Origin of the sequence: Porphyromonas crevioricanis, from assembly GCF_900167225.1 — a bacterium.
In the GTDB taxonomy this organism is placed as follows: Bacteria; Bacteroidota; Bacteroidia; order Bacteroidales; family Porphyromonadaceae; genus Porphyromonas; species Porphyromonas crevioricanis.
On sequence record NZ_FUXH01000001.1, the window covers coordinates 1 to 57671 of the forward strand.

Annotated in this window: 43 protein-coding genes (1 of these 43 running past the window's edge); 31 read left to right on the forward strand and 12 right to left on the reverse strand. The window is 46.4% G+C overall.

Going from position 1 to position 57671, the window contains the following annotated elements; all coding sequences use genetic code 11:
* Positions 1-127: 127 nt before the first annotated feature.
* Positions 128-1300, reverse strand: coding sequence for a hypothetical protein (locus B5D48_RS00005; RefSeq protein WP_023938712.1), 1173 nt, complete (start codon positions 1298-1300; stop codon positions 128-130).
* 1018 nt (positions 1301-2318) lie between these two features.
* Between B5D48_RS00005 and B5D48_RS00010 the strand changes: the two genes are divergently transcribed.
* The 5 genes from B5D48_RS00010 (at position 2319) to B5D48_RS00030 (ending at position 6087) form a co-directional block, all read left to right on the forward strand.
* Positions 2319-2870 carry a sigma-70 family RNA polymerase sigma factor gene (locus B5D48_RS00010; protein WP_023939323.1) on the forward strand — a complete coding sequence of 184 codons (552 nt, stop codon included), beginning with the start codon at positions 2319-2321 and terminating at the stop codon, positions 2868-2870.
* Positions 2867-3151 (forward strand): hypothetical protein, encoded by a 285-nt coding sequence (locus B5D48_RS00015; RefSeq protein ID WP_023937413.1) that lies wholly within the window; start codon positions 2867-2869, stop codon positions 3149-3151. The genes B5D48_RS00010 and B5D48_RS00015 overlap by 4 nt, the downstream gene beginning before the upstream one ends.
* 216 nt (positions 3152-3367) lie before the next feature.
* Positions 3368-3721 (forward strand): YkgB family protein, encoded by a 354-nt coding sequence (locus tag B5D48_RS00020; protein WP_262501285.1) that lies wholly within the window; start codon positions 3368-3370, stop codon positions 3719-3721.
* A gap of 18 nt (positions 3722-3739) precedes the next feature.
* A complete protein-coding gene (gene msrB, locus B5D48_RS00025) occupies positions 3740-4843 on the forward strand; it encodes a peptide-methionine (R)-S-oxide reductase MsrB (RefSeq protein ID WP_023937410.1) in 1104 nt (367 codons plus the stop codon).
* A 5-nt stretch (positions 4844-4848) separates the two neighbouring features.
* Positions 4849-6087 (forward strand): spondin domain-containing protein, encoded by a 1239-nt coding sequence (locus B5D48_RS00030; RefSeq protein ID WP_023937409.1) that lies wholly within the window; start codon positions 4849-4851, stop codon positions 6085-6087.
* 460 nt (positions 6088-6547) lie between these two features.
* On the opposite strand, the gene B5D48_RS00035 is transcribed toward B5D48_RS00030, so the two are convergent.
* The 4 genes from B5D48_RS00035 to ruvA all read right to left on the reverse strand — a co-directional run bounded on the left by B5D48_RS00035 (position 6548) and on the right by ruvA (position 17927).
* On the reverse strand, positions 6548-7144 hold the full coding sequence (locus B5D48_RS00035; protein ID WP_023937407.1) for a DUF3109 family protein: 597 nt from the start codon (positions 7142-7144) through the stop codon (positions 6548-6550).
* A 108-nt stretch (positions 7145-7252) separates the two neighbouring features.
* Positions 7253-9583, reverse strand: a complete 2331-nt coding sequence (locus B5D48_RS00040) for a transglycosylase domain-containing protein (RefSeq protein ID WP_023937406.1) — start codon at positions 9581-9583, stop codon at positions 7253-7255.
* A gap of 161 nt (positions 9584-9744) precedes the next feature.
* Positions 9745-17319, reverse strand: coding sequence for a T9SS outer membrane translocon Sov/SprA (gene sov, locus B5D48_RS00045; protein WP_023937404.1), 7575 nt, complete (start codon positions 17317-17319; stop codon positions 9745-9747).
* Positions 17320-17336: 17 nt separating this feature from the next.
* A complete protein-coding gene (gene ruvA / locus B5D48_RS00050) occupies positions 17337-17927 on the reverse strand; it encodes a Holliday junction branch migration protein RuvA (protein ID WP_023937403.1) in 591 nt (196 codons plus the stop codon).
* 1024 nt (positions 17928-18951) lie between these two features.
* Here ruvA and B5D48_RS00060 point away from each other — a divergent pair.
* The 24 genes from B5D48_RS00060 (at position 18952) to cobM (ending at position 46807) form a co-directional block, all read left to right on the forward strand.
* Positions 18952-19248 (forward strand): hypothetical protein, encoded by a 297-nt coding sequence (locus tag B5D48_RS00060; RefSeq protein WP_023937394.1) that lies wholly within the window; start codon positions 18952-18954, stop codon positions 19246-19248.
* A 135-nt stretch (positions 19249-19383) separates the two neighbouring features.
* Positions 19384-19941 (forward strand): lysophospholipid acyltransferase family protein, encoded by a 558-nt coding sequence (locus tag B5D48_RS00065; RefSeq protein ID WP_036887442.1) that lies wholly within the window; start codon positions 19384-19386, stop codon positions 19939-19941.
* Positions 19938-20726, forward strand: coding sequence for a nitrilase-related carbon-nitrogen hydrolase (locus B5D48_RS00070; protein WP_023937389.1), 789 nt, complete (start codon positions 19938-19940; stop codon positions 20724-20726). The genes B5D48_RS00065 and B5D48_RS00070 overlap by 4 nt, the downstream gene beginning before the upstream one ends.
* 52 nt (positions 20727-20778) lie before the next feature.
* On the forward strand, positions 20779-21420 hold the full coding sequence (pyrE, locus tag B5D48_RS00075; RefSeq protein WP_023937388.1) for an orotate phosphoribosyltransferase: 642 nt from the start codon (positions 20779-20781) through the stop codon (positions 21418-21420).
* A 35-nt stretch (positions 21421-21455) separates the two neighbouring features.
* On the forward strand, positions 21456-21866 hold the full coding sequence (locus B5D48_RS00080) for an SRPBCC family protein (RefSeq protein WP_023937387.1): 411 nt from the start codon (positions 21456-21458) through the stop codon (positions 21864-21866).
* A 15-nt stretch (positions 21867-21881) separates the two neighbouring features.
* The gene (locus B5D48_RS00085; RefSeq protein ID WP_023937386.1) at positions 21882-22343 is read left to right on the forward strand and encodes a Rieske (2Fe-2S) protein; all 462 of its coding nucleotides are present in this window, start codon (positions 21882-21884) and stop codon (positions 22341-22343) included.
* Positions 22344-22416: 73 nt separating this feature from the next.
* Positions 22417-22956, forward strand: coding sequence for an O-acetyl-ADP-ribose deacetylase (locus B5D48_RS00090; protein ID WP_023937385.1), 540 nt, complete (start codon positions 22417-22419; stop codon positions 22954-22956).
* A gap of 225 nt (positions 22957-23181) precedes the next feature.
* Positions 23182-25275 (forward strand): putative porin, encoded by a 2094-nt coding sequence (locus tag B5D48_RS00095; protein ID WP_052512523.1) that lies wholly within the window; start codon positions 23182-23184, stop codon positions 25273-25275.
* Positions 25276-25284: 9 nt separating this feature from the next.
* Positions 25285-26118 (forward strand): transglycosylase SLT domain-containing protein, encoded by an 834-nt coding sequence (locus tag B5D48_RS00100; RefSeq protein WP_023937381.1) that lies wholly within the window; start codon positions 25285-25287, stop codon positions 26116-26118.
* 52 nt (positions 26119-26170) lie between these two features.
* Positions 26171-27946, forward strand: a complete 1776-nt coding sequence (gene sppA / locus B5D48_RS00105) for a signal peptide peptidase SppA (RefSeq protein ID WP_052512522.1) — start codon at positions 26171-26173, stop codon at positions 27944-27946.
* Between the two features lie 15 nt (positions 27947-27961).
* On the forward strand, positions 27962-29083 hold the full coding sequence (gene lpxK / locus B5D48_RS00110) for a tetraacyldisaccharide 4'-kinase (RefSeq protein WP_023937378.1): 1122 nt from the start codon (positions 27962-27964) through the stop codon (positions 29081-29083).
* A gap of 7 nt (positions 29084-29090) precedes the next feature.
* Positions 29091-30128, forward strand: coding sequence for a thiamine-phosphate kinase (gene thiL / locus B5D48_RS00115; protein ID WP_023937376.1), 1038 nt, complete (start codon positions 29091-29093; stop codon positions 30126-30128).
* Positions 30125-30757 (forward strand): O-methyltransferase, encoded by a 633-nt coding sequence (locus B5D48_RS00120; RefSeq protein ID WP_023937374.1) that lies wholly within the window; start codon positions 30125-30127, stop codon positions 30755-30757. The genes thiL and B5D48_RS00120 overlap by 4 nt, the downstream gene beginning before the upstream one ends.
* A gap of 301 nt (positions 30758-31058) precedes the next feature.
* Complete coding sequence (locus B5D48_RS00125) at positions 31059-31571, forward strand: DUF4294 domain-containing protein (protein ID WP_023939333.1); 513 nt, start codon at positions 31059-31061, stop codon at positions 31569-31571.
* A 70-nt stretch (positions 31572-31641) separates the two neighbouring features.
* On the forward strand, positions 31642-33234 hold the full coding sequence (locus B5D48_RS00130; RefSeq protein WP_143742778.1) for a right-handed parallel beta-helix repeat-containing protein: 1593 nt from the start codon (positions 31642-31644) through the stop codon (positions 33232-33234).
* 516 nt (positions 33235-33750) lie between these two features.
* Positions 33751-34425 (forward strand): succinate dehydrogenase cytochrome b subunit, encoded by a 675-nt coding sequence (locus tag B5D48_RS00135; RefSeq protein ID WP_036889789.1) that lies wholly within the window; start codon positions 33751-33753, stop codon positions 34423-34425.
* 35 nt (positions 34426-34460) lie between these two features.
* Positions 34461-36401 (forward strand): fumarate reductase/succinate dehydrogenase flavoprotein subunit, encoded by a 1941-nt coding sequence (locus B5D48_RS00140; RefSeq protein ID WP_023937367.1) that lies wholly within the window; start codon positions 34461-34463, stop codon positions 36399-36401.
* A 24-nt stretch (positions 36402-36425) separates the two neighbouring features.
* Positions 36426-37181 (forward strand): succinate dehydrogenase/fumarate reductase iron-sulfur subunit, encoded by a 756-nt coding sequence (locus B5D48_RS00145; RefSeq protein ID WP_023937366.1) that lies wholly within the window; start codon positions 36426-36428, stop codon positions 37179-37181.
* A gap of 252 nt (positions 37182-37433) precedes the next feature.
* Positions 37434-37628: a 30S ribosomal protein S21 gene (gene rpsU / locus B5D48_RS00150; RefSeq protein ID WP_023937364.1), complete on the forward strand. Its 195-nt coding sequence runs from the start codon at positions 37434-37436 to the stop codon at positions 37626-37628.
* Positions 37629-38144: 516 nt separating this feature from the next.
* Positions 38145-40046 carry an Omp28-related outer membrane protein gene (locus B5D48_RS00155; RefSeq protein ID WP_023937362.1) on the forward strand — a complete coding sequence of 634 codons (1902 nt, stop codon included), beginning with the start codon at positions 38145-38147 and terminating at the stop codon, positions 40044-40046.
* 239 nt (positions 40047-40285) lie between these two features.
* On the forward strand, positions 40286-41710 hold the full coding sequence (cls, locus tag B5D48_RS00160) for a cardiolipin synthase (RefSeq protein ID WP_023939342.1): 1425 nt from the start codon (positions 40286-40288) through the stop codon (positions 41708-41710).
* A 45-nt stretch (positions 41711-41755) separates the two neighbouring features.
* Positions 41756-43090 carry a dGTP triphosphohydrolase gene (gene dgt, locus B5D48_RS00165; protein ID WP_023939343.1) on the forward strand — a complete coding sequence of 445 codons (1335 nt, stop codon included), beginning with the start codon at positions 41756-41758 and terminating at the stop codon, positions 43088-43090.
* 637 nt (positions 43091-43727) lie between these two features.
* On the forward strand, positions 43728-44963 hold the full coding sequence (locus B5D48_RS00180) for a bifunctional cobalt-precorrin-7 (C(5))-methyltransferase/cobalt-precorrin-6B (C(15))-methyltransferase (protein WP_023937355.1): 1236 nt from the start codon (positions 43728-43730) through the stop codon (positions 44961-44963).
* Between the two features lie 38 nt (positions 44964-45001).
* On the forward strand, positions 45002-46807 hold the full coding sequence (gene cobM / locus B5D48_RS00185) for a precorrin-4 C(11)-methyltransferase (protein WP_036887469.1): 1806 nt from the start codon (positions 45002-45004) through the stop codon (positions 46805-46807).
* 383 nt (positions 46808-47190) lie between these two features.
* Here cobM and B5D48_RS00190 read toward each other — a convergent pair whose 3' ends face one another.
* Complete coding sequence (locus B5D48_RS00190) at positions 47191-48861, reverse strand: formate--tetrahydrofolate ligase (RefSeq protein WP_023937352.1); 1671 nt, start codon at positions 48859-48861, stop codon at positions 47191-47193.
* 259 nt (positions 48862-49120) lie between these two features.
* Here B5D48_RS00190 and B5D48_RS00200 point away from each other — a divergent pair, with 259 nt between their 5' ends.
* Both B5D48_RS00200 and B5D48_RS00205 read left to right on the forward strand, forming a co-directional pair.
* Positions 49121-50386, forward strand: a complete 1266-nt coding sequence (locus tag B5D48_RS00200; protein WP_023937349.1) for a hypothetical protein — start codon at positions 49121-49123, stop codon at positions 50384-50386.
* A gap of 21 nt (positions 50387-50407) precedes the next feature.
* Positions 50408-51136: an SIMPL domain-containing protein gene (locus B5D48_RS00205; protein WP_023937348.1), complete on the forward strand. Its 729-nt coding sequence runs from the start codon at positions 50408-50410 to the stop codon at positions 51134-51136.
* A 168-nt stretch (positions 51137-51304) separates the two neighbouring features.
* Here B5D48_RS00205 and rd read toward each other — a convergent pair whose 3' ends face one another.
* From rd to B5D48_RS00235, 6 genes are all read right to left on the reverse strand, one after another.
* On the reverse strand, positions 51305-51469 hold the full coding sequence (gene rd, locus B5D48_RS00210; RefSeq protein WP_023938753.1) for a rubredoxin: 165 nt from the start codon (positions 51467-51469) through the stop codon (positions 51305-51307).
* Positions 51470-51645: 176 nt separating this feature from the next.
* Positions 51646-52272, reverse strand: coding sequence for a superoxide dismutase (locus B5D48_RS00215; protein ID WP_042120645.1), 627 nt, complete (start codon positions 52270-52272; stop codon positions 51646-51648).
* A gap of 107 nt (positions 52273-52379) precedes the next feature.
* Complete coding sequence (locus B5D48_RS00220) at positions 52380-54824, reverse strand: TonB-dependent receptor (RefSeq protein ID WP_023938757.1); 2445 nt, start codon at positions 54822-54824, stop codon at positions 52380-52382.
* On the reverse strand, positions 54821-55897 hold the full coding sequence (locus B5D48_RS00225; protein WP_023938759.1) for an ATP/GTP-binding protein: 1077 nt from the start codon (positions 55895-55897) through the stop codon (positions 54821-54823). Before B5D48_RS00225 ends, B5D48_RS00220 begins: the two co-directional genes overlap by 4 nt.
* 15 nt (positions 55898-55912) lie before the next feature.
* Positions 55913-56275 (reverse strand): thioredoxin, encoded by a 363-nt coding sequence (trxA, locus tag B5D48_RS00230; RefSeq protein ID WP_023938761.1) that lies wholly within the window; start codon positions 56273-56275, stop codon positions 55913-55915.
* A 72-nt stretch (positions 56276-56347) separates the two neighbouring features.
* A protein-coding gene (locus B5D48_RS00235; protein WP_023938762.1) for a DNA polymerase III subunit gamma/tau crosses the window boundary here: on the reverse strand, positions 56348-57671 show its 3' portion. Its footprint extends 524 nt past the window's final position; only the last 1324 of its 1848 coding nucleotides appear in the window; its start codon lies off the right edge, out of view; it ends in the stop codon at positions 56348-56350.

Genomic DNA, 57671 nt, shown 5'->3' on the forward strand with positions numbered 1-57671 from the left:
AATACGATTGTTAGTCTGTAATGTTTCATGGTTTATTTATTTTGGATTTATTATTTGTCGTTGAGCCCTTATAAAGCCTCCGGATTTGATAATCAGAGATCTTTGCAATATTCCCCGAAGGACAAGCCTATTCTCCTAAGTAGATCTTTCCGGTGTGTCGCAAGCCTTGTGTGTCGGTCACGATGTAGAGATATAGCCCTGTGGGCAAGGAGGAGAGATCGACAGAGGTCTTATCCTCCATATTGCCGGTCCATACTTGTTCAGCCTTCATAGTGTACAGAGCCAATGCCTTTAGGTTTGCTTTTTCCCATTGTAGAAGATTGCCCTTAACAACGAAAGTCCATTCTTTGGGCAAGAAAGGATTATTCGTTCCTAAGACTTCGGTATTTACCACTTGATCTGCTCGGAAGCAATCTTTTGCTGTGACATTTTCTTGAGGGAGGATTAGGTTGTCGTACAGATCCTTCCATTTGCTGGTGTCGTGATAGACGACTTGGTCATCTTGTACAAAGCAAAGCAAGAGATTTGTGGAATAGCTGTCGAAAAGAAGCTGATCATCTATGGGAGTCTTTTCTTTGAGCACAGGGGCGGATGTATATTGGATATGGAAATAAGTAAATCCGAAGCCGCCCAAAGAGCCTATGCCATCTGCCCACTTATTGCCACGAAAGGAGATAGTTCGCCTCCACTTCCCTGCAATATACTCGTAATCGTATCCTTCAAATTTAGGCTGCCATTTATTACCTCCCCACACCCGATCATATGCCATTTCTGGCTTATCGTAGAGGTTGAAATCATACAAAATGTACTCTTTGTTCGGATCCAAAAAGAGACCATTGCCTTCTTTCCAAGAATTGAAAGGGAGAACATTCCAAGCCCAATGCCAACCTCCCTCATCCTGAAATGTGCCAGGATAGTTGTCTGGATCAGAGAGTCCCTGTGGTAGCCGTAGGTAGACGATCCCCTTGTCTTGGCGGATAGCTCCCCAGTAGTTTGTTTCGTTCGCAAGGAATTTATCGTCTTTGGTGCAATAAACTTTTTTGTAATCCAGCTGATTGATTGTCGTATCTCCATGTATAAATACATAGGAGAAAAAGAGGCCCATAGGAGACTTAAGACCCAGATCTATGTCGTGAATGTACATTTGGCAGGTATTCACCCAAATCGTACCATCACGGAGTGGAAATTCCATGATTTGGTAGTTCTCATCTGTTGGCTTTTCGCCTACACTTTCTTGTGCCTTGGCTGTCGCAGGCGCAACGAGTAGTGCAATAAGCCCCGCTAATAGTATTCGTATCATATTCAAGAAATGACAACTCTAATGTGTAACAGCGAAGTTATAAAAAGAATAAGTAAAAACAAACAAAAGAGAATTGTGTGCCCTAATTGCAAATGTATTCTTTGATAGAGGAATACCTAATTGAGACTACCGCATGATATGCTACCCACTTTGTTCTTTTTGACATTTAGTTTGGCTTACATACTTGAGTGTATAACCCAAGCTCCAGCCTCAGAGCCTTGTGGATTCTTTGTTTTTAACAATAATGTGGTATAATTAGGGCGAGAATACCCCTTTATTGGCCTTGTCATGCTTCTCTCTTTTGATGCCGACAATTGCTGTTTGGGTTCGAGATAAAATTTTCTGGGGAGAGAGCGAAAATTCTCTCCTGAGAGAATTTTTGCTAACACAGGAGAAAACAAAATTTCTCTGAGGAGAGAATTTTGACCCTCTCAGAACGCCCTATTCATCGGTGTTTTGATAGAGGTCGAAAAGCCCTCAAAAAGAGCTTTTTTCCCAATCTACCACTACGACCTGCTATTGTGTTTGATAGGACGTATTTGTGCTAATTTGGGAAAATGAGCTTTGTGCCGTTTTGCCATATCGTGAGATCAAGCAGCGATCTCTTTGGGAGGGCTCTTTGATTTTGTCGCTCGAGTCTGCTTAGGTCTGCTATGCAACACTGTTTTTACCTAATCGCAATAGACTCTGGATACTATTGCATAGCACAGCTCTCGTCGCATTATGCAACAGTATCTTTCGTGGTGCTGCTCTACCAAGTCTGAAATTGTCGCACGGAAATTCTCTCTTCTGCATAAATGTTATTAGGCTGTTATTTAGCATCTCTGTACTGATAAATCCCCTCTCTCGACAATCGCTTGTTGAGAGAGAGGGGATTGTCGTTTTTGATTATTTTCGCAGTGTATGCAAGCAGTTGTATATCAATATGGAGAAGAATTACGGAACTTGATTCGGGATGCGAATACATCTTTGGAGATCAGATGGTGTTCCCTGTTGAGAGCCAATAATTTCCTGTTGTATGAGGTCGGAGAGTAAAGAAATAACAAAGTGGGTGGAGCTATATTCCGAACCTTTGCTTAATCGAGCTTTGTCAATGGTGGCAGACAAGGAGGATGCAATGGATTTGGTGCAGGAGGTCTTTATCTCTGCTTCGTCTGCCTATGACAGATTTCAGGGGAAAAGTAGTCCTCTGACCTGGCTGCAAAATATATTGAGAAACAAGATAGCCGACTTCTATCGAGATAGATACCGTAAGCCACAAGTAGTCAGTATGTCGGATTTTTTCGATCAGTCGGGCTCGTGGACAGACCACTCCGTCCTTCAAGAATGGTCTCCTAATCTCGAAGAGCCCGAGGATGAAAAGGCCTTGATGGATACGCTGGATAAATGTCTCGAACATCTGCCAGTCCATTGGCAAATCACGGTGAAACGATATTATATCGAAGAGAAAAAAGCCAATGAGGTTTGTCAGGAGTTGGATATTGCTACGACGAATTTGTGGAAGATCCTCCAGCGCAGTCGTATGCAATTGAGGAAGTGTATCGAATTAAATTGGTTTGAGAAATTATGACGAAGCTATTCGGCAAACTTATACACCTGCTCATCATGCCTTGCAGTCATGTGCCACAGTTGATAGAGCAGGAAAGATCCGGCAAGCTGCCTCTCTTGCAGAAAGTGCGCCTGCGTGCCCATCTGTCTATATGTAAGTGGTGTGCCGCTTATGCGAGGAAAGTGGAGCAAATAGACAAGTTCCTCACGAAAAAGTATGAGGGAGGAGAAAAAAAAGATCGATTTGAAAGTTCTGAAATACAGGATTTTAAGGATAGGATCAAAAAGAAAATGACACCATAGCCCTATTTCTCCTGTCAGGATTACGAGCCTTTGCCGACTATACGTACAGAAAGCCCCTTGGAGACTTTCGCATACTAATTGGTTGCATTGGCGTAATCGAAGAAAACTGATAGGATGAAAACAAGAAAACAACTGCTCTCAGGTAGAGGTATCTATCACCGGATCGGGTCTTATGTTGCCCTTTGGGGTATGGCCGTTATCCTTATATAGATAGGTATATTCAAGTTTACACCGATGGAAGCGGCTGCCATTAGGCCTTTGCTGGAGCATCATCCCATCACATTTTGGGTATATGATGTGTTCGGCGTCCAATTTGTCTCTATTCTCGTAGGTTTGGCTGAGATCTCGGTAGCTCTTTTGCTACTGCTTTCGATCAGAGTTCATTCTCTGAGGAGATACGCCGGACTGGGGATAACTTTCATATTCCTTTTTACGCTCAGCTTTCTCTTCTTCACCTCCGGTATGTGGAAGGTGAGGGATGGTGTACTCATAACCGATTACTTTATACTTAAGGATATAGCGTATCTCGGATTCGGATTGATGCTTTTGGATGCTCCGAAGAACAGCTAACAATAAAATCAGAAAAAGATGAAAAAGGCAAGTATTTTAATTTTCTCGATCGCAGCTCTCTCTCTTGTATTTGCGAGAACACAAGTCGTACAAACGAAAGAAAATAGGAAGGAAAAAATGGAAGACGTGAAAATGAAGAAGGAGATATATCTGGCCGGAGGGTGTTTCTGGGGTACAGAGCATTTTCTGAAACAAATTCGAGGTGTGATAAAAACCGAAGTTGGCTATGCAAATGGCAAGGGAGAGCATCCCGACTATAAGAGCGTATCGACCGGAGAACCCGGCTTTGCCGAAACAGTGAAAGTCGAATATGCTCCGGATCAGATCAGTCTGGAGAAATTGTTGGATTTATTTTTCGAGACTATCGACCCTACTGCTGTGAATAAGCAAGGGAATGATGTGGGGGTACAGTATAGAACAGGTATCTACTATACCGACATGGCCGACGCTCCCATGGTAAGGGCTTCCATAGACAAGCTCGCAGCAATGCATTCGCAACCGATAGCTATCGAAAGCAAGGCTTTGGAGAACTACTATACAGCTGAGGAATATCATCAGGACTATTTGGACAAGCATCCCAACGGATATTGCCATATCCCCAAGAGTCTGTTCCAGATGGCTCGCGAAGCAAATCCCGCCTTTTCGGAAGAGAAATATATACGTATGACCGATGAAGATCTGAAAGAAAAACTCACTCCGCTGCAATACGATGTTACACGCAACAATGCTACCGAAGCTCCTTTCAGAAATGAGTATTGGGATGAGTTCGGGGAAGGGATTTATGTGGATATCACTACTGGTGAACCGCTCTTTGTCTCCACTGACAAATTTGAGTCGGGTTGTGGCTGGCCGAGCTTTTCCAAGCCGATAGACAAGACGCTTGTCATGGAGAAAACGGATAAGTCGTACGGTATGGTTCGCACCGAAATCCGGAGCAAAACGGGGGATGCCCATTTGGGGCATGTATTCAACGATGGGCCTGCGGAGAAGGGAGGTTTGAGGTATTGTATCAATAGTGCTGCCTTGCGCTTTATCCCCAAGGAAAAAATGAAAGAAGAAGGATATGAAGACTATATTTTCTTGCTAAAAAAGGAATTACCATTCAAAACCAAACAAATTTAGAAATCATGAAAAAGAATCTATTCAAAGCCGGACTCTCGACTATCGCTCTGGCGAGTATGACCTTCGTTGTTTCCTGCAAAAAAAATGACGAAATGAAAGCCCCGATGACCGGTGATATGCGCACTTTTACTGTTGAAAATATCGTTACACCGAAGTTGTTTGTGCAGAGTGGAACTTTCAAAGGTGTTGGGAGCAAGGAGATAAATCTCCCGATCATTCTACCCGGGCAGAGTGTTGACTTCAAGTTCAAGGCCGGTAAAGGGCAAGCTCTGATGTTCGTTACGATGTATGGAAAATCGAAAGACTGGTTTTTTGCCTCTCAACAGCCCGGTATCAACTTGTTCGACAAACAGGGCCGAGCCATACAGGGTGATGTCTCTTCTCAGGTCAGACTGTGGGACAACGGAACCAAAAACGACCAGACAGGAGATGTTGAGTCTAAACCTATTATGCAAGTTCCGGGCGTGGATGCTTCTAAATTGATGAATTTGAAGTTGGCGTACGAAGAGAAGACATCCGAGTTTACGCTTACTATAATGAATACCTCTGCTGATACCCCGAACGAAACACCGTTCTCTCCGGGTGTATGGGCTGTTTCTAACTTCGACGGTAGCAAGCTTCTTGCAGAAAAGCCCTTCTTCACTCCCAATGAGAAGTCCAATCCGGAGATTACAAATATCGCCCAGATGGGTAACATTGATAAGTTGAAGGAAAAGGTAGAAGCCAATACGGGTATTATCACCGGTATCTCACCTGTATTCCTCGTTGTCTATCGTGGAGACAAAAACCCTATTTATCAGCTTGGAGAGAAAGACCCCGGCCTGGGGTTGAAGAACTTGTCGCAAGCGGGAGATGTGAGCAAGCTGATGAAAAACCTGAAGGCGATGAAAGGTGTAAAAGGGATCTACGTGGCAGGCAATGCCCCCATTGGCCCTGGAAAGATGGCAATGGTGCAGTATAAGGCCGAAGAAGGTGATATGTTGGCCTATGCTACTATGTTCGGATTTTCAAACGACTGGTTCTATGCCAACGAACAGGCTGTATTGGCTCTGTCAAACGGAAATGTGACAAAAAGTACAGCGTTATTTGACTCGGGTACGGGGGTGGATCAATTCCCCGGAGCTGGAAATCGACAGGCCCTTTTTGGTGGGACTCCCCAGATGGAGAGTAATTCGATCAGCAAAGTAGGGAATGCCTTCCCTGTTCCTCCAGTAGATCAGGTATTGAGAATCACAATTAAATAAATTGGTTTTCGGGAGAGTCTGTAACGATCTGTTGTCTTCATTGCAGTTAGTGCGGACTCTCCATTTTATCTCTCTTTTCTTTTTCTATCTCTTCTGATGTGTCTGTAGGCTCAAGTATCCGAGAGGATATGCGGGCTTGCAGATCGTCGTTTAGTATGATGACCTAAGTATAGGTGATCGAAGAATAATGGCAAATCATTACACAGCTCAAGACTGCTGCATAACACGGTATTCGCTGCGTTGCTTTCGACATTCGGGCTTGATCATGATGATAGGTATACTCCTCATATTCTCAGTCTCAATGTCTTACTTTCTCTGCATTCAGCAAAGTCAACAAAATGGTAAGTTTTAATTGCCTTTTTGAGACCTATACCAAGGTCTCAAGTCCCCTATATCTCTCTTTGTTTCGGCTACTTTGTGTGCCGGCTGCGTCTTTCTTTATGAATAATCGTGGAGGGGGTTAAATAGACTGCTCCGATTGCTTTTGTGCCAGGTATTCTCGGGCTACAAGGCAGAGCTCCTCGTACCACTCCTCGCCATAGGCTCTGATGAGAGGCTCTTTCAAGAATTGGTATATGGGTATTCCCATCTTACGACCCAACTTGATAGCACATTTGCAAATGCTCCATTGTTGATAGTTGAGTGCCGTAGCTCCTCCATAATACTTCTGCACCCGAATGGGATAGAGGTGGCAACTGATCGGTTTGAGAAAATCGGTTTTCCCTTCTCTGTATAGCCTCTCTATAGCGCATTGGCAACGACCTTTTGAGTCGTAGGTGGTAAATACGCAGTCTTTTCCATTGACGATTTGGGTAACTTCTTCTCCATCCTCGTCTATATAACTGATCCCCTCTTCTTCGATTAGTTTTTTTGCTTGTGGAGAAATGAGGTCTTGCAGGAGAGGTAGTAAGGCCCTGATTTTGTCTGCCTCTCCGGCAGCCAGAGGTGCACCGTTGTCGCCTTCTACACAACAGATCCCTTTACATACATCGTAGTCGCATACAAATTGTTGGTCTATGATGTCCAGACTTACCAGCTTGTCTCCTATATATATCATGTGAATGTCGTTTAATGGACTGAATCGATCTACAAATGAAGCACTTCGGCTGTCTTATCCACAGGTAAGGACGAAGACAGACGAAGTGCTACTTGGGTTGGGTGGAAGCTATTCTTCCAGCAAGTCGAGTCCGATCCCAACCGAATCGTCCTCTTCGCTATGTTGATTCTCTTCGCTGCTACCGCAGGGCGAGAAGCCTTTGGGGATCTCAAAAGCCTCGTTCGGGTCGTATCCGAGAGACCTATTCGAGTAAACGAGTCGCATAAACTCCCCGAAAATAGGCAAAGCTGAGGCTGCTCCCTGACCGATAGACATGGAGTCGAAGTGAATACTTCTATCTTCTCCTCCTACCCAACAACCGGCTACCAGAGAAGGAGTGAAGCCGACAAACCAGGCATCGCTATGATTCTGCGTTGTACCTGTTTTGCCACCAAGAGGCATCTTGAGGTTGTGACGAGAGCGCAACCTGCCACCTGTACCACCATCTATCACCGCTCTCATCATCGTGAGCATCTTGAGGGCAGCATCTTGAGAGAGAACTTCTGTAGTTTTGGGAACGAAATTGGCCAAAACATTGCCATGCTGATCTTCTATGCGAGTAATGAAAAGCGGATCGACACGAATTCCGTTGCCGACAAAAGTACTGTAGGCACTGACCATCTCTCCTATCGAAGCATCTGCTGTACCGAGACAGAGAGATACATCCGGGTACTCTATGATGCCATTTAGCCCGTAGCTTCTGAGCAGCCGCACAAAAGTATAAGGAGAGGTCAGCCCCATAAGGTATGCCGTTACCCAGTTGTCGGAATTTTGCAAGCCCCACTTGATACTTACCATTTCTCCCACACGTCGGCTTGAGCCTCGAGGTGTCCATGGTTTTCCTCCCTGTGTGTAGAGCGTTTGTGGTACATGCAGCATCATATCGCAAGGTGTGAGCCCATCGGTCATGGCAAGGGAATAGAGGAAAGGTTTGATTGTAGATCCCACCTGTCTTCTCCCTCTACTTACCATGTCGTATTGGAAAGTTGCGAAGTTAATCCCTCCTACATAGGCTTTGATATGCCCATTGTGCGGGTTCATGGCCATGAACCCTGTCCGCATTAGACTTTTGAGGTACACAATGGAGTCGAGAGGGGACATCACGGTATCTCTCATACCTTGCCAGCTCCAGACTTGCATCTTACGTTTCTTGTTGAAAGAAGCCAGTATCTCTGCTTCGGAAAGACCTTCTTTTTGTGCTACTCTCCAGCGATCGGATTGTCGCATGGCCCGTTTGAGGATTTGTTGTTTCTCTTCTTTGCCTATTTGGGAGGAGAAGGGAGCATAAGATTTCCCTGCTTTTTCTCTGTCGAAAGCCGGTTGCAGTACATCAGCCATTTGCTTGCGCACAGCCTGTTCGGCATAGCGTTGCATGGGAAGAGAAAGAGTGGTGTATATCTTTAATCCATCGGTGTAGAGATTTTTCCCATTTTTTTCACACCAGCCATAGGCTGGGTCTGTTTCCCAAGCCAAGCTATCGGCCGTATATTCCTCTTTTTGCCAAGATGCATAGTTCGATCGCTTGGGTTTTTTTGCCGAGAGCATTAACCGTACTCGTTCTCGGAAATAGGGAGCTTCTCCCTCCTTGTGGCTATTCCTGTGGAAAGAGATACGTAGTGGAAGCTTGGATATGGAGTCGCATTGCGCTTGAGTCAGGTAGTTGGCTTTGGCCATTTGTTCCAGCACAACATTCCGGCGCATCAAAGAGCGTTCTACAGAAGCCTCCAATACAGGATTGTATGCAGCCGGGTTTTTACACATACCGACCAAAGTGGCTGCTTCTTGTATATTCAGGTTTTCTGGGCTTTTCCCGAAGTAAGTGTAGGCGGCTGAGCGGATCCCTACGGCATTGTACAAGAAGTCGAATTGATTGAGGTACATCGAGAGGATCTCGTCCTTGGTATAGTAGCGTTCCAGTTGGATCGCAATAATCCACTCAATAGGCTTCTGCAACACTCGGGTAAACACATTTTCGGCTGTAGGGGAGTAAAGCATCTTGGCCAGCTGCTGTGTGATGGTAGAGCCTCCTCCTCCGCTTTTTTGCCCTAGCAGACCTCTCTTGACTATTGCGCGCGACAAAGCTCGATAGTCTATGCCGGAGTGCTGCCGGAAGCGCACGTCTTCAGTTGCAATGAGGGCATTTACGATATTATCCGACAAGTCGTTGTAAGAAACGTACACCCGATTGGCTCCGGATTGAGAATAGGAGCCTAATACTTCGCCTTCAGCAGAGAATACCTGTGAGGCGAATTTGTCGATCGGGTTTTGTAGTTGCTCGATGGCAGGCATATAACCAATAGCCCCCTTAGCTATGAGAGTGACAACGACCAATAGGCCAATCCAAAAGAGACCGAAGAGTCCCCAGAGGGTTCCGAGGATGATTTTGGTGCTTTTCTTCATTTATTCTTTTGTATCGATGTGTAATACTATACTTTTTGCACGCCCAAAGGTAGCAAAGCTATCCCGATACCGAGACAGAGGGTTCGAGCTTTGCGGGGGATAGGTATCCGAATACGATCGCTCTGTTTCGCCTTTCCCCTCGCTCATGGATTGCATGATGCTTATTGTGTCAGGTTGAATCGTAGAGAGACTCCAAAATTGCTGTTTCGTATCGGGAAAGAGGCCGTACTCACCAACGGTCGATTTAGATCCCAGTCATAGAAAGCTCGGAATGTGAGCATTCTACTGATTTGGTAGTCTGCACTGATCTTAATTTTTACAGCGAGGTTTCCGGCTGTTGCCTGAGAGAATCGGTCTTGTATCTTGCGAATGAGGGTTGAGGAGTTGTTAATGCTAAACTCTGCTCTTGTGGTGAGAGCTCCTCCGCTTCGTTGAGGCATTTCTTTTGCCTTCTTTCCCTTGGGCTTACGTCGTAGACCTATTTTTTTTGCAAAGTCGTTTTCCTTATAACTCAAAGCGACAGAGGCCTCGTTGGTCGATGTCTCTATAATCTGGAAGGCGGACAGATTGAGCTTTATGTTCCTGCGCTTTCTCCATTCTGTAGCCACTCCAATGCCGTTGAGGAAGGTCATATCCACCCCGATGAGAGGATAGAAGCTCTCATCCAAAGTAACCCCAGGGATCTCATACGGAGCAGCCCCGATGAAATTGTTGTTTGTAGAGACAGACGGATCTCCTTTGATGAATTGATCTTGCACTGTTATTGCTTGTTGTGCCCTTGGCAAAAATCCCAAATTATCATCGGTATCGGAGGCTGGTACCCAAGAGAGGGAGGAGGTATAGCTGTCTACCCGATAGGTGGAGGTATAGGAATGCCTGATACTGAAGTTGCTGAATATCGCTCGGAATGCCGGGAGTTTGGATAAGCCATTGTAGGAGATATTCCAGTTCGGCATTATCGATGCAAGAGCTGGGAATGGGTTTAGCCCTATCTTGTCAGGGTTGCCTATCATGGTATAGGAGGAGAGGAAGGCCGGGATAAGTACTTCGGGGCTGTTTTGCCTGATGTCGAGTTGGTTTATATCTATTTCTTTCCCAGCCAAGCCTTTTTCTATGAAAGGAGACGAGTGTGGATAACGTCCGCCCTGATAGGACTGTCTGATTCGCTCGGTAATCCGTTCTCTTGCATTGAGGAAGTTATTGAAGTCGGGAGAGGAATAGCCATCACGGCCATCCGCAGAGAAAAAGAAGCCTTTTAGCCCGATTATCGTCATCACAAAGTTCCCGCCATAGGTCTGTGGAGATCCATTCAGAGTATAGCTTGTCTGTGTCTGTCTGGAGTCGGATCGTTTGGCTGATAGGGTAATCCGCAACTCTTTGATTGGCTCCAAAGTGAGTTTGGCATCGACGTTGTCCGATACCGTATAAGTTGCTGGATTCACATTCTGTTCGGATCTGAGCAGCCAGCCTTTTTCGTTTGCTTTGGATACGAAACTATTGTCTGTGAGGCCGAAAGCAAAGTCCAGACCGGGGGCCAGCCCCTCTGGCAAATGCCCTTGACCTCCTGCTGCCTGTATATTGGGGAGGAACCCAGGGAGATTGAGTCCGGAACTACGTTTGTAACTGAGAGAGAAGTCCCGTATGCCCATCAAGAAGTAACCTATCCGATCTCCCAATCCCTGAAGCAGTGGGTTTTCTTTGGGGAGAGGAGCTGTCATGCTGATTTCTATCTCTACGCTGTCCTTGTTGAGTATCTCTATCCTGTTCCGGTCGAGCTTTCTGCTGCGGATAGGGTAGGGTTTGCCGTCGACTTTTGCAGTGATTAGTGCCGGATAGTTCTTGAGCCCGTGCTCAATAATGGTCGTACTATCGGTTTTCAACTTCACTCGCTGTATTGTCGGAGGGGGGAGTTGAGACTTCTTTTTCTCCTTGCCGGCAGGTCTGTTTATTCTCTCTTCCACACCCTTGAAGTACGGAATTTTGCGCATGAGTTTTACCAAACTCAGGTTGATGCGTCCATCGAGACTCAACTGGTTGCGGATAATATTCCCTACTTCCAGACCCTGAGCAGCCCGTGCCCCCTTGTCCCAGTTGTACGTGGCATTGTAGTTGGCAGAGCCATCTATCCACTCCAAAGCCGGTATCTTGGTTGTCGGCAGGGTATACGAAGCTGTGGCCACCTGATCGTAGTGCAGGGGGGTCCCCAGCTGACGAAGAGACATCATTACGGAGTCTTGCCAGACTTTGTACTGGTCGGGGTTTAACTCTCTATTTACCTGAACGTGGGGCTCCTCTATGCGAGCATTGGTTCCGGAGCGGAAAGAGAGTCGCAAGGAGTTGGTCAGGTTCCAATTGACCGACAGAGAGCGATCCCATATAAAACTTTGCATGAAAGTCGCCGGAAGTTTTACGCCTTCCCCGATGCCGGGATTGAAGTTGCGTACCTGTTGCTCTTGGTAGTTACGCACCAGATTGGTTCGGAAATTTATCCTATTAGGAAGCAGATTGATGCCCCATTCGCTCAGTCCCTTTCCATCCCCTTGTGTCGGTTGCTTTTGCCTTAGATTTCGGCGAGGAAGGTTCCCTATTTCTGTATTTGCATTTTGTTTCTCCTTTCTTTTTTCTCCTTTTGAGAGGAAAGCAAAAGGTTTGAAAGGAGGCAGCAGCGGAGCATAGTCGTAGGTGATGCCTGCATTCCAATTGGTCGTCTTGTCGTACTCGATATCCGGTGTATGCTTGTCCACACCCGTAAAGGCGTAGTTGAAAGAGAAGTTGGCCGGATCGTACGGCATTGGATTTTTACTTTTGATATTGATCCTCATGTTGGCCAAAGACAAGCTCTTGGAGGTGTTCCTTGATATCGTAAGGCGTTCTATCGAATCTCTTTGGCTTTTGTTGGGTGCTGCATTTAATGCTTCTCGTAGCAGAACATCCTGATCAAGAGGATTGTACTGCGGGGTGATTACTTCGTCCGAGATCGTATAGTAGAGGGGTATCGACACATTTGCTTTGGGAGGGAGCAGTTTGCCCAGTTCTATATTGGCGGTCAGGTTGAGCTGTCGGTTGTCCTCCAAAGAGCGTTGAGATAGGCGTTGATCCAAGGCTCCAAATCCGGCGGACGTATATCGCCCTCGCACGTTGAGGTTACCGAGGTCGGATAGTTGCACATTGAGATTGCCTCCTGCAGCCCAACCTCCTTCTTCCTGATAGTCAGTGACTCTCAATTCGTTTACCCATATCTCCACACTTTTGATCTGGTTGGCTCCGTTACGAACCCCGATCATGATAGTTCGTACATTCGATAGGGAAGGATTTCCCAATACGCTGATAGTGGCACGGCTGTTGTCCGGGTCAGGGCGAGAGTAGAGCTTGTAGAAGCCCGACATGGAGTTTTCCGCATTTCTTCTCACCTTGAGGTTTGTGAGATTGCGTATGGAAACATCGAAATAGTTGGCATCCGGCCATACAGCGCGTCTGTCGGCATCGCTTTGCTGGCTGTAAACTCCCGAAGGTGTGATTTGCAAAGGCACCGCATATTCGTAGTAGTTATTGCGGTAGTCCGATCCCAGACGAATGAAAGCATATAGATCTCCTGTGGTGGTACCGGTGTCTTCCTCCAGAACCCTCTCAGCGTGGGTGAACATTTGGAGCCTGCTGTATCGCCTCAGATCATATTGCACATTCTTATATACCGCTCTGGCATCTCCCGGAGCCAAATGGTGTATTTTAAGGCTGAGCGATTGCTCATTTTGCTGTGTACTCTGGGCTTGTTGCGGATCCAAGGAGCGAAGAACTCCCGGCGGTAACACATAGTTGATCGGCTTGCGGTCTCCATTTTCCTCTATGTTTACTGCGCTGACTTCCATAGTTGCATCCGAAGTGGGAGCTGTGGAGGGGTCATGCAGCTCTTGGGTATAGCTACGCCAGTCTCCACGCACTAATTTGAGGGTGCCGAAGCGTAGTTTTGTCTCATCCTTGAATGAGGTCAGGTACATACGCATATAGCGAATTGTCTTGAAGTCGCTTATGCCACCGATTGAGTTTTGGTATTTGTGTACAGGGACTTTGAATTGGTACCAAGTTACCTCTCCCCACTGCCCGTTGCGAAGCTTAACCCTCGTATCCCTTTTGTCTACAATATGGTTGGAGCCAATCTGCATATCTTGAGGACGGAGCGAGATACGGTACTCGAAGTATTTCTCCGTCTCGTTCAGCGTATTGTCCTGGTTGATATCCTCTACGTCCGGCACAACGCGGCTGGCCACGCTAAATTCATCCCCTTCCCCGGCTTGTGCCGAGTTGCTTTCCGTGCCATTGTAGTACTTGTATCGCTCTATGATAGACAGACGTGAGGCATCGTAGTCCCGACCTCTATAGTGATGGAAGTTGTCCCCTGCTGGGTCGTTGAGAGGGCTTTGTGGATCCTCCTGCCACAAATTGAGAGTTTGAGCCGAGACAATCCCTTTGAGTTTGGCTATGTAGTCCGTGTAGGAGGAGAAGGCCAACTCCTCTTCCGTGCTGAGACCATTGAAGCCGACATCTTGCTTTTTGCGTGCTCCGGGGGTATTGTCGAAAGCATAACCTGTCCCTTGCCGTTTAGGCACTTTCCCCCAAACCGTTGTTTCGGTTGCATCGGGATCATCATTGATAGGCATCCCGTTTTCAAAGAACTTTTTCTCGTCTTTGAGCACTTCCTCCGATACTTCCCCCAGATTGATATACAGATCTCCCCCGCTTGCGGTGTTATCGTAGACAAAAGGATCCATGAGCCAAAACTCTATATACTCAATGTTAGAGGCTTCAAAGTCGCTTTGGTCTATCTTGCGCATGATCCCTCCCCACATCTTCTCCGGTCGGGTGAATAGTCCATCAGCCCCCATATCCACGGTGTTGAGGTTATACGGACCACGCTGACCGGGGTAGTAGGTCAGATTCAGGGTGTTGATGTAGCTCTGCTGGGCAATACTCTCTTCCCGGTAGGGAAAAAGTTCATTGGTCTCTATCTCGCGTACAAAGTGGTTGCTGAGTTGCTCCAAGTCGTTACGCAAATAAGAAGGAGTCAGAGAGCTATGCTCACGAGTAAAGAGAGGATCGATGTAATACCACGAGAGGAGTGCTCGCCTGTTGCCATATTCCAAGTCGTTGGTTTTGGCAGCCTCCGGAAAGAGAGGACTGGCTGTGTCTTGGAAAGGAGTGGAGCTTAGCATCCATGAATAGGGATTAAGCAGATCTATTGTGCTTTGTGAGCTTTCAAAGTCATCCAGATAGCTGTATCCTTTGGCATATCGACCTTCGTAATGCCCCGGTATCAGATGTGCAAATTCTGCATTAAGGCTGACTTCGGATGGCTTGGTGAGAGAGAGTAGGGGCAGGGCATCGAACATGTTGGTGAGCCATTGCGATTTGGTTCGGTAACTCATATTGATACCCCACAAGGTATTTTTCAGGGATTCCGATCCATAGGCCGTCTTCGTTGTCAGAGGCAATTCCGAAAGGTGCATGACGGTAGCACCGAGCGAAAAGTCCTTGCTGAAGTTGTAGTTCAAGTCCAATCCCAACATGGTCTTGCGTTGCATGTTGAAGAATCCCCTGTTTTCGAGAGATACATCTATGCGGCTGCCGGAAGCTAAGATACTCGGGTTGGTGATACGTACCGTACCGGACATATAGTCCACAGTGTAGTCTACGTTCTCGGTCAACAATACCCCCCCTGCCGTTACTCGTACAGAGCCGGGAGTGACATTCGTTGCTCCAAGAGAAATCTCACCGGAGGTTGAGGCTTGATACTCACCCCTGAGCAGGAATTTGTTCTTTTCGGCTACCTGCCTGGCTGCCACGGCTGTGGTATCATACAATTCCTGAAAGATGTATTTTTTCGCCAAGGCTTCTGACCCGAGGGCTTTGCCTAATGTTTTGCCGAAAGGCTGTACGGTGGGGAATATGATAAGTCCCTTTTGAGATAGCACGGTATAGCCCTCTACATAGTCAAAAGTTCCGTCAGGGTAGGGTTCTTGCCGTCTGTCCAGCCGGTCTGCACCCAGTACACCTAATAGCATTTTCCCTTTGATGGGGCCATCGTTGATAAAGGGTTGGGCGATGCCGGCCGAGTCGCTTTGGTAATATATGTCCAGCCGGAAGCGATCAGCCTGCACGTTGTACACATTCGGGCCAAGGGAATAGATGTTTTTCATCATCAAGTCCCAGTAAGGAGCCGAAGGAGTCTGATGTGTTCCTTTGAGTAGCTTGACGTAAAGGTTGTCATTCGATTGATCTGGCTTATCGGTAGAGAACTCTCCCACTTGATATACCTGCCCCCCGTAGGTGTATTCGAATGCTACCCCCAAGACTTCATCGGGAGAGAGTCTGGTGTTGAGAGACAAGTAACCTAAGTTGCTGTTCAGAGTGTAATCTTCGGATCTTAACCTGCGAGCACTCTCTATCTTTTCGTAGTCGCGCCCACTCTTGTACATAGCTCCGAGCAGTTGAGTGACTTTGTCTATTCGTCTGGCTCCCGGTATGGATAAGATTGTTTCGTATAGAGAGTTTGCCCTGTTGTCCGGCAGTCCGGCAGTAGATCCGGTGGGTGTTACGCCCGGGCTGCTGATGTGCTTTGTTTCTCCGAGATCTGAAAAGGCTACGATATTGCGTGCTTCGTCAAAAGCCCCTCGTTTGTTGGTTACCCAAACTTCTATTCTGTTGATTTTTACTCCGGAGCTGATAAAAGGCAGGGTGCTGAGTGCGTTGTCATATTCCTCCGAAAAGTAGTGTCCGAGGAAGAAGTGTCTGTTCTCATCGTAGGCATCTGCCGAAAGTTCAAAAGGCTGGGTCTGTGCTCCTCCTTGTGTAGATACATGTTTGGTCTCCGCCTCCTGCTGGCTGACCACAAGATCTACATCCAGCTTGCCGAACTGCATTTTGCTGTGTATGCCGAAGAGAGAAGATCCTCCTTGTATCAAAGAGTTACGGCTTGACATGGACACATCGCCAGCCTCTATCAATTTGATAATGTCGTCCTCTTCTCCTTCGTAGGACAGTTTGAGTTTCTTGGCATCGAAGTCGAAAGAAGACTCCGTGTTGTAGTTCATGTTGAAGTTCAGTTTGCTACCAACTGAGGCTTGCATACTGAGCTGTATCTTTTCGTTGAAGTCGAAAAATGTGTGGTTGCGAGCTCTCTCCGGAAGAGAGAGGTTTTCGGTAGCATTCGTTTTGACTCCTGCGAGTACTTCGGCCGATCCTTGTGTGCGTAGTCTGATCCCACCGGGGCCGAATACTTTTTCTGCAGGACCCAATTCAAAGTTCATCTCCAGTGGGTTGAAGCTCTTTTTGCCTTCGCTCTCTGCTGCGGCCCTGTCTTTATCAAGGAAATAGCTGTGTACCCCTCTCTGTTGCATATATCGCAAATACTCCGTTGGGGTATAGGGGATCGGGGTGCCGATTGTCTTGCCTCCAAGCGTTGTGGTGAGTAAGTACATGCCAGTAACGGGATTGTAGACAAAAGATGTCTGTATATTATCCGGTGTTTTCAGATCCATGGGGTATCGTTTTTGCAGGTAACGATAATCCCTGGCTCCCAAAGGCTGTACGGGGAAGCGTAGCGTGTCTGTCGCTACGGAAGATGCTGCTGCGTGGATGTGCTCACGCCCTTGAGCAAAGGTCAGCACCACCGCCACCAAGAGGAGGAGAGTTGGCAGGATATGCAGCGATCGATATGGATGTGTGCGGTTCGAGGGGCTCACCTTGGTATGTTGCTGTATCAGAGACGGCGCAAAGCCTGTTTGATGAGGTCTTCCACTTCTATTGTCGGGTCGGATTCGCAAATTTGCTTGATCACTTTGTGAATTGCCGCTTCCCCAAAGCCCAGTAGCTTGAGGGCTGAAGAAGCCTCGGACCGGACTGCTGTTCGATTGGCACTCACAGCCTTCCCACTCTCGGCTGGTATGGTGTCGAGATCTATTTTCCCTTTTAGGTCTACAATGATGCGCTGTGCCGTTTTGAGTCCGATCCCTTTTACCGATTTCAGAGTCTCCGCTTCTCCCATAGAGATTGCGGTCATTAGTTCGGAGGGAGCGAAGGAGGAGAGAATGATGCGAGCTGTGGACGGCCCCACTCCGGATACGGTGGTCAGTTTGCCGAATAGCTGTTGCTCCAATTTTGTGGCAAATCCATATAAAGTATAGGTGTCCTCCCGAATAATTTCGCTTACCCACAGTTTGACTTCGGTTTTATCCCTTATTGCACTGTAGGTTGTGAGTGAAATATTTAGTTCATAGCCGACACCCGTGCAGTCTATGATTGCTGCGGTGGGGCTAATGTCGGCCAATTGGCCATGGAGGTATGCTATCATATCTCAATGAAGTGTTCGTTTGTCAGAAGCTTACAGTCTGTCGATTCTTACAATTAGGAATAGAAACAGACAATCTACAAACGCAAAAGTACTCATTTTGTTGCCCCCTATTCTCTTTGTCGGTGCTGTTGCTCTCAATGCCAGAGTGTGCTCTCTTTTGTTCAGAGGTATTGAGATCATAAGTATGCTATGGAGTTTGTTGCTTTTGAACCCCTTGGTTATCTCACCCAAGTTAACCTTTCTAAGAGCTATTTGTTTTCAACCTGAGCGGGACAAGTTATATATCAAGATTAGGAGTACTTCTCATGCTACTCATGAGTGCTCCCATTGTTTTGGCACAAGGCCGAATTTCCATGGAAATAGAAAAAGAGATGTACGAGGGAAGTGAAAATCCATAGAGCCCCGGTAGAAAGTTCTCCCTCTGTCCGTATTACGAGAAGCATGTTTGCTTCGATCCCGAAGAACCCCCTGTTTCTTGTTGTTTAACCTGATATATTTTGTAAAAAATCACTTGTGCAGAAAACCGGAAAAATAGGAGAGAAAAAGTCTCCGAAAACGAGTGAATACAAACCCTTTTTTGTCTTTCGTAACCACCTCCTGGAATGCCGATGAATAGGGCGTTCTGGAGGGGTCGATTTTTTCTCCTGAGAGAAATTTTGCTAACACAGGAGAAAACGTTTGCTCTCACAGGAGAGAATTTTTGCTCTCTCCCGTGTTAGCAAAAAATGGCTCCTATCAGAGTCAAAAAAGAGAGGGAAAATTCAGGCTAAAATGCCCCCAATCAAGTCAGAAAAACATCTCAAAATGATAACATAAAAGATTGGATATAAACAAAAATACAAATATAGATTGGCGAAGAAAGAGAGGTGTCTCGGATAATCTTTTCGATACTTCGGGAGAGGGATTATTCTCTTCTCTTTAGATAGGGCAGTAGCTGTCGGAATTGCAGGTTTCTTCTGTATGGAAAAACGAAGAGGTATTTTCTTACCTTTGCCACATCAAGTCACACGAAAACAAAGTAACTATGGCAAACAAAAGACAACTGAAAAAATACATTCATTCAATAGCCAGAGATCTTTACTCCGATATTTCTATGGCAGGAGTAATGCTCCCAGTGGAGCGTGAACAAGAAGCTGAGGATCTGCTTGCACGGATTATCGTGTGGGATGATAAGTATATCCGCATGGTGAGCCATCCGGATGAGAAGCGTAACCCTGTCAAAGTGCGCAAATACTTCAACAACTTGATCGACTCAGCTGCAGAGGAGATTCAGCAAGTTCAGGCAGAGCTGGAGAAGATTTACGACAGCTTGAGCAACTGATATATACAGACCTGTAAAAGAGCAGGGGCCTCATTTTTTTGAGGTCTCCTGCTTTGTTGTGTCTTTGCTTTAGCTCGCTTTAGCTCTTTGGGAGTGGAGAGTGTTTTTGATTGGTTTTATTTTTAGTCTGTATCTATGAACAAGAAAAGCATTGCACGTAGTATCCTCCGTCGCTGGGGGTGGAAGATTATTGATCCGCCAAGTGAGCCACAAAAGAGTGTGATATGTGTGGCACCACATACGAGTAACTACGATTTCATACTCGGAAAGCTCTACTATTGGGCCATAGGTCGGAAAGCCGGTTTTTTGATGAAAAAAGAATGGTTTTTCTTTCCTCTTGGTCTGGTCTTTCGTTCCATGGGAGGGATTCCGATCAATCGTTCCAAACGGAGCTCTACTGTGGAGCAAATGCGTATTTTTTTCTCTGGAGAGGGACAGCGACACGTTGCTATTACTCCGGAGGGAACTCGTAAGGCCAACGATAGGTGGAAGACGGGTTTTTTGCGCATTGCGCAAGGAGCAGGGGTACCGGTGCAGTTGGCAGTTATAGACTATCGACGGAAAGAATTGGGAATTTTTGAGATCTATCAGCCCACGGGCGATATAGAAGCAGATCTCCTCTATATCAGTTCGCGCTATTCTGCCGAACAGGCTCGCAAACCGGAACAGTTTGCATCCAACTGCACGAAATGAAAACAAACGAATCCCAACTACACTTGGCTGTTGCCCAGTACCCGGTCGATGAGAGAAGCCCCGAATCCAATTTGCTCGTTGTAGAGGATTTGCTCAGATATACAGAGGCAGATTTACTTGTCTTACCGGAGTGTTCGCTTTCGGGCTTTTCCACTGATTTCTCTTCTGTGGAACGGGCTGCTGCTTTCCCAGCCATAGACCGTTTGGCGGAGCTTTCCGCGCGCTACGGTGTCGCGCTGGCCGGATCGGCTTTTGTGAGACAAGGCGAACGTTATGCCAACAGGGGATTTCTTCTTTCTCCGGATGGTCGGGTTTGTTATCAGGACAAACGCCACCTTTTTAGTATGGCTGGCGAGACAGAGCTTCTGAATCCTGCTTCGGAGCGGAACATTTTTGAGTTTCTCGGGTGGCGTATTTTGCTTACGGTCTGCTATGATATCCGTTTCCCTGTGTGGTGCCGGAATGTAAATAATGAGTATGACCTATTGATCAATGTTGCCAATTGGCCAGAACCTCGTATTTCGGCGTATAAAATTCTTCTTCAAGCTAGAGCTTTGGAGAATTTATCTTATGTTGTCGGGGCAAACAGAGTAGGCCGTGATGAGAGAGGAATTAACTATACGGGAGAGTCTTCTGTCGTGGATTTCAAAGGGAAACATCTTGTGCAGTTGCCACTCAACGAAGCTAATTTGTCTTTTGTGTACCTCAGTAAAGAGGCTTTGGTTACTTTTAGGCAGAAATTCCCGGCCTGGAAGGACCGAGATCTGTTTTCTCTAGAAATATAGAATGTAGGAAATATCAATCACTGACAAATAATAAAATCAACACGGATATATCATGGATCAAATAGCTCGATTGGTAGCCTCCAAATTGCTTGAAGTAGAGGCTGTACGTCTACAACCGGACAAACCTTTCCTCTGGGCCTCCGGCTGGCATTCTCCCATTTATTGCGATAATCGCAAAACGCTCTCTTACCCGGATGTGCGTAGCACGGTCAGGGATGAATTGGCTGCTGTGGTAACTCGTCTGTATCCACAGACCGAGTATATAGCAGGAGTAGCTACGGGAGCTATTGCGCAGGGAGCTTTGGTCGCAGACAAGTTGGGCCTCCCGTTTGTGTATGTACGCTCCAAGGCAAAAGATCATGGCATGGAGAATTTGATTGAGGGAGATCTTAAGCCCAATAGTCGAGTAGTAGTGGTAGAAGACTTGATCTCAACTGGAGGAAGCAGCCTGAAAGCTGTCGAAGCTCTGCGTGCAGCCGGAGCGGAAGTCCTCGGTATGGTTGCTATTTATACACATGGATTTGACGAGCCGGTACGCCGATTTGCGGAAGCCGAAGTGAAGCTGACAACACTCACTGACTACGACACTGTGATTGCTCAGGCTCTCGCAAGTGGTTACGTTGGTCAGGCTGATGTGGATATGCTTGCCCAGTGGAGGAAAGACCCTGCCAGCTGGAACCCTGCTGTCAAGTAAGCCTTTCTGAAAAATCTCCAAAACGCACAAAACCTATGACTGAATATACAAGCCAAATAAAACGCATTGAGAAGCCGGCCGAACAGGTATTCGGCAAGCTGTCGGATCTCTCTAATCTCAACTTCGTTAAGGATAAAATCCCGGACAAGTCAATCACATTGGAGCATGCTGATACAGATAGCTGTACACTCAAACTCAATCCGATGGGGGCACTGGAATTGCGAGTTGTGGAGCGCGAACCATATAAAACGATCAAGATGCAGACGGAACGCTCTCCTCTGCCATTCACCTTTTGGATCCAATTGGTAGAGAAAGAGCCTGACCACTGTTTCTTGCGCCTTACCCTCCATGCGGAGTTGAATATGTTTGTCAAGAAAATGATAGGCAAGAAACTCGAAGGAGGAATTGATCAATTGGCCAATATGCTTGCTGCGCTGCCGTATTGATTTAGGCGAGATATTGTGCTTCGCTCCATACTCCATACCTCTGCCTTGTCTCTGCTTTTGCTGTGGGGCTTGGTTTCTTGCTCTTCCCGGCAGGAGAGCTCTATCCCCTCTGTCCCTGTATATTATGAGTTGTATTTCAATTCGGTACAGGGCAGCCTTCTTTTTTCTCCAGGTTCGGCGTTGGAAGTACGTCGTCCGGAGACGATTGTGCAGAGCATTGGTGTTTCGGGTTTGCTCATAGTGCATTCGATAGTCGATGCTGGTGTATTTTATGCTTTCGACCTTTGTTGTCCGTATGAAGCGGAGCCGGAGATAAGTGTCTGCCTGACCGATGCACTTGAAGTGACTTGCCCCTATTGCCATTCGGTTTATTCCGTTTTGTATGGCAATGGAGCACCCGTGGCAGGGCCCTCTTCAGAGCCACTGAGACGTTATCGGGTAGAAGTTTTTCCGGATAGGCTTGTTGTGATCAATTGAGCTTACCTTTCTTGATCGACCTTTGGTGTAGAGACCGAGAATGGAGCAAAATAATTTATGAAAGGATGTACCGATGGGCATACCAAAGAAAGCCATACAAATCGTAGTTGGGGATATCACGAAGTTGAGTGTAGATGCCATTGTGAATGCTGCAAACACATCTTTGCTTGGAGGTGGAGGAGTGGATGGTGCCATTCACAGGGCTGCAGGGCGGGAGTTGCTTGAGGAATGCAGGGCACTCGGTGGTTGTGAAACCGGACACAGCAAAATGACTGGAGCATATAAGCTGCCTTGTCGGAGGATCATTCACACGGTTGGCCCTATTTGGTATGGAGGGGATGCCAACGAAGCTGAGCTCCTTGAGCAATGCTATACTTCTGCCTTGGATATTGCAAGAACCAATGACTTGCGAAGTATCGCATTTCCTTGCATTAGCACAGGAGTATATCGTTTCCCTAAAGCCCAAGCAGCACAAATTGCTCTAAAAGCAATATGCAGGTATCTCGTCAGTGGTGCATATGAGGGCAAAGTTGTTATCTGTTGTTTCTGTGAAGAAGACGCCTTGCTCTATAGGCAGCTCATGGAGAATATGCCCCTTGTGGGTAGAGGGTAGTTAGACTTATTCTCTTTTTCTCTTTGTCCACCGTATATGAGTGAGTACTGACAGAAGTGAGGACAATTAGGTTTTTCAAAATGCCTTGTGATTACCGTATTCCGCAAAATCCATCAAAAGACTGCTTTTGGGAGCCTGTACCATGGTTCTTTTCGCTGAAGCTCTCAGCGATTTCCTAATTTTGTAACCCTTGGGGGAAAAGAATCCCCAATTTGGATGTGAGTGATGAAGTGTAGATCGTCAAATTTGTTTTGTTTCTTCGGCTATTTGTTTGGAGGTTTGCTTTGGCTTTGCATCGGAGAATATCCGTGTGCTGCTCAAGGAACCTTTGATCCTTATGGGATCAAGGAAGTCAAAGCAGCCAGCGAAGAAGAACAAATACGTCGAGGTAATGGACTTAAAGCCTATGTGATAGATCCGAACACGGGAGATGCCATTCGAGAGAATATAGATACACTCACTATAGGCTTTTATCGCAGGCAGGTAGCTGAAGGGAGAACCTTAGCCATCGGTTATTTGGGTAATTTGCATTCTCCTTGGCACGCCAAGCTCTTTTTCGATCGCCCACGAGAGTTGTCTGGCTTCTTCTACAAGTCGGGTTTGGATCGCCTTATATTTTCTCCACAGACAGCCCTTTTCTACGATACACAATCTCCTTTTGCAGAGGTGCTCTATCATAGGCATGGAGAGAATAAGATACGTGAGAGTCAGCTCGGTATACACTTCGGTGCGAATTATACCCCTAAATTCAATTTGGGAGCAGATTTCGATTATACTTACTCTAACGGTTACTACAATAGCCAACCAACGAAAAACTTCAACTATCGTATTTTCAGTTCTTATCGGCACGACCGGTATGAAGCCTACTTCTCTGTTGCCAACGATTATTTCCATATAGGCGAAAATGGGGGGATTCTTGATGAGCGTTATATCACCAATCCTCAAGAGTTCAATTTGGGGCGTAGCCAAATACGTCCACGAGATATTCCTGTGCGCTTCGCAGGAAATATCCTTTTCAATCGTATCAGGCAAGGATCGGCTTTTCTTACGCATCGGTTCAATTTAGGGTACTACAAGAAGGCTGTCGAAGAGCCTAAAAAAAGTCTCACCACCTCTCCTCCCAAGCAGAGCCTCAAAACCAAGCCGGATGAACCTCCTGCAGACTCACTTGTCTTTGTCCCTGTAGGAAGTATCGTGCATTCTTTGCGATTTACAAAAGATCGCAGACGTTTTATCGGAAGCCCGGATTTTGATTGGGGTAAAGAATATTCCAACGCTTTTATACATCGAGAGAGAGAGGGCAGACGTTTTGTGGCCCCCAACGATACGACACAGATGTTTCAGATCGACAATACTCTGGCTCTGTCTCTTCGCGAAGGGTTTCGCCCTTGGGTTGCATTCGGGCTCACAGCCTATGCCCGGCTTGAGAATAGGGCTTACTATCTGATGGATTCTATTGCCGGCCAGCGTGTACACGAGAAAGGTTATGATGTGTACTTGGGAGGAGAGATCAACCGTATGAGTGGCAAAAGACTACATTTCAAAGGCAAGGCCGAGATAGTCCCGATAGGAGAAAATGCCGGCACTATCCGTATGGATGCTGCCATAAAGACCCGTTTCGATTTGTGGGGAAAAGAGTTGGGGCTGGATGCTTGGGGATATTTTGCTAATACCCGACCATCTTATTTGCTCAGGCATCACCATGGGACTTTCCATTGGTGGGATACAGATCTTTCTTTTATGCAGAGATTGGATCTCGGAGCTTCCGTGGGAAGCGAACTTCTTGGGCTCAAGTTGGAAGCTCGTACAGCTACTTTGCAGAATTATCTCTATTTCGGAGCAGATGCCATTCCTGTTCAGAAGAAAGATCCTATACAAGTTTTGGAGATGAGGGCGAAGCATTGGCACCGCTTGGGTGCACTTTGTTGGGAGTTGGAGGGTGTCTACCAGCAAGCATCTGATGACAAAGCAATCCCGCTACCTCGTATAGCAGCCTATGCCCACGTGTATCTGGACTTCTATATTGCTGGGGTAATGCGTACACAGCTGGGAGTCGATGCTCGTTACCATACGGCTTATAAGGTGCCGTACTACGAACCTGCCACCATGCAGTTTATAAATCAGGATAAGCTGAATATAGGCGGAGGATTACCTCTCTTTTCCGCTTATGTCAATGCCCACCTCAAGCGTACACGTTTCTTTTTACAGATGTACAATGTGGGTGAACTGGTATTTACTCCCAATCGAATGTCTTTGCCAGGCTATCCTATCACGCCGGATAGTTTTCGTGTAGGTTTGTCCGTCGATTTTAATAATTAGTTCACGTCCATGAAGCGGAGATATCGTGGCAAGCCTCTTTCTTTTATCCTCTATTTGGGGCTTTTGCTCGCAGTTTTGCTGTGTATGTTCTTTATCGGACATCGGATAAAGTCTGTCAAGGAATCTGTCGAGTCAGATTGCATCGAGCGAGACTACGAGCAGATAGCGGAGCGTGGTGAACTGAATATCTTGACTGCTTACGATGGACTGAACTATTCTATCGAGGGCGACAGTACAGTCGGGGCTGTCTATCGAGTTGCTCGTGAGTTGAGGCAAATCTCTGGCTGGCAGGTGAATGTGCTTCTGGCTGGTAGTTGGGCGGAGAGTTTGGCCGACTTGTGCAGCGGTCGAGTAGATGTGATAGCAATGCCTGTGGCGCAGACCACACAAATAGATAGCACACGGTATCGCTACTTAGAGCCTATACACCATGGCCTTCTGTATCTTGTGAAACGAAAAGACCGCAGTGCATCCGATCGTCTGGGACAGGGAATAGACTCTGTAGTGCTCCCTCGAGCTTCGTCCGTAGGCATTGTATTGCGTCACTTGTCTGAGGAAACGGGGAATAATTTTCGCATTGTGGAGGACCCCGTCTATGGATCTGAGCAACTCGCTATCCGGGTAGCAGAGGGGAATATTGCAGCCACCATTTGTTCGGACTGGGAAGTTTCTCGACTCATCCGTTTGTTGCCGGAGATCGATTGTAGTGTACCCATATCTGTGGGATTGAGGCAGGGGTGGGTGTTGAGGCACTCCTCTATCTGTTTGGCAGACAGTCTCAACTCTTGGCTGATGAGGATCCTGACCGAAAGAAAAAGAAAAGAAGATAATTTCAATAATTAGTTATATTTGCCTGATAAGTAGGTTAATGACATAGCTAACCCAGCATTAGACAATGAAAGATTTTTTCAAAATGTTTTTCGCCTCCATTCTTGGAGTGCTTACAGCCGGAATTATTCTGGGCTGCCTGTCTTTGTTTATCCTTTTTGGTCTGATAGCAAGTATCAGTATCAGTACTCCGCAAGAGTCGGCTCTGACGGAAAATTCTGTACTCAAGATTGATTTGAGTTCATTGCCCGAAATTGTGATGACTAATAATTTGCTCAGCTTCTCTTCACAGAATGTCTCTGTATCTCTCACAGACGCAGTCTCTGCCATTAAGAAGGCCAAGGAGAATGATAAGATCAAGGGGATATACATCAATACGGAAGGTATTGGTTCAGGCTTGGCTTCGATAGGGGTTTTGCGTCAGGCCATCGAAGACTTTAAGGAGAGTGGCAAATTTGTGGTAGCCTATGCTGATGCTTATTCTCAAAAAGGCTACTATTTGGCATCTGTTGCCGATAAGATTTATTTACATCCACAGGGTTCGTTGGAGCTTAATGGTATTGCTTCACAAACGATGTTCTACAAAGATGCTTTGCAAAAACTCGGTGTAGAAATGATGATATTCAAGGTTGGGACCTACAAAGGAGCTGTCGAGCCTTTCATGCTCAGCAAGTTGAGCGAACCCAACCGCAGACAAATAGAGGAGTATGCCAATGGCCTTTGGAGCCACATCAAAAATACTGTGGCTGGAGCTCGTGGTATTACTCCGGATGAGGTGCAACGCTATGCCGATTCCGGCTACAGCTTTTCCAAAGCCAATATGGCCGAGCAAGAGAAGTTGGTCGATTCTTTGGCTCACAGACAGGACGTGGAGGATGCCTTACGTGCTCGCATCGGGAAGAAATTGGATGAGGAGATCAATTTTGTAAGTCTCTCTCGTATGAGCCGTGAGAAAGCTAAGAGCCATGGCAAGTCAAGCGACTTGGTCAAGGTGATATATGCCGAGGGCGAGATAGCCGATACCAGCGGGGCAGAACCTATCAGTATGGAAAACAATATCAACCAATCATTAGCTCGCCAGCTTCGTAAAGCTGCTCAGGATGATAAGGTGAAAGCCGTTGTTCTCCGTGTCAATTCTCCCGGAGGGAGTGCTTTTGTTTCGGATGTAATATGGAAGCAAGTGGTCGAGCTGAAGAAGAAAAAACCTATTGTTGTTTCCATGGGGGACTTGGCTGCTTCGGGTGGATATTATATATCCTGTGCGGCGGACTATATTTTCGCCGAGCCGATGACACTCACCGGCTCGATCGGAATTTTCGGTATGTTCCCCAATTTCAGAGGTATTGCAGAAAAGGTAGGTATCACCACCGATGTAGTCAAGACAGCTAAGTATGCTGATATGGGAATGCTTTTCGAGCCGATGACGGATGACGAAAAAGCTTTGATTCAGGCCCATGTGGAGCAGGGATATGACACGTTCATATCCAGAGTGGCCGAAGGGCGAAAGATGAGTAAGTCTGCCGTGGACAGCGTAGGGCAAGGGCGCGTTTGGCTGGGAGAGCGAGCTTTGGAACTCGGTTTAGTGGATGAGTTGGGAGGCTTGCAACAAGCTATCGACAAGGCCGCTGCTTTGGCTAAGGTGGATGACTTCGGGATTGATTATAGCAGGACAAAGATTGACTTCTTGGATCTATTGTTCAGTGACACTGGCACGGCTATTCGCCAGGCTGTATTGCGCTACACCATCTCTGCTCAAGAATTGGAATTACTCAGACAGTTACGTACCACTACCCAACAGACAGGTTATCGGGCGGCTTTGCCGATAGGCTTCCGGCCCTACTAACAGACAGAGAAATATATGCTGCAACCTGCTATAGAAACGATGTTTCTCAAACCTCTATCCGTAGTTTATGGCTGGGGGGTCAGGTTGCGCAATGTCCTTTTTGATCGGGGCGTACTCAAGCAAGAGCAATATCCTATCCCTGTTATCTGTATTGGTAATATTCGGATTGGTGGCACTGGCAAAACTCCTATGGTGGAATATTTGCTGGGGATGCTTATTCGGGAAGGATACCGGCCAGCCGTGGTGAGTCGTGGCTACAAGCGCTCCTCATCTGGCTTGCAGATTGTGCACGTCAGTTCTTCGGCATTGGAGGTAGGTGATGAACCAAGGCAGATCAAACAAAAATACCCATCTACTACTGTTGTGGTAGATGCCAATCGGAGGCGGGCTATTACTCGCCTCCTGGAATTGGATGAATCGGAGCGGCCGAATGTAGTGTTGCTCGACGATGGCTTTCAGCATCGCTACGTGTTACCCTCCCTCTCTATCTTGCTCACAGATCATGATCATCCTCTTTGTCATGATGATTTACTGCCTTTGGGGCGTTTGCGAGAGAACTGTGATGCCAGACATCGTGCAGATGTCGTTGTTGTCACTCGTTGTCCGGCACATATGCAACCGATTGACTATAGTATTATTGAGCGGAACTTAGCCCTGTATCCACACCAGAAATTGCTTTTCTCCTCGGTGGGCTATTCCACTCCGATTCGGGTTTTCCCAACAACCCCCTCCATACAAAAACTCACGCACATGAGCGGCAGGGCTTTGGCCATTGCGGGAATTGCCAATCCAACGAAGTTTTTCCGTGAGATAAAGCATAAAATACCGCAGGTTGAGACTTTGTCTTTCTCCGATCATCATCGGTTCGGACCCAAAGATGCCGATCTTATGAATAGGACTTTTGGCTCAGTGTTGGGGAGCACTCCTTCTTCTCAATATCCAATTGCTATTTGTACGGAAAAGGATGCGCAGAGACTGTCTGATATACGACATCTGCTTAGCCCTGCTCTTGTTTCCAATTTGTACTATTTGCCTATACATACTGTTTTTCGCGAATATGCCACAATTTCGATGGATCAGATTGTGCTGAATCATATCCGAGATTTTTACCGAAAACCTACAAGTCCCTATATTTAACCATACAATGACTGACATAGCTACACTCGGTGAGTTCGGTCTTATTGATCGACTTATTCAGGATATTGAGCTTATGCAGCCGAGTAGCATTCTCGGTTGTGGAGATGATGCGGCCGTGGTGTCTTACCCACAGGGGATGCAAACGGTTGTGACAACAGACCTTCTGCTGGAGGGAGTGCATTTCGATCTTACCTATACTCCACTTAAGCACCTTGGATACAAGGCGGCAGTGGTCAATTTCTCCGATGTTGTAGCCATGAATGCCAAGCCAAGGCAAATCATTGTAGCGATAGGTCTGTCCTCTCGTTTTGGGGTTGAGCAGGTGGAGGAGTTGTATTCCGGTATTCGCACTGCCTGTGCTGCTTATGGCGTTGATCTCGTGGGGGGGGATACAACGGCTTCTCTCAATGGTCTCACGATTTCTATTACTTGCATTGGTGAATTAGAACCGGATCGTATTTCCAAACGTAGTGGTGCCAAACCTACTGATCTGATATGCGTAAGCGGAAACCTTGGTGCTGCTTATATGGGTCTGCAGCTATTGGAGCGAGAGAAGACCGTATTCGAAGGGATGGAGAGAAGCGAAGATTTCCAGCCGGCATTCGAAGGGAAGGAGTATCTGATAGAACGCCAGCTCAAGCCAGAGGCCCGCATTGACATCATAGAGATGCTAAGGAGAGAGCAAATACTTCCAACTTCGATGATTGATATTTCCGATGGGCTATCCAGTGAACTTTTGCATATAGCACACAGCAGTCAAGTAGGTGTCCGTATCTATGAGGATAGGATTCCCATAGACTACCAGACGGCACTAATGGCCGAAGAATTTAACCTCAATGTGGTGACAGCTGCTCTCAATGGAGGAGAAGACTATGAGTTGCTATTCACCGCTCCGCTTGCTTTGGCCGACAAGCTCCAGAACCTACAAGATATTCACCTGATCGGTCATGTCACAGAAGCCTCTCTTGGTTGTGCTTTGGTGACACGAGATCAAAAGGAAATTACTTTGCAGGCCCAAGGCTGGCAGGCTTACCCACAGCGATGAATATTGATGAATATATTCGTCTGCATACTTCGCCACAGGGACAACTCTTGGATTCGCTGGAGCGTAGGGCTCATGTAGAGTTGATGCGCCCTCGGATGATCTCTGGCCATGTACAAGGGCGCTTGCTCAAGATAATAGCTTCCATTGTCCGTCCTCGTTATGTTTTGGAGATTGGTACTTATACCGGTTATGCTGCTATTTGTTTGGCCGAATCCTTAACTCCTGAAGCTGAGTTGCATACGATAGAGTCGGATGATGAGATGCTGGATTTTATTCATCGTTTTGTTTCCCAATCTCCCCAGGCGAGTCAAATACATATTCATCATGGCGATGCTTTGGATTTGATCCCTGTTCTCGTCGAATGCTATCCTTTCGATCTAGTCTATATCGATGCCAATAAGCGTGAATATATTCGTTATTATGACCTTTTGATTGACAGGCTCCCTGTTGGGGCTTTGATCTTGGCTGACAATACCCTTTGGGATGGCAAAGTGGCGCAGGAGCCAATGCCTCAAGATGCTCAAACAAAGGGGATTGACCAATTCAATAAATATATTGCTTCCGATCCTCGTGTAGAACAGGTAATCTTACCCTTGCGTGATGGCCTCTCTCTGATCTACAAGTTATGAGTCTTTGTAAAGAGGAGGCTTGTTTATAGGTTGAAGAGATTTTTCTACAGATCTCAACATTGAACCTATGTTTTGGAGAAACCTTGTCATACGACAATCTTGAGAGAACCTTTGGTGTTCTCTTCTGTGTTATATTTGTACAGTCGGCAATAGGCTTGTCGGCACGCTAAGTATGGAGCCTATGAAGAATCAAAGTTGTTTGAAATGTCTCGTTTTTGCCCTGCCCTTATTTTTGTTTTTACAGACAAACCAACTTCTTGCGCAGGGCCACTTCGAGCGTCCGATCAGCAGAGATTCGATAATGATGATGATAGTCGAGGGTTCGGATACTCTATTCATGACGGCTCTCCCCAATTTGATTGTGACAGAGCACAAGTACAAACCTCTCACCCCAGCTGAGCGCAATGAACTTTGGCGCAGAATACGTGATGTGCGCAAGACATTGCCATATGCCAAAGACATTGCAAGTCAACTGATCGAGACGTATGAATATATGGAGACGTTGCCAACTGAAAAAGTAAGGCAGAAGCACCTGAAAAGGGTTGAGGATGATTTGATGAAGAGATACAAACCCAAAATGAAACAACTGACTCTAAGGCAGGGGAAACTTTTGATAAAACTTGTTTCACGCCAATGTAACCAATCTAGCTACAATATCGTACGCTCCTTTTTTGGTGGTTGGAAAGCCATGTGGTGGAATGTTTTTGCCGGATTTTTCGGTGCCAGCCTCAAGACGGAATATGATCCGGTACACAATGCTGACGATGCTGTTACCGAGCGTATAGTTCAATTGATAGAGCTTGGCAGATTGTGACCTTTTTGAGTTCGATTTGGACAGCTTTTTCGGAATAGAAGTTGTCGTACTCCCCAATGATTTTATAAGAATGAATAGAATACAAATTTGCTACTCCAAGAGCTTAGGTCACTTTTTTCGTTTTTGTTTTGGTCAGATATCGGTCTGGGCCATTCTTTTGTTTAGTCTGATTGGCCCGATTTCCTGCCGGGATGACTTTGAGCGTATCAGTCATTCTGCTCAAGATCAGCCTTCTTTCTCGGCTGATACGGTGTTACTTGATACGCTTTTTAGTCGATTGAGCTCAGCTACTCATGAGTTGAAGATCTACAACAGAAATAAGAGTAGTATCCGTTTAGATCGGATTGCTTTGGAGTCGGGTAATAGAGGATATCGAATCAATGTAGATGGGCGCAGCGGAGATAGCTTTCCTTCCATGATCATTCTTCCGGGTGATAGTATGTACGTCTTTGTAGAAGCGACTTTTCCGGAAGGGGAGGACGATCTTCCGGGAGAGATTACCGACAAACTGCTGGTCGAATGTCGAGGAGTACAATCTTCCGTCCTCCTCAGAGGGTTTCGCTTGAATGCTGATCGGGTGGGAGCCTTAATCATAGAGCGAGACACTACACTTTCTCTGAAGGGACCTCTGCTCGTGCGAGATAGTATTGTGGTGGCTTCTCAAGCTACACTTACCATACAAGGAGGGGGGCGGCTGTGCTTCTATCCTAAGGCTTACATGGGTATTCATGGGAGATTGATTGCTGAGGGACAACGAACAACTCCCATTCGTATGGAAGGAGAGAGGCAGGATCGATTGCTTGAAGATTTACCTTATCCATTAGTGCCTGGTCAGTGGGGTGGAGTATATTTTGGTAAGAGCAGCCATGGAAATCGAATGACCTATTGTGAGTTGCGCAATGCTGTCAATGGTATTGTGTTCGATGGAGTACGAAGCCCGGAAGAGATGATACTGACAATGGAGAACAGTCTTGTCTCTAATATAAAAGGTTATGGCTTGGTGGCCGAAGGAGGGCGACTGGAGTTGTCTAATAGTGAGATTTCCAACACGCTCAATACCTCGCTCTTGCTGAATGGTTCTTCTTGTTTGATTCGTTCGTGCAGTTTTGTCAACTTCTATCCTTGGGACAATCGAGGAGGGCCGACCATATTGTACACAGATGTGATCAGCCATGATGAGGCCGGAAATCCGATAGAGAAACCTTTACCAACGCCTGGTAGCAGCTTTGAGATGATTAGCTCCGTGGTGGATGGCTCTCGAGCCACTCGAGTTTCGCCCGGCTCCATTCCTAACGATAATATGGGAGAACTCATCTTGCGTTTGGTCGACTCTACGGCCTTGGGGCAAAGCATTCACATAAGTCATAGCTTTTTGCGTATCCCAGAGGCTTATCATGTCAATTCAGCAATGAAAGATTGTTTATTGCCGAAGGATGATAAGCCAGCTGACCTCAAGAAAGACCGCTATTATTTGAGCCTTGGGTACGACAATAAGCCCGTTCCTGAACGGAATTTCCGTTATGATTTTCGACCTCTCCCGACAGCCCCATTTGTAGGCAAAGGGATGTTTCTTGACACTTGGCCAGTGGATAGAACCGGGGTAGCGCGGAGTGGAAGCCCCACGGCAGGTTGCTATGAGCCGGTGCAGTCTGCAGAGAAGTGAGACTTTTGCACCCTTTTGATTAAAAACTTTACTTACTGACCTTTCAAGAGGTGTTTTGAAGAACCCATAAGCAAAGGGTTATCGTGAGTTGTACTTATGATGTAAGTGCACTCTCGAAATCTTACGTAAGAGGCTTCAAAATCTTACATCACTTTTCGGGGGTAGTTGCGAAACTTCCTTTCAAAGAGATTTTCGAGCCATTACGAGAAGCATTGCAAATCCTTCTGTAAAAACAAGCAAACTACATCTGGAAAAATCTCACTTCGGAATGTCTCTCAGAGTCTTCGTTTTGGGGCTATTGAGCTATTGTTGTTGTTACCGCAGTATGCATCCCCTCTTTTGGGTATTTTGGGCTTGAGGATTATACCTATTTAGCCTATCTTTGTGAGGTGGATTGTGCAGGCTTCTCAGGTTGTTTTGGAGAAATATCCAAGACAGAGAAGAGGCGCATGTATAACAGGGAATGGTGTGAATCATATAAACGACGAAAACATAAAATCAAAAATTAATTCATCTATGTGGTTATTAAAGTCTTCGATAGGGCGAAAGCTGGTGATGAGTATTTCCGGGCTTTTCCTTATCACATTCCTCACGCTGCACGGAGCTATTAACTTTGTGTCAGTCTTCTCCGAAGAGGCATACAATGCAGCTTGCGATTTCATGGGGACTAACCCCGCAGTACAGGTAATGGTGCCAGTGCTGGCTTTGGGGTTCGTGATTCACATCATTTATGCTTGTGTACTGACACTACAGAATCGTCGAGCTCGTGGAAACGATCGCTATGGGACAAGTTCCAAGACTCCTGTACCCTGGAATGCCAAGAACATGTTTGTTCTTGGTGTCATCATTTTGGGCGTGCTTGTCTTTCACCTCACACATTTTTGGCAGCATATGCAATTGCAGGAATGGCGAGGAATGCATTCGGCACGCGGATATGAATTGGTCAAAGAGACTTTTTCCAATCCGTGGATTGTAGCTTGCTATTTGATCTGGTTTGCAGCTGTATGGTACCACCTTACTCATGGATTTTGGTCTGCTTTCCAGACAATCGGTTGGAACAATCGTATCTGGTATAAACGACTGAAAACCATCGGTATCATCATAGCAACTCTCATTATGCTTACCTACTTCGTCACAGCTATCTACTTTTTGATACTAAACTGCTGTGCTGGTGGCAGCTGTGCCTTCTAAATTAAATCAATCACTCCCTACAATATAATTGTGTTATGAATATTGATTCTAAAATCCCTGCCGGTCCATTGGCCGAGAAGTGGAGTAACTATAAAGATCATCAGAAGCTGGTAAACCCGGCTAATAAGCGTCGTTTGGATGTGATTGTGGTTGGTACTGGTTTGGCTGGTGCCAGTGCTGCTGCCTCCCTTGGAGAATTGGGTTTTCATGTCCTCAATTTCTGTATTCAGGATTCACCTCGTCGTGCACACTCTATTGCGGCACAGGGAGGTATCAATGCAGCCAAAAACTATCAGAATGATGGGGACTCGGTCTATCGTCTTTTCTATGATACGATCAAAGGAGGAGACTACCGTGCCAGGGAAGCCAATGTTTATCGTTTGGCAGAGGTCTCCAACTCTATTATAGACCAGTGTGTTGCTCAAGGAGTTCCCTTTGCCCGTGAGTACGGAGGTCTTTTGGATAACCGTTCTTTCGGTGGAGCTCAGGTATCCCGTACATTTTATGCTCGTGGTCAAACGGGACAACAACTCTTGCTCGGAGCTTACTCTGCTTTGAGCCGTCAGGTGGGCAAAGGAGCCGTGAAGCTCTACACTCGCTATGAAATGCTCGATGTGGTAGTTATAGAGGGGCGCGCTCGCGGTATTATTGCTCGTAATCTGGTTACAGGTAAGGTAGAGCGATTCTCTGCCCATGCAGTGGTGATTGCTACAGGTGGATACGGCAATACATTCTTCCTTTCGACAAATGCGATGGCTTCCAATGGTTCCGCAGCGTGGCAGTGCTATAAGAAGGGAGCCTACTTTGCCAATCCTTGTATGGCACAGATTCACCCCACTTGTATTCCGGTGCATGGAGAGTTCCAGTCCAAGCTGACTCTTATGTCGGAGTCTTTGCGTAATGATGGACGTATTTGGGTTCCCAAGAAATTAGAGGATGCCAAGGCTATTCGAGAAGGCAAGCTCAAACCGACACAGATAAAAGAGGAAGATCGTGACTATTATTTGGAACGTCGTTATCCTGCTTTTGGTAACCTTGTGCCACGTGACGTAGCCAGCCGTGCTGCCAAAGAACGCTGTGACGCGGGTTTTGGGGTAAACAATACTGGTCTGGCCGTTTATCTGGATTTCGCAGACGCTATTCAGCGTTTGGGACGAGATGTGGTGGAGCAGAAGTATGGCAATTTGTTCCAGATGTATGAGAAGATTGTGGACGACAATCCCTACGAAACTCCAATGATGATTTACCCTGCCATCCACTATACAATGGGTGGGATTTGGGTAGACTACGAATTGATGACCACAATCCCCGGTTTGTTTGCCATAGGAGAAGCTAACTTTAGTGATCACGGTGCCAACCGTCTTGGAGCTTCGGCTTTGATGCAGGGCTTGGCTGATGGGTATTTTGTATTACCATACACGATACAGAATTATTTGGCAGATCAGATACGGGTGCCACGCTTTAGTACCGATTTGCCTGAATTTAAGCAAGCCGAAGAAGCTATCCAGAAAAGGATAGAGAAACTCATGAGTATCAAAGGCAATGAGTCTGTAGACAGCATACACAAACGTCTGGGGCATATCATGTGGGATTTTGTTGGTATGGGCCGTACGGCTGAAAGTTTGCAGAAGGCAATTGAGGATCTTAAAAAACTCAAGAAAGAATTTTGGCAGTCAGTGCGCATACCCGGCAAGGCAGATGAGCTTAATGTAGAGCTGGAGAAGGCTCTTCGCTTGGCTGATTTTATTGAGATTGGAGAGTTAATGGCACACGATGCGCTCGACAGAGAGGAGAGTTGTGGCGGACACTTCCGTCTTGAGCACCAGACAGAAGAAGGTGAAGCCCTGCGCCATGACGATCTTTTCAGCTATGTTTCTTGTTGGGCCTACCAAGGGGAAGATAAAGATCCGGTCATGTACAAAGAATCTCTCGACTACGAGTTTGTGGAGCGTCAGCAGCGTAATTATAAGAATTAACCCCTCTCTTTCAACATTAAAGTAATGGACAAAAATATCAATATCACACTCAAAGTATGGAGACAGAAAGGTCCGCGTGAGAAAGGGGCTTTCGAAACATACAGGTTGGAGAATATTTCCCAAGGAAGTTCTTTCCTTGAAATGCTCGATGTACTGAATGAAAAACTCATTAGTGAGCAGAAAGAACCAGTTGTATTTGATCACGACTGTCGCGAGGGAATCTGTGGCATGTGTTCACTCTACATTAACGGACATCCTCATGGGCCGGATGATAGCATTACCACATGTCAGTTGCATATGCGTCGCTTCAATGATGGTGATACTATCATGATTGAACCCTGGAGATCTGCCGGTTTCCCTGTGATACGAGACTTGATGGTAGACCGTTCAGCATATGACAAGATCATTCAAGCCGGAGGTTTTGTCTCGGTTAATACTGGAGGTATCCCTGATGCTAATGCAATCCCCATTTCAAAGAAGAAGGCAGACGAAGCTATGGATGCCGCGGCTTGTATTGGCTGTGGAGCTTGTGCTGCTGCTTGTAAGAATGGGTCAGCTATGCTGTTTGTATCGGCCAAAGTGAGTCAATTGGCACTCCTGCCTCAAGGGCAAGTAGAAGCCGCCAGACGAGCTAAAGCAATGGTGGCTAAGATGGATGAATTGGGATTTGGCAACTGTACCAACACCAGAGCTTGCGAAATGGAATGTCCCAAGAATGTATCCATTAGTAACATTGCTCGTCTCAATAGAGAGTTCTTGGTAGCCAAGTTGAGAGACTGATATTATCTGGAGTGGAAGTTCGGAGAGGGGGAGGTCGATGTTTTCCCATAGACTTCCCCCTCTCTGTTTCTCCTTGTTTATTTCGAGCTTGTGAGATCGAAGCTATCTCCCTCTTACAAGTGGGATTGAGGAGTGTGATATCCTCTCACCGTATTTGGCGAGCTGCAAGAATGTTTGTAAGTTTGCGAGAAATTTGAGCGCAAGCAGAAAGATTAAGAATAAAAACAAATAAATAACAGATCAAGAAGGAATATGATTGTAGTACAACTCAAAGAGGGCGAAAACATAGAAAGAGCTCTGAAGAGATTTAAGAGAAAATTTGAACGAACAGGTGCTATTCGTGAACTTCGTGCACGTCAGGCTTTTACCAAGCCTTCCGTGATCAAGCGTAAGAAAATGCAGAAAGCTATCTATGTGAAGAAGCTTCAAGAGGCACAAGAGCAATAAGCCCTTTTTGTGCGTTATAGCCTCCTTGAGCTACTCCTTACTGGGAGAGGAGCTTTGGACGGAGGCATATCCTACTACTCTAAGCCATGCCAAAACATCGTTTTGGCATGGCTTTTTTGTTTTCGTCGAGAAGACGGAGATAAGATCTAAATCTCGACAATTGTCTTGCTACACATCCTTTGAGACAGTTACTTTGCAATGCTTGTTTCAAGATAGATGCTTGTTTCAATACAGTTATTCTGCTACAATTGATTGATTGATGATAGTTGCATTTGCAATGCTTGTTCCATAAGGATTGTTTTGTGACGATTGCTTGGTGACATATTCTTTTTAGATAGCTGCTTTTTTGTAGCAAAAAGATCTCAAATTGTCTGAACTTTGCTTCCGATGTAATCTTGTTCTTGCTTTTTTTGTGAAAAGAACCTAACTTCGCGACGTTGGTTCGTACCTATTTGTCAAACCTGAAGGCCGACCAATGAGAATGGAAAGGGAGGTCTTCGCAAAAAGTTCTTTGGTATGCAGAAACGAATATTATTTACCGCATTGCTATTGATGCTGTTTTCCTCCTCAAGCATTTTTTCTCAAGAGGTGAAGGATTTAAGGTCGGAGGATGAGATTCAAATCACCGGATACGGACTGGCCAACAGGCATATAAAGGCCGATGACATCACATTGGCCGGAAATGGAGCTCCTAATTCGCCTGTAGTCCATGCCATACGATTACCTCAAATCTCTGGAGCAATCGAGGGAATACAGTTCTTTTGTTCCATGAATGATCCCGAAGCTTGCATTTTTGTGTGTGAGGTGGAGACTGGGAAAATCATTGCTTTTAAGGCTGCTTCTCTAAAAAAAGGCTGGAATGATGTCAATTTCGATGCAGCTGTAGAGATGTCTACTGAAAAGCCCCTTCTTGTGGGTTATTCGATCACTACAGATGAGACAATTCTCTACGTTTTCCCTTTCGATGGGGATGATGACAATTTTGCTTATGACTACAACTATGTGGCCTTTCCTACTGAGAAACTGACAGCCGGAGCTATCATTCCTCGAGTAAGACCTACAGAAAAGCTTAGTTCTCCCACTATTTTGGGTAATAGCATGATTTTCGCCAAGTTGAGAGACAAGGTGAATAATCTGGCTTTCCCTCTTGAGATGCTCGGCCCGATAGGGAAAGAGAATAACCCCGTCTCGGTAGAACTTGGGATCAGAAATGTGGGAAGCAATGAGATATCGTCTGTTGAGGTGAAATTGACAGGGGAGGGACTCACTCCTTCCACCAAGGAAATAGAGATTGTAGATAAGATCCAGGTGGGGCAGGACGGAGTTATCCGTTTCGATTTGGAAAATCTTGCACAAGGGACAGGTGTCGCCAACCTCTCTATACAGAAAGTCAATGGTGTAGAGAATCTTTTCAATTCGGTAGAGCGAAAGGATCAATACTTTGTGTATGACGAGAATAATTACCTGCGGAAAGGGATTTTGTTTGAGCACTTCACAACTGAGAAGTGTAGTAACTGCCCGAAGGTAATGCCTCACATCAAATCTTTCTTCAATGAAGTAACTCAATCTGGTTTGCAGGTCAATTATGTAGCTCATCATGCTGCATTCATGGAAGACCCTTATACCCTGAATGAATCGAAGGAGCTTCTTCCATATTTCTTTGCTTTGATGGTTTATGCTCCATCAGCTTCTATAGATAGACGTGCTATCTGCCATGAAATGGGCTTCGTAGACATCAAAACACCAATCTTCTTACCCATCAATAGGTATCTTAATTATGCCTATAAACGAGTGGCCAAGATGCCTGATTTTGTGGACTTTGAAACAGTGAATAAGAGCTTGACTAATGGTGAATTGTCTATGTCTGTGATTGGCAAAACCAAGGGGTTGGTAGACAAAGACAACTTCTATATCACGGCCATTGTCACGGAAGACAAGATCGAGAGTACCAAGCAGGCCGGATTCAAAGGAACTTACACGCACAATGGTGTGGCCCGTCTCTTTTTGACTCCTTATTCGGGTAATCAAGTGCAGATAAAAGAGGATGGATCTTTTGAAGTCAAATTCGACGCCAAACAGATTAAGCCTGATTGGAAACGTGAGAATCTGAAAGTGGTTCTTTTCGCACATCGCAACCTTGACCTGATGAACCATTCGGATGAGTATGTATATGCCTCTACCTCTGTATCTCTATCGGATGATATAGGCATTGTACAGGTTCAATCCGAAGATGCAATCAAGGTTTTTGACAGAGGAGGCCACGTAGGTATTCTCGGTACTTATTCTTCTGTGCAAGTATATGATATGCAGGGGGCTTGGATTACAAACCGGATCGACACGCCTTTGCCGGCAGGTGAGTATATTGTGGTGGTGAAAAATGATGCCAAGAAAACCGTTGCCAAACTCGTAATACACTAAGTTTAGTTGAGCTCCAGTAGAGAGCTAAATTGTTTGCCCCTCTCAGGAGGTCTATTGATTAGACTTCTTGGGAGGGGTAAATCGTTGTATGCTAAAAGACCTTTTGAACCTGTACAACGCTCTCTATTTGATAACTTTCTTTTGCCGAAATACGGCAAAGAAACTATCTTTAGGCCTACATGAAGTACGATGCCGGTGATATGAGCCGTAGCTCTTGTCGATAAGGCTGGGAGATGCTTATGAATACAATACTGCTCATCCTTTACTCAGCTCTGGTTGTCAGTTTGGTTGTGGTGATAATAAGTGAGAACCGCAATCCACTCAAGGCTACTTCATGGCTCCTGCTTATTACGTTACTACCGGTAATAGGTGTGCTGTTGTACCTGTTATTTGGGCAAGATCAGCGACGTCGGCGAGTAATGAGCCGCAGGGTCTACAGACGTATTATGCGCCGTCCTCAATACTTGAGCATGCCGGAGGCTTTGTTGTCGAGCCTACAAGATGAGCAGCTTAGCCCCGTGATGCGTCTATTGGTCAATAATTCGGATAATCCGCTCCTTGCTGCTGAACATTTGGACATATATACCGAGGGTGGAACTAAACTCGAAGCCCTCTATCAGGATTTGGAGACTGCACATGATCACATTCATTTGCAGTACTATATCATTGCGGACGATGAATATGGGATACGGCTGCAGCAGTTGTTGATGCGTAAGGCTGCCGAGGGTGTCCGCGTGCGAGTGATTTACGACCATGTGGGTTGTTGGGCTACTTCTTCTAAATATTGGAAAACCCTCCGAGAAGCCGGAGTAGAGGTTTACCCTTTCATGCGAGTTGCCTTCCCTATTTTCACGGGTCGTGTGAATTATCGCAATCACCGCAAGATCGTGGTCATAGACGGGACAATTGGCTATGTGGGAGGAATGAATATCGCCAAACGCTATGTAGTGGGGAATGAATTAGGGATGTGGCGCGATACGCATATCCGTATGGAGGGTACGGCGGTGGCCAGTCTCCAAAGCAGCTTCTTGATCGACTGGTACGTTGTCTCACGCAAGGTAATCAGCATTGAGGGTTGTTATCATATTCCACCGGCTCCGAATATGCTTGCAGATGGCATCCGCATGCAGGTTGTTGCAGGAGGGCCGATCGGGCGGTGGCGGACGATCGAGCAGGCTATTAGTTATACGATAGCCAGAGCCACGAAGTACGTCTACATACAAACACCATATTTCCTACCTACCGATACGCTCAACAATATCGTTTTGATGGCGGCTCTTTCCGGAATAGAGGTGCGACTGATGCTCCCGAAAAGAAGCGATGCCGTTTTGGCTCAATATGCTACTCGTTCGTACCTCAGCCAACTGATGCAGGCTGGGGTCCGTGTTTTTCTTTACTCCAAAGGTTTTTTGCATTCCAAGCTGTTATTGGTGGATGGCCGTGTTGCTTCGGTTGGTTCTGCCAATATGGATTTCAGAAGTTTGGAGCATAATTTCGAGCTTAACGTGATGATTTACGATGAGACGACAGTGGAGCGACTTCGGAAAACATTCGAGGCAGATATGGAGTCTTGTGAATTATTGGATCGGCAACAGTGGGCAGCCAGAGGGCGATTTGAGCGTTTTTCCGAATCTTTCGTCCGGCTTTTCTCCCCTCTGTTGTAGTTTGTATGTCAAGTTATATTTTTTTTGATTGAGTCCTTTTTTGTGATGCAGTGGCAACAGCTTCTATCGGATAAACGCCTCGGTTTGGAGGGCAGACACTCTTCTTCCACCGGAGGTGTGCGTACAGACTTTGAGCGTGATTATGATCGCATGGTTTTTAGTTCACCATTCAGGCGTTTGCAGAATAAGACCCAGGTTTTTCCCTTGCCCGGCAATGTTTTTGTGCACAATCGTCTCACTCATAGCTTGGAGGTCAGCTGTGTAGGGCGTTCGTTGGGCTCTATCATCACTCATACTCTCCGGCAGAGACATGGCTCGGATATTTTCCCCACAGAGGGAGCTATCAGCAGTATCGTGAGTGCAGCTTGTTTGGCTCACGATATGGGCAATCCGCCTTTCGGTCATTCCGGAGAGCGTGCCATTGGAGCCTATTTCTCCGAGGGGAATGGTCGTATTTGGGAGGAGCAGGTGCGCCGGGAGAATGGTCGTTGGGAAGATTTTTTGCATTTCGAGGGCAATGCCAATGCTTTTCGCTTGCTTACTCACCAGTTTGTCGGCCGTCGGCCGGGTGGTTTTGCTCTTACTTATAGCACATTGGCAAGTATTATCAAGTATCCACACAGCAGTTTGGTGGCAGGGCGAAAAGGGAAGTTCGGCTTTTTTGCCAGTGAGGAAGATACGATGAAACGAATTGCCGATCACTTAGGCTTGATCAAGCTCTCGGAGGAGCCTCTGCGTTATGCCCGCTATCCGTTGGTCTACCTTGTGGAGGCTGCGGATGACATCTGCTACCAAATCATGGATTTGGAGGATGCCTATAAGTTGAAAATTTTCACTGAGCGTGATACCACCGACTTGTTGATGGATTATTTTGCTCCGGATCAGCGAGATGAGATAAGGCTTGTTTTGAAATGTTTGGATGACTCCAACGAGCGAATTGCCTATTTGCGTTCCCGGGTTATCAACACCTTGGCCGAGGCCTGTGCCGATACCTTTCTGGAGGCAGAAGAGCGTATTTTGGATGGCTCTTTTGAGGGAAGCCTCATTGCTCAGATCTCCGAACGAGAGCGGTCTGCCTACCGTACATGTTCTCGCTTGGCTTATGAGCGGATCTATCCAGCTCGGGATGTTTTGGATGTGGAGTTGGCTGGTCATCAGATCTTCGGTTACCTGATAGACCGCTTGATGCACGCCCTCACGCACCCCGACTATGCCTACTCTCGCTCTTTGCTTTCGAGGGTCAGTTCTCAGTACGATACCCACAGACAAGACATTTACGGCAAGCTACAGTGCACTTTGGACTATATATCCGGTATGACCGACATTTATGCCTTAGATCTCTATCGCAAGATTACTGGGATGAGTTTGCCTGCTATTTAATGAGCAATGAGAATGGGGCCCTGATTTGTCTCTTTTTTGCTGTTGCCAAGTTGGATTGTTTTGTAAAAATCTACCTGAACTCTATACAAGAAAAATCGAGGGAGAAGAGCACAAATGTTCGGCTCGATACTTTTCTTTTTTGCCCCTCCGAAACCTCTCTCCAAAATGCCTTATTCATCGGCATTCTGAGAGGGTCAAAATTCTCTCCTGAGAGAAAAATTTTTCTCTCCTGTGATAGCGAAAATTCTCTCAGGAGAGAATTTTATTTCCTCCTGTGTTATGAAAAAAGAGAGCCTATGGGGATTCAAAACGGGGTAAAAAAGAGAGAAATCTGAGTCCTATTTTGAGCTAAAAATAGGTGCTGAGAGGATAACAAAAACAACTCAAATCTAAATGATATATTATATTTTTTGAATGAAAGCTATGCTCTCTATTTGATTGAGAGAAGTGGAGGCCGAATTTTCGGCAAAGTCTCCCCAAAGTATAACCTCTGTCCTTTCTTTTGGGAGGCATATAGACAAATTCATGAAAGTGATATAAGAACCGTTCGACAGCCATATCGGAAGACGGATGCAAACCGATCTATTCCCTTTTTTCTCTCTTCAAGTCTCGGGCCAAAATCTCTACCTTTGCTCCTATGAGTCAAGTCAGTGTTCAAGGGGGATCGGAAGGCCGGGCAATACGATTCTTTGTGATAGGTATTACCGACCAGTCCGAACCGCATCTTAGCCCGGAGTTGTGCAAATTGATCAGTCGAGCACAGGTCTTTAGCGGAGGTATTCGGCATAGAGGAATCGTGGAGCCGTATTTACCAGCTTCCTATATTTGGATAGACGTTACGGTACCACTGGAAAAAGTATTTGTGCGGTATCGAGATCATCAGGAGATTGTTGTCTTTGCCTCCGGGGATCCTCTCTTTTACGGCTATGCTGGCACTTTGTTGCGTGAATTTCCCTCGGCAGAGATTCGAGTCTATCCTGTCTTTAATTCCTTACAGATGCTTGCCCACAAGCTATCTCTCCCTTATGAAGATATGCGTGTGGTATCTCTCACCGGACGTCCTTGGATAGGTTTGGATAGGGCTTTGATAGAACGCGAAAAAAAAATTGGCTTGCTGACCGATCGTAAGCATACCCCTTCGGCTATTGCGAAACGACTGATCGAATACGGTTTCGATGAGTATTCTATGACAATAGGAGAGTTGTTAGGCAATCGCAATCAAGAACACTTGAGTATTCGGATGTCTTTGCATCAGGCTGCTGATTATGAAGCTCTATCTCCTAATGTCGTTTTGCTACAGGCAGAGGAGGTGAAACCTCGATATTTCGGGATTGACGAGAGTCGATTTTCCTTGCTGAACGGTCGTGCAAGGATGATAACCAAAATGCCGATACGCTTGTCTTCTTTGGCTGCCTTGGGGCTACCCGGCAGGCGTTGTCTTTGGGACATTGGTTTTTGTACTGGCAGCGTCTCCATCGAAGCGAAGCTACTGAGTCCGCAAACTCAAGTTGAGAGTTTTGAGATCCGTCCCGAAGGAGAAGAATTGATGCGTGAGAATGCTCGTCGTTTCGGTTGTCCCGGCATAGAGGTACATATAGGAGACTTTTTCTCTTTCTCTCTGGAGGATTTACCCCGCCCTGATGCCGTGTTTATCGGAGGGCATGGCGGGCGATTGGTCGAGATGATACAACGGGTGGCCCCCTATATGGTTTCGGGTGGAGTGTTAGTGTTCAATTCGGTTTCGTCTGAGAGTCGCTCTGCTTTTGATGAAGGTTGCCGTTTGGCCGGCTTGCTGCCGGATTTATCCCGAATTATCAAAGTAGATGAACACAACCCGATAGACATTGTTCGGGCAACTAAACCTTCCGTTTGAAACAACAAAGATTTGAAAGACAGCTTTACCAGAATACTATGATTAAATACAGCCTTATATACGTGAGTGACTCAGCCGAAGCAATGGCTGGCTTGATCGCCTCGGAATTGCGGCCCGAAGCAGAGGTATTTCATTACAAAGACCTTGACAACGAATCCATTGCCCGACTTTGGCGTGAACGTGCAGCCTTAATCTATTTAGGGGCCTGTGGGATAGCCATACGGCAGATTGCTCCCTATGTGCAAGACAAACAGACAGACCCAGCGGTAATTTGTATAGATCACCGTGGCAAATCGGTGATCCCTCTACTTTCTGGGCACATTGGTGGAGCAAACGATTTGGCTAAACGTTTGGCTCGTATCGTGGGCGGATATGCCGTATTGACAACCAAAAGCGATGTAGAGGATCTGTGGCCTCTGGATACACTGGATCGTTGTATGGGGTGGGCTATGGAGCCTATTGAGCGCAAAGAGATGAATAGGCTCATTACACTCTTCGTCTCTCGCCGGCCTACTTTGCTTTATCTTGGTATCCGGGATCGAGGTACAGACTATTTGGAGCGTACTGCTCCCGAGCATGTGCAGATACGAAGCGGAAAGATCGATTTTCAGCAGGAGAATGGCTACGAATTGATCATTGCTGTTACTCCCGAAAAAATACAACTCCCACACGGAGTGCCTGCAATGGTCTTGCGTCCGAAGTGTTTACACTTGGGGTTTGGATGCAGACAGCAGGCCAATCCCGAGGGGATAGCCCCATTTATCGTCCATGCTCTTTCCGAAGCCGGCTATTCACCTTTGTCGGTCGCAACAGTCAATACGATAACACTCAAGCAAGACGAACCTCTTTTGCCCACCTTGCTCAAAGCTTTCCCTAACAGTCACAAGCAGATCTTTTCGGCTGAGGAGTTGGAGGGTATCTCTGTGTCCAATCCTTCGGACAAAGTACGGGAGGTAACGGGTGTAGATAGTGTGAGTGAGAGTTGTGCCATAGCAGCCGGTAAAGGACGGTTACTGATCCCGAAGCAGAAAGGGGTACTTACCGAGGGAAGCCATTTCACCTTTGCCTTGGCCGATGATTTGGATATGAGAAGAGAGGGCCATATTGAGATCGTAGGTGCTGGCCCGGGGGATCCTGACTTGGTTTCGGTGCGTGGAAGGCAATTTTTGGAGCGTGCCGATCTTATTCTATATGCTGGCAGCTTGGTGCCGATAGCCCTAACAGAGTGTGCAAAAGAGGGATGTGTGGTGCGTAGCTCGGCCAACATGAATTTGGAAGAGCAGTTTGAGCTGATGTACCAACATTATCTCCGTGGTCATTTGATTGTTCGTTTGCATACGGGGGATCCTTGCATATACGGAGCTATTCAGGAGCAAATGGCCTACTTTGACCGTTTTGGCTTGAGCTACCATATTACACCGGGGATCTCCAGCTTTCAAGCTGCTGCAGCAGCTCTAAGGTCTCAGTTCACCATTCCCGAGGAAGTGCAGACAATCATACTTACCCGTGGCGAAGGGCGTACGCCTATGCCAGAGAAGGAGAAGTTGCATATGCTTGCCAAATCCCAAAGTACGATGTGTATTTTCCTCTCGGCCGGTATTGTCGAGGATGTGCAGAAAGAGTTGCTGATGGCTTATCCTCCGGAAACGCCTGTGGCTGCCTGTTATAAACTGACTTGGCCGGACGAAAAAATCTACAGAGGGCGATTGGATCAATTGGCACACATTGTCAAGAGTAACGGCCTTACCCTTACCACTATGCTTGTGGTTGGTAAAGCAATTGATAATAGAGCAGGCTTATCGCGCTTGTACGCCGATGAGTTCAAGCACCTTTTCCGGAAGTGACCTTCATACCACAATAAGAGACCATTGTTCAGATACTCAAAAGATTCCGAAACAGCTTTTTGACTGAAGTTCATAAGATGTAGCAATGAGCAAGAATTGAGGGAGTCGGGTAAGAAACTAAGTCCGAATGCCGATAATAACACGGCGAACACAATAACTATCTCAACAAAAAAGTCTGCCCCTGAAAACTGACATTTGTGGTCAATTTTAGGGGCAGACTTTTCAATTTAGGACTTTCGTCCTTGCAGCCGAGAGTGTGTGTTTACTCTGGTTCTTTTTGAGGCTGTTGCTCAGGCTCTAAAAGGCCTTTTAGTAGCCCTTGCCAAATTTGGCAAGCCTATGGCAGCAGACTCTCTTTCGAGATCTCTCTCTGAAAGAATGGATCAGCTTAGACCATCTATAAATCCGTCTACAACATCTATGTGTTCTGCCTGTGGTGTTTTGGGAAGCCCCGGCATACGCATGATCTCACCCATGATCACAACGATCATTTCAGCACCTCGATTAACAACGACATCTGCCACTTTCAGCTCGAAATCTCTCACATCGCCATAGCCCTTGGGATCAGCTGAGAAAGAATATTGCGTTTTGGCAATGCAAATAGGGTAGTGAGACATCCCAAGCTCTTCTATACGCTTGATTTTCTTCGTTGCCTTGCTGCTATAGGTTACGCCAGAGGCAGAGTAAATCGTCTTGGCTATGTGGTCTACCTTTGTCTGTATGTTTTCTTTCAGGTCGTAGGTATAGCGAAGAGGTTGGGAAGGGTTGTTCTCCACAGTCTCCACTACCAGCTTGGCCAAATCTATGGCACCGCTGCCTCCTTCTCCGAAAGCACTGTTAATTGCAAATCCCACTCCGAGACTTTTTTCGCAATGCTCACGTACCAGCTCAATCTCTTCCTCCGTATCGGTGGCGAAACGGTTGAATGCAATGACTACAGATTGCCCAAATCGTTTTAGGTTGGAGATGTGTCTGTCGAGATTTTTCAATCCTCGGCGTACTCCTTCGGGGTTGGGTTCTTTGATTGCTTGTTCGGGTACATCTCCGTGCATCTTCAGACCTCCGAGGGTTGCTACAATGACTGTCAGCGAGGGATTTAGTCCTGCATGGCGACATTTGATATTGTAGAATTTTTCAGCACCCAAATCTGCACCGAAACCAGCTTCCGTGATAGCGTACTCCCCGGTCGTAAGTGCCATTTTGGTAGCAATGATAGAGTTGCAGCCATGGGCAATGTTGGCGAATGGTCCTCCGTGTACAAAAGCTGGCCCATGCTCGATGGTTTGCACCAGATTAGGCTTGATGGCATCATACAGGAGAGCTGTGATAGCTCCCGCAATACCCAAATCTTTCACTGTGAAAGGATCTCCCTTACGCGTGTATCCCAGGAGGATTTTCTCTATGCGTCGGCGCAGGTCATCGAAGTCCGAAGCAAGGCAAAGAATAGCCATAATTTCGGAAGCTGCGGTGATGTCGAAACCGGCTTCTCTGGGGATGCCGTTGGAGAGGCCTCCCAAGCCTGTTACGATGTTGCGCAACGAACGGTCATTGACATCCAACACTCTCTTCCAGAGTACCTCAGACAGACCATCGCAAGTATTACGGTTTTGGTAGATGTAATTGTCCAGCAAGGCGGAGATCATGTTGTGGGCAGAGGTAATTGCGTGGAAGTCTCCAGTGAAGTGGAGGTTGATTTTCTCCATTGGCAATACCTGTGCATAGCCTCCCCCGGCAGCCCCCCCTTTCATACCAAAGCAGGGACCGAGAGAGGGCTCTCGGAGAGCCACTGTGGCTGTCTTTCCTATTTGGCGGAGTCCCAAAGCCAAGCCGATGGATACGGTTGTTTTACCGATACCGGCTTTGGTAGGCGTGATAGCTGTCACCAATATGAGGTGATTTTTACGCACCTTCTCTTCATCGATTTCTGATAGAGGGACCTTGGCTACAAAACGCCCGTATGGCTCAATTGTTTCTGTATTGAGTCCGGCTTTTTCTGCTATTTCAGTGATAGGTTTTAGCTCAGCTTCGCGAGCGATCTGAATATCCGATTTCATTTTCTTAGATCTATTGAGGGCTTTTATGTTGTTGCTCTAAACTAAAGAAGGAAGTCTTGCGACAGAGCAATATCTCTCTGTGAATCTGTTCCTTTCTCAAAGGTATAATCATATTAGCCCCTTCTTTGTTTTGAGTTTGTTGTTTTGCTCCCAAAAAACATTGTTTATTTTTGTTCGGAGAGGGTTCTTTTAGGGAAGAATGAAGGGTGAAAACGCTGAAGATTCGATCCGAGAGCATCCTCCATTTTAGCAATACTTTATGAGAACGAAGAAATTAGCCAAACTGATTGCAATACTGCCATTGACAGCTCTGATGGCCTCTCCCGTTTCTTTTGCTCAAGGCCGGGGAGCCGTGGCAGATACTTCTATCATCCAACTTCACGGATATGTTCAGACCGATATTCAAGGGGGGGAGCGAGATGCAACATTGGATGTCGGAAAGCCTAACAAGAACGCGGAGAAGTTATTTGGGCGTATGGGGATCAGGCGAGGGTATTTTACTCTATCGGCCAGACATCCCAAATACCGAGATTGGTCTGCGGTGGGTACTGTCGATATAAATGATAGAGGAGTTTTTCCTTTTCAGGCTTATGTGAATTATCTGCACCAGTTCGATATTAGTGATACCGAACTTAGTTTGCTGGAGATTGGAGGGAAAGCTGGTCTGGACATCCCTTCTTTTGGCTTGGAAGAAAGAGAGACTTCGGATCAAAGACTCAGTCCGGAGCGAGCTGCCTATATATCGAATATGTATCCTGATGTCGTTGATTTGGGAGTTGGTATGCATTTCGGTATTGGTTTCGGTGGCTATACGCCAACCTATCTGCAACACTCCTTCGGCCTTGATATTCAGGCTTTGTCGGGCAATGGGCTTGGCAAGATGCGTAAGGATGTACCGGATGTTTTGTTCGATCTTCGGCATTCGATGAGTAATATCTATTTGGACATCCTGTATGGAGCTTCCTACTATTGGGGATATGTACCTCAAGGGAATGAGCTAGATAAGAAAGTGCGTCGGGATTATCTCTCTGTTTTTGCGCGTTTTGGTTTCAGTACCGTACTCGGTTATACTCGCCTGAGTGCCGAATATATCTCCGGCAATCAGCCGGGAAAACGGCAGCTCTCCCATGTAGTAGGGCAAAAGATCGGAGATAAGGAGTACTACGATGATAAGGCGATATTCTCCAGAGGCTTCCAAGGAGCAATGGGAGAGGTCTCTCACCGATTTTATTTTGCTCCTATCGGCTTGCTATACAAATACTATTACTACAACAAAAGAGATCTCATTACCAATGATAAGGAACTGTGGCAGATGTATCTCGATCAGTTTTTAGCCTCACCCGAGGCTGACGGCAAAGAGCAGGTCCATGGTTTTGGTTTGCAACTATTCCTTCTGGATGATGCACTGCGCCTGACTGCTTATTACGAAATGCCTCATAGCGAACGAGTGCCCAATCCAAAACATCCTCTCTATCGTGATCCGTCCGACGATAAACTCACATTGCGACTACAATATCGTTTCTAACTCAAATCAATAACAAACAAAATGCAGAAGAGTAATATCATTACAGCTGTCATCGTGGGGATTGCTTTTGTCGTTGGCCTCGGTGCTTTGGCTAATGGTGTAGGCAAGGTAAGACGCTCTCCCGAGCCCCTTATCAATGTAACGGGGATGGCCGAACGCAATTTTACGAGTGATTTGGCTGTATGGAGTGCCAGATATGAAGTGATGAGGTTTGATATGCAACAGGCATTTGCCGATCTTGCTGGAAAGAGAGCTCAGGTGAAGAAATTTCTCCAAAGCAAAGGTATAGCGGAGGATAAGGTCGAGTATAGCTCTGTGAGTATTGATCGGAGATACGACAAGGAGGGTTATTGTGATCAGAAAGTTTTTGTTGGCTTTGCTCTCTCTCAGAGTATCACTATTACGTCTAATAATATCGAAGAGGTGGAAAACCTCTCTCGCTCTATCACGGAGCTTATCAATGAGGGAGTTGAGATTTATTCCGAAAGTCCCCAATTCTACTACACCAAGCTCAATCAGCTTAAAATAGAGATGCTCAAAGCAGCATCGGAAGATGCCTACAACAGGGCAGCTGTGGTAGCCGAGGGAGGCAAAGGATCTTTGGGTAAGTTGGTGAAGTCGGATGTGGGAGTATTCCAGATCGTGGGGCTTAACTCCAACGAAGATTACAGCTGGGGTGGCTCGTTCAATACATCAAGCAAGGAAAAGACGGCTTCGGTCACTGTCCGCTCTTCTTATAGAGTGAAATAAAAAGTAGAGGGTAATCAGATTGTTCTATTCAACCTCTGTCCGAGGAGATGTCATTTTACTAACTCGTGTAAAGGTTTTCCAATAGGCAGGAGCTCCTCCAAAAAGAAAGTCACCCGATCTGGCAAACTCCAGATCGGGTGACTTTCTTTTTTTTAGTGCAATCCGATATTACCCTTTGTGAACTTCAAAATCGTCCTTGGTTGCACCACAAACTGGGCAAGACCAATCATCAGGAATATCTTCGAAAGCAGTACCCGGTGCTATTCCTCCATCCGGATCCCCTACTGCAGGATCGTAAACCCAATCGCATAGTGTGCAAATGTACTTTCTCATTGCTGTTTCTAATTTTACTGTAAGTGATAAATATGTAACTCCTAAAGGAAAATCAACCTGTCGGTCTTTTGCAGAACACAAAGGTATGGATATTGTTCATTCGCTTCAAGCATAAGGTCTCTCCGGATACAAAAAATAAGCCCTGACCATCTGCCGGTCAGGGCTTGAGGGAGTGTTTAGAGCTGATAACGAAGCTCTACCACTTGCCAATCTATAATTCGCCACACTTCATCAAGATGCTTACCTCTGTCGTTGGTGTAATCCAAGTAGTAGGCATGTTCCCACAAGTCTATCCCCATGAGAGGCGTCAAACCTCTACGCACGGGGTTGTTTCCATTGGCCTCGGTTACAATTGAGAGGTTTCCTTTCTCGTCCGAAGAAAGCCAAGCCCATCCGGAGCCGAATACTCCCATGGCTGCCTGCTTAAACTCCTTTTGGAAGGCTTCGAAAGATCCCCACTGTGCTGTTATTCGTTCACCGAGTTTTCCTTGTGGCATACCTCCTCCTTTGGGAGAGAATTGCTCGAAGTAGAGGTTGTGATTAAGCAATTGCCCTGCATTGTCTGCAATGCTACCTGTTGCATATTTGGCTATCATCCGAACATCAGATACGGAAGCGAATGGAGTACCTTGGATCAGCTTGTTCAGCTTTTTGACATAGCCGGCAAGATGTTTGCCATGATGCAATTCCACAGTTTGTTTGCTGATTACCGGCTCCAACGCATCTGTTGCATACGGCAATTTCATTAGTTGGAACTGAGCTGAAGCGGAGGAAAAGGAGGCCAGCACAAAGACTGTGGCCATGAGTAGGTGTTTTAGTCTATTCATTTATGTATCAGTTAAGGTATTAGAAATATGATTCCAACACATTAACCGGAACGATGTGCAAAATGTTTAGCAAAGGCCTTTATTCAGAAACTTGCTGTAAAGCGGAGGTTCCACTGTCGCCGGGTGAGATAGTTCGGGACTGCGTACTGCTGATTGAAAACATCGCTGATCCAATAGTAGGAGTTGACATTACTTATGTCGAAGAGGTTGAAGAGGTCTATTCCTAATTGTATCTTCTTGAATGCAGACCACAGGCCGGTACGGAACTTCTGTTTGCTGTTGTCAAGCAAAGTGTACTGCATACCTATGTCTATCCGCTTGTATGCACTGCCTTCGAATGCGGCAGAGGAGAATCCTTTGGCAGGGTTGATTTCCGGCAATCCTCCCGAGAGCACACCTCTGAGGCTCAAACTGATTTGTTTGTATCCAGGGAAGTAATCCTGAAAAAATAGCGACAAGTTGTATTTCGGTGCGTTCATCAAAGGAATCTTGCCTATTCCTTTTCCTAGATTTTGTTCAGCCGAGAGAAGCGAACATGTGAGCCAAGAGTCTATCCCCGGCACAAACTCTCCGAACAGTTTGAAGTCTATCCCGGTTGCATAGCCACTGCCGATATTGCTTCCGTAGTAGCGGATTTTTACATTTTCCCTTATGTATGGGTTGATCCGGTAGAGACGCTTGTAGTAAAGCTCAGTTGTGAACTTGAATTTGCGGTCGGCAATGAGAAAATCCAAATCCGATCCGAGCAAAATAATTGCTGCTGCTTGAGAGCGGGTCTCTTTGTTGAGTGCAACATAGCGATTGTCGTGCTGGTCTTTCTGTTCCAATCGTAGCTCCTTGTAGAATGGAGCTTGATAGTACAAGCCACCCGAAAGACGGAAAATTAAATTCCGGTTGAAATCCGGAGCGAAGGAGGTGTTCAATCTGGGACTGACAGTGAACTCTTTGTTGAAAGACCAATAAGAGGCCCTGACACCGGGGGTTAGACTAAGCACTCCGTGAGATGTCTGTAGGCGAATATGATCTTGTAGGAATGCACTTGCCCTCATTGATCTCATCCGAATGTCGGAGTATAGATTTCGCCAAACAGCCAATATCTCCTCCTTTCGAGGCAAGGTATAGCCCATCGAGTCTCTTTTCTCCCATTCGTTGATATGGTCGTTTACTTGTTCCAGCTTCAGGTTCAGCCCTGCTCTCCAGCGTTGTGTCTCACTGACATTCAGGTCTGTGCGATAGACCATATTGGCAACTGTTGCATAGAGGTGATTCCGGGCATGCTCATGATTATTGCCAATGCCTAATACTCCAGATCCTGTCCCCGATTCTATAGCTGAGGGGTCTTGTGCTCCCAAATCATTGAGGAAATAGGAGCCAGAAATATCGTATGTTTCTTGCTCTCGTGTGCGGAAAGCCGAAAAGGTGAGGGTTTGTCGGAAATCGGTTGATGGGGTATGTTCCAGACTTACGGCTCCGAAGGCTGTGAGGAAAAGGTCTTGCTCTTTCCCCGAGAAGTATATCTTGAACTTCTTGATATTCTCCAATGTCCCAAAATTCGTTTCTCGGGTCTTAGGGACAAAGCGATAAGAGGTGTAGGAGACATTGGTGAGGAAAGAGAGTTTGAGTTTTGTGGAGAAAGCGTAGTGCAGGTAGGCCTGTGCATCGAAGTAATGTGGGTCGTATTCGGCTTGAGTATCATTGAGAGATTTCAGCAGAGTATTGCCGGCTTTGTACCTTAGCCCGGTGATCATTGACAGCCTGTTCATACGTGTGCCAATGTATGCCGAACCTCCCATCATCCCTCCTGTGATGGAGCCTTCTGTTTCTTCCGGTCGTTTGTATTTAATATCCAATACAGAGCTGATCTTGTCTCCATAATCTGCGGTAAATCCTCCTGCGCTGAATTGTACCTGATCGGTGAGGTCGGGGTTTACGAAGCTAAGACCCTCTTGTTCAGCTGACCGGATCAAGAGAGGGCGATAGATCTCTATCCCATTTACGTAGACCATGTTTTCGTCATAGCTACCCCCTCGTACCGAATATTGAGAACTCAACTCGTTGTTCTGGCTTACACCAGCATAAGTGCCAATTAAGCTCTCGACACCGGCCGTCGGGGATACATTGGCCTTTATCAGATCTGTCTTTACGGCCTGCATCGTACTGGTTTGTTTGCGACCCTGTGCGCTTACCACCACTCCTCCGAGATCTATGGCCGATGAGGCCAGACGAATGTTGATTCGTTGGTTGGAAGCGAGAGAGCTTAGCTTCCGTTCCTCCGACTTGTATCCCAGACAAGAGTATTCTATTGTGATAGAATCTTTGCTTGCAGGCATACTGAAGCTGTAGAAGCCTTTCAGATTGGTATAGGCTCCTATGGCTCGCCCCTGAACTCGTACGTTCGCCAACTCTATAGGCTTGTCATCCCTATCCAATACATAGCCCGAAATGGTATATTGTTGGGCCAATACAGGCTCCAGAGTGGAGAGAGCCAGCAGCAAGAAGAATACGATTCGTAGGCCGAGCGTTTTCATAGACGGCTGTAGTCGGGGTTATCCGTTACATCTTCTATCAGCTTCACGAAAGGAGGCAGGTGTATATCTTCCTCTTTTCGTCCTTTTATTTCCAGTAGTTGGAACTTGAGTTCCGGTTCCAAGAATGTATCCAGCTCGAAGTACTGTTTGTCCCACACAAAGCTTTTGCGCAGTTTGTGCACGATCATCAAGTCGGATCTATCGACTCTGTTGAGCATGGATATGTATTCATTGGGGTTGATCTGTCTTTCGGTAACGATAGGCGCTCCTTCCTGTGGATGAGGGAGTGCCTGCACGCTGTGAAAGTAGACATAATTGCCAGGGTAGCCTCTCTTGCGTATACGCACTGTGGAGCCGTCCTCCGCAGGGATATATGCCTGATAGATCTCGGCTTCTACTCCATAGGGGATCTCTCCCGATAGCTCTACAAGGTATTTGCGACGTATACCCAATGTGCCGGGTTCTCCCAAAATGGAAGATATGGTATCGATTGTTTGCAGGATTTTGTTTTCAAAATCTCCATCATTCTCCACGATTCGAAGATTTTGGTGGCCTGTCCAGGCGGCTATGACTTTGGCATCCAACTCTCTGGCCTCATCAAGGGTCTCTCTGCGGAGGTCGTTGTTGTCTGTGGTATAGTGCTCTTCGGCTCCATTGGCTGCTGTCACCAAATGTATAACAGCATCATACCGGGCATTTCGCAGTTTCATCTGAGAATATCCCAACTCGTCTATCATGGCCTGCCAAGCAGTCGGATCCATGTAGGCGGATATATCCATCGTACCTCTATCGGCAATGAGTAATACCGGCTGCGAGGCTGTACGGGCAAGTTCGTAGAAGGTATCCTCCATTTGTATTTGGAACTTGAGTACGGCTTTCTCTATGTTGTAGAAATACTGTTTGTCCGAAGTTGAAAAATTGACAGAAGCAGCATTGAATAAGGTTGGAGTCTCCGGCAAAGCATATACCAGATAGCCCATGTCGGTAAATCGCTCGATGATTTTGACCATAGCTGTAGTTTTGCCTGCGCAAGGGCCTCCGGTCATTACAATGCGAGTGATATTTTTGTTCATGTTACAACCTCCTGCTTATTGTAGCAACAACTCTTCGATGTGTTGCTTTAGCTCTTGTTTTCCCATTACACCTAGCATGAGGTGAGGCTTTTCGTTTCCTGGTTTTGAGAAAAGAAGAGTAGGCACAGTACGTATGCCAAAGAAAGCTGTGAGTTCCTGATCTTGGTCTACATCCACCTTGTAGACTTCTATTTGGTCTTTATATTCCCGAGCTATTTCTTCGAGTATGGGGGAGAGGGCCTGACAAGGACCGCACCAAGTGGCGAAAAAGTCTACTAAGACGGGTTTCGATGACAAATGCTGCCAGTCATTGGGAGTAGATTCGATATTTGATACGAGCTGTATAAATTCTGATTTGTTGATTTGTCGTGTATTCATCTTTGTTTTTAATGCTTTAGTATTATGTACCAAACATAGCCGGAAAGGCTTTTGTTTGGGAAGAAAGTGTTCTCAGTTTTCACGCAATCCCAAGGCTTGATACAGTTTGTCGAAGTTCGGATTTTCTTTTCGCCAGCGTTCTATTCGCTCTGCATTGGTTATCGCATCTTCATCCGAACTCACATCTTCTATGCTCAGTTTCATCCGCAATTCTGTGTTTCTCAGTCTGCTTCTGAGAAAAGACATGAGAGATATTTGGATCTCTTCCAACTCCTCTTGCTGCGCGGGATTGTAGATTTTTACTTCAAAATCGGCCTTGTCTAATAATTTAGGCAGGCATAGCTGCATGGTGTTGCGTAGGTGAACCTGATCGGTGAGAACCTCTTTTGTATATGCCAACCAAGCCCGTTGCAACTCATTCTCTGTAAAGGATTCGTGCAAATCATCCTCAATGAGGTTGTTTGCCTCTTTCGGAGTGTTATCCCGGCGAATACCATGCACGGATAATCTGTTTCCAATGAAATTTCGATTGTTTTCTCCTGTTTGGATCGGAGCTTGTCGTGTGCTCGGTCTGGGAGTTGTATTCGATAGCTGTTGCGCAGGCTGTATAGGAGTCTCAGGAGTCAGATTTGTTTCTGTTGAAGCAAGCGGAGCGGGTGGCGTTTGCCGTGGTTGTTCAGCCGGTTTGGGAACTTCGGTTGCTGTCTCTGCAGTCGTGTTGTGATTTGTGTCTGCTGTTGTTGGGCGGGCAGGTGGCGTGCTTGTGACTTGTGTTTTTGTTGCTTGTGTCACAGCCTTTTGCACTCCCGACTTCAGCTCGTTGCTATACAAAGCTGAGATACTCATTAAAGCAAGCTCCACAAGTAGCCTTTTGTTTGAGGCTTGTCTGTATTGTTGATCGCAGCCGACGCAGATACGTATGGCCTGGTACAAAAAAGCTGAGGAGCAGGTAGATGCGGTCTGTACATACTTTTTGGCAATGGCTTGTGGTTTTTCGAGCAAAATAGCTGTATTGGGGTCTTTGGCCATCAATAGATCCCGGAAGAACGACGCCAATCCATTTACGATCATTGCTGCATCGAAGCCTTTGGCTAATAGCTCATCCAAAGTGAGAAGAACTCCCTTGTAATTGCCCGAAACAAATAGATCGATCAGCCGGAAATAGTATTCGTAATCCAATACATTGAGCCCTGATACGACATCTTGATAGGTAACTCGACCGCCCCCGAAATTGGCTATTCGATCGAAAAGAGAGAGAGCATCGCGCATCCCTCCATCGGCTTTTTCGGCGATTAAGCCTAAGGCATCTTCCTCATACTCAATGTTTTCCGTTTGGGCTACATGGCTCAAATGCCGGACGATCTGCGGTACGGCAATGCGTTTGAAATCGTATACC

What these genes read in the sequence shown, in the direction of transcription:
- B5D48_RS00005 (WP_023938712.1), bottom strand. Translation starts at nt 1,300, where the DNA reads ATGATACGAATACTATTAGCGGGGCTTATTGCACTACTCGTTGCGCCT.
- B5D48_RS00010 (WP_023939323.1), top strand. Translation starts at nt 2,319, where the DNA reads ATGAGGTCGGAGAGTAAAGAAATAACAAAGTGGGTGGAGCTATATTCC.
- B5D48_RS00015 (WP_023937413.1), top strand. Translation starts at nt 2,867, where the DNA reads ATGACGAAGCTATTCGGCAAACTTATACACCTGCTCATCATGCCTTGC.
- msrB (WP_023937410.1), top strand. Translation starts at nt 3,740, where the DNA reads ATGAAAAAGGCAAGTATTTTAATTTTCTCGATCGCAGCTCTCTCTCTT.
- B5D48_RS00030 (WP_023937409.1), top strand. Translation starts at nt 4,849, where the DNA reads ATGAAAAAGAATCTATTCAAAGCCGGACTCTCGACTATCGCTCTGGCG.
- B5D48_RS00035 (WP_023937407.1), bottom strand. Translation starts at nt 7,144, where the DNA reads ATGATATATATAGGAGACAAGCTGGTAAGTCTGGACATCATAGACCAA.
- B5D48_RS00040 (WP_023937406.1), bottom strand. Translation starts at nt 9,583, where the DNA reads ATGAAGAAAAGCACCAAAATCATCCTCGGAACCCTCTGGGGACTCTTC.
- ruvA (WP_023937403.1), bottom strand. Translation starts at nt 17,927, where the DNA reads ATGATAGCATACCTCCATGGCCAATTGGCCGACATTAGCCCCACCGCA.
- B5D48_RS00060 (WP_023937394.1), top strand. Translation starts at nt 18,952, where the DNA reads ATGGCAAACAAAAGACAACTGAAAAAATACATTCATTCAATAGCCAGA.
- B5D48_RS00065 (WP_036887442.1), top strand. Translation starts at nt 19,384, where the DNA reads ATGAACAAGAAAAGCATTGCACGTAGTATCCTCCGTCGCTGGGGGTGG.
- B5D48_RS00070 (WP_023937389.1), top strand. Translation starts at nt 19,938, where the DNA reads ATGAAAACAAACGAATCCCAACTACACTTGGCTGTTGCCCAGTACCCG.
- pyrE (WP_023937388.1), top strand. Translation starts at nt 20,779, where the DNA reads ATGGATCAAATAGCTCGATTGGTAGCCTCCAAATTGCTTGAAGTAGAG.
- B5D48_RS00080 (WP_023937387.1), top strand. Translation starts at nt 21,456, where the DNA reads ATGACTGAATATACAAGCCAAATAAAACGCATTGAGAAGCCGGCCGAA.
- B5D48_RS00090 (WP_023937385.1), top strand. Translation starts at nt 22,417, where the DNA reads ATGGGCATACCAAAGAAAGCCATACAAATCGTAGTTGGGGATATCACG.
- B5D48_RS00095 (WP_052512523.1), top strand. Translation starts at nt 23,182, where the DNA reads ATGAAGTGTAGATCGTCAAATTTGTTTTGTTTCTTCGGCTATTTGTTT.
- B5D48_RS00100 (WP_023937381.1), top strand. Translation starts at nt 25,285, where the DNA reads ATGAAGCGGAGATATCGTGGCAAGCCTCTTTCTTTTATCCTCTATTTG.
- sppA (WP_052512522.1), top strand. Translation starts at nt 26,171, where the DNA reads ATGAAAGATTTTTTCAAAATGTTTTTCGCCTCCATTCTTGGAGTGCTT.
- lpxK (WP_023937378.1), top strand. Translation starts at nt 27,962, where the DNA reads ATGCTGCAACCTGCTATAGAAACGATGTTTCTCAAACCTCTATCCGTA.
- thiL (WP_023937376.1), top strand. Translation starts at nt 29,091, where the DNA reads ATGACTGACATAGCTACACTCGGTGAGTTCGGTCTTATTGATCGACTT.
- B5D48_RS00120 (WP_023937374.1), top strand. Translation starts at nt 30,125, where the DNA reads ATGAATATTGATGAATATATTCGTCTGCATACTTCGCCACAGGGACAA.
- B5D48_RS00125 (WP_023939333.1), top strand. Translation starts at nt 31,059, where the DNA reads ATGATGATGATAGTCGAGGGTTCGGATACTCTATTCATGACGGCTCTC.
- B5D48_RS00130 (WP_143742778.1), top strand. Translation starts at nt 31,642, where the DNA reads ATGAATAGAATACAAATTTGCTACTCCAAGAGCTTAGGTCACTTTTTT.
- B5D48_RS00135 (WP_036889789.1), top strand. Translation starts at nt 33,751, where the DNA reads ATGTGGTTATTAAAGTCTTCGATAGGGCGAAAGCTGGTGATGAGTATT.
- B5D48_RS00140 (WP_023937367.1), top strand. Translation starts at nt 34,461, where the DNA reads ATGAATATTGATTCTAAAATCCCTGCCGGTCCATTGGCCGAGAAGTGG.
- B5D48_RS00145 (WP_023937366.1), top strand. Translation starts at nt 36,426, where the DNA reads ATGGACAAAAATATCAATATCACACTCAAAGTATGGAGACAGAAAGGT.
- rpsU (WP_023937364.1), top strand. Translation starts at nt 37,434, where the DNA reads ATGATTGTAGTACAACTCAAAGAGGGCGAAAACATAGAAAGAGCTCTG.
- B5D48_RS00155 (WP_023937362.1), top strand. Translation starts at nt 38,145, where the DNA reads ATGCAGAAACGAATATTATTTACCGCATTGCTATTGATGCTGTTTTCC.
- cls (WP_023939342.1), top strand. Translation starts at nt 40,286, where the DNA reads ATGAATACAATACTGCTCATCCTTTACTCAGCTCTGGTTGTCAGTTTG.
- dgt (WP_023939343.1), top strand. Translation starts at nt 41,756, where the DNA reads ATGCAGTGGCAACAGCTTCTATCGGATAAACGCCTCGGTTTGGAGGGC.
- B5D48_RS00180 (WP_023937355.1), top strand. Translation starts at nt 43,728, where the DNA reads ATGAGTCAAGTCAGTGTTCAAGGGGGATCGGAAGGCCGGGCAATACGA.
- cobM (WP_036887469.1), top strand. Translation starts at nt 45,002, where the DNA reads ATGATTAAATACAGCCTTATATACGTGAGTGACTCAGCCGAAGCAATG.
- B5D48_RS00190 (WP_023937352.1), bottom strand. Translation starts at nt 48,861, where the DNA reads ATGAAATCGGATATTCAGATCGCTCGCGAAGCTGAGCTAAAACCTATC.
- B5D48_RS00200 (WP_023937349.1), top strand. Translation starts at nt 49,121, where the DNA reads ATGAGAACGAAGAAATTAGCCAAACTGATTGCAATACTGCCATTGACA.
- B5D48_RS00205 (WP_023937348.1), top strand. Translation starts at nt 50,408, where the DNA reads ATGCAGAAGAGTAATATCATTACAGCTGTCATCGTGGGGATTGCTTTT.
- rd (WP_023938753.1), bottom strand. Translation starts at nt 51,469, where the DNA reads ATGAGAAAGTACATTTGCACACTATGCGATTGGGTTTACGATCCTGCA.
- B5D48_RS00215 (WP_042120645.1), bottom strand. Translation starts at nt 52,272, where the DNA reads ATGGCCACAGTCTTTGTGCTGGCCTCCTTTTCCTCCGCTTCAGCTCAG.
- B5D48_RS00220 (WP_023938757.1), bottom strand. Translation starts at nt 54,824, where the DNA reads ATGAAAACGCTCGGCCTACGAATCGTATTCTTCTTGCTGCTGGCTCTC.
- B5D48_RS00225 (WP_023938759.1), bottom strand. Translation starts at nt 55,897, where the DNA reads ATGAACAAAAATATCACTCGCATTGTAATGACCGGAGGCCCTTGCGCA.
- trxA (WP_023938761.1), bottom strand. Translation starts at nt 56,275, where the DNA reads ATGAATACACGACAAATCAACAAATCAGAATTTATACAGCTCGTATCA.